Below are 57,671 nucleotides of genomic sequence, written 5' to 3'. Positions count from 1 at the left end.
AACTCCGGAGGAAACAGGTCAAACGGCTCAAAGCGTTCGGCAAGCTGCACCGTATTGGTCACAACGACCTCATACGCCCGTGCTTCTCCAAGGAACGCAAATTCCTTAAGCATTTCATCGGTCGTACGGAAGTGGGCATCCGGCTTGCGCATGTCTTTCAGCGGACTAAAACCCGTAATGCCATGGATCGCAATGTCGCGGAACAGCTTATCCCGAGGATTCAAATAATGGACATTGCCTGTCGCAATAACTGGCTTGCCCAGCTCATCAGCAATTTGGCACACACGGCGGTGTGCTTGCTCGATTTCAGCACGGCTGCCAACGAGACCTTTGTCCACTAAATGCATGTAAAAATCAATCGGCTGAATTTCCAGTACATCATAGAACCGCGCGACTTCTACAGCTTCCTCATACGATTTATTCAGCACCGTTTCGTAAAACTCGCCTTTTTCACATCCGGATATGACGAGCAGCCCTTCGCGCAGCTCCACTAGCTTCGTCCGCGGGATGCTTGCTACCCGTTTAAAATGCTGCGTATGGGAGAGCGATACGAGCTTGTATAAATTTTTCTTGCCGACTGCGTTCAGTGCATAAATACAGCAGTGAAACGGGCGGCTGTTCGATAAATCGATACCGACATAATCATTTAATTGATGCAGGCCTGTAACATTGCGTTCAGCCGCATCGCTAATCAAGCCGAACAATACCCCGCCCAAGGCGATGGAGTCATCAATCGCACGGTGATGGTTTTCCAGGCTGATTTTGTATTTAGCTGACAGCGTATTGAGACGATGATTTTTCAAGCTTGGATGCAAAAACCTTGCCAGCTCCAGTGTATCAAGGACCGGGTTTTTAATTTCCGGCAGGCCAAGCGATTTACAGTTTGCTTGCAAAAACCCGATATCAAAGCGGGCATTGTGGGCAACAAGTACGGTATCGCCAATAAATTCAATGAATTCGCGCAGCTTTGGCTCAAGCTCCGGCGCATCCTGTACCATTTCATCATTAATATTCGTCAATTGCTGAATATGATAAGGAATTTTCTCATGTGGATTAATGAAGGTGGCGAATGTCGCCACTTCTTTGCCATCTTTCATTTTCACGCCGGCAAGCTCGATAATTTTGTTATTAATGACCGAAAGTCCCGTCGTCTCGATATCGAAAACGATGTATTCGGAGCCAGCGAGCGGCTGCTCCCGCGGATTAAGCACTATCGGAACCGCATCATTTACCACGTTAGCCTCTAGGCCAAATAATAGCTGAATGCCGTTCTTTTTCGCTGCTTTCGCTGCTTCCGGGTAACATTGCACGTTGCTGTGGTCAGTGACCGCCATTGCTTTATGTCCCCATTTGGCTGCCATCTTTACATAAGCATCAATGGGAGCCACCGCATCCATCGCGCTCATTGTCGTATGCAGATGAAACTCTACCCGTTTCTCCTCCGCATTGTCTTTGCGGTCTGCTGGTGCATGAACCTCATGCAAATCATTCGGCATCATGACAAGCTCCGGCTCCTGCATAAACCGGTCATATTCGACTCTGCCACGCGCCTTCACCCATTTGCCGTTGGACAATAGATCCAGCACTTTGACATCATCTTTTGTTTTGGCGAACATTTTTAGGGACAAGGAATCGGAGAAATCGGTCAAGTTGAAGGTAAAGAGCGTGCTTCCGTTGCGCAGCTCCTTCTTATCCAGACCGAATACGGCGCCTTGCACCGTTATTTTCTTCTCTTCCTCGCGAATGTTCATCAATGGAACCGGCTCTTCGCGAATGTCATATCCGACCGCCAGTCTTGCCGGCGGCTCGCCATCATCGCCCAATTCCTCAGCTGCGGCGCTAGCCATAATTTGCTGAATGACCTCGCGCTCCTCCGCTACCCGCCGCTGCTCGAACTCTTCGTATACCTCTGCTTTAGCTTCGCCAACGGCAAGCTTTACTTTATAGCTTCGGCTAAACTGCCGCTCATAAAAGCGGGTAATTTCTTCATCTATCCGCTTTTTACGCGCCAGCTCCAGCCCCATTTCATCCAGCATCAGCAGCGTAATAACATCGCCTTCCGTCGTAATCGTTGCTTTGAGAAGCCAACCGTTAACCGAAGCGATTTCCTGCTGCGCCCACTCTTTGAAAAGCGGCCAATATTCGCTCGCAAGCTCTTCTGAAGAAAGCTGCTCATCGTATATAAATTGGAAGGAGGTATCAGCAATATGGGCAAACTTTTGCTTGACCGCCTGGCTTAATCCACTATAGGCCTTATAAGGAACCAAAGACGTTTTGCGTATGCAAAACGTCCACTTGCGGTTGTTCTTGGCGACTACAACCTGATCTATATAACCATCCTGAAAAAAGGATTGTATCATTTCCTGCGGTAATTCCGACTGCTGCAGCAGCAGCTCAAAGCGCTGCCTTTTGTTGTCGGTTTGGCTCATGATTTTATCCACTCCTAACGCTCGCTGGCTTATTTTCGCTGTTGCAATGGGGATGGTCGGCTCGGTTAAGGGGGATCGGCGCTGCGTGAAAGGTTTGGCTTACGATCGCCATTGCTTTCGGATTTCTTCAACATCAAGCCGCATCAGCGGTTGAAATCCGAAAGCAAAAGCTTATGCTTACGAAGCTGCTTTCCTACGGAAAGCTTTAAGCGAACGCTTCGCTTCTCCAGCTCAAACCTTTCACTCCGCTTGCCCCCTTAACCTCGCTCTCCCCACCGCAAAAACCGTTGTATAAGCGCTCGCTAAACCAGCACTTCTCATAGAAGCAGGGAAATGGCTGATTCCATTTCCCTGCCTTGAAATTGCTTTGTAATCAGCATAACACATCAAAACTCAATGCAGAACAAAAAAATACAAATTAAAATTAAAGAAAAAGCGAAAGATTCTGTTGCGTACAATGCACTTCAAGCATTCGAACGAAGACGCTCTGTTGCTACAGGTGAGCCCGTTCTAGTAAGCGCGAGCAAAAACAACTGTATGCTCGGCGGCGTCGCCGCAAACGAGGCATGTGCTCTTTTTCTCGGTAGGCTCGAATGGAATGTTGCGGCTTGTTGCTCCCGTCTCTTCCTTGACCTGCTTCTCGCATGCTTCCGAGCCACACCAGCCCGCAAGCACAAAGCCGCGCTGCTCCTCTTGCGATGCCTTCATTTCATCCAGCGTATCTACCGAATAGAAATGATCCTCGCGGAACTGCTTCGCTTTCTCAAACATTTCATTATGGATTTGCACAAGCATCGCTTCTACTTCAGCGACGAGATTAGCCTGCTCGACTACCTTCTTCTCGCCGCTAATGCGTGATACGAGTACTACTTGTCCATTTTCCATATCACGTGGCCCCAGTTCCAGACGAAGCGGAATGCCGCGCATTTCATATTCATTGAACTTCCAGCCAGGGCTTACGTCCGAACGGTCATCCACCTTGACGCGAACACCCGCTTTTTTAAGCTCGGCATATAGCTCATCTACCCGGCCGACAACTTGGTCGCGCGTTTTCGCTGGACCGATAGGAATCATAATCACTTGTGTTGGAGCGACTTTAGGCGGCAACGCAAGGCCACGATCGTCACCATGCACCATAATCATAGCGCCAATGAGACGGGTACTCACACCCCATGAGGTCGTATGGGCAAATTGCAGCTGATTTTCACGGTCCAAATATTTAATATCAAATGCTACGGCAAATTTCGTTCCCAAGTAATGAGAAGTTCCCGCCTGTACGGCACGGCCATCCTTCATCATCGCTTCAATCGAATACGTATCTACTGCGCCCGCAAAACGCTCCGAAGGCGTCTTTTGTCCAACAACGACCGGAATCGCCAGAAATTCCTCGACAAAGTCACGGTAAATGCCGAGCATTTGCATCGTTTCTTGACGAGCTTCCTCTTCATTCTCATGCGCTGTATGGCCTTCCTGCCATAGAAACTCACTTGTGCGCAGGAAAGGCAGCGTGCGTTTCTCCCAGCGGACTACATTCGCCCATTGGTTAATGAGCAGCGGTAGGTCGCGGTACGATTGAATCCATTTGGCATACATATGCCCGAACATCGTCTCCGAAGTTGGACGAATAGCAAGGCGCTCCTCAAGCTTCTCGCCTGCTGCTTCTGTTACCCAAGGAAGCTCAGGATTAAAGCCCTCGACATGCTCCTTTTCCTTCTGGAAAAAGCTTTCTGGAATAAAGAGCGGGAAATACGCATTGCGATGTCCGGTTTCTTTAAAGCGGCGGTCCAGATCACGTTGAATATTTTCCCATAGCTCATAACCTTCCGGGCGAAAAATAATACATCCGCGCACCGGCGAATAATCCATAAGCTCGGCTTTTTTAATGACATCAATATACCATTTCGAGAAATCCTCGCTTTGCGGCGTAATTTCCGAAACAAATTTTTTATCTTTAGACATAAAAGGTTAAGACTCCCCTCGCACCAATCGCAAAATATCGTTATAGGTTACTACCAGCATCAGCAGCATAATGAGCGCAAAGCCGACGAAATGAACCATGCTTTCCCGGTTCGGGTCAATCGGTCTGCCGCGCAGCGCTTCCAGCCCGAGAAAAATAAGTCTGCTTCCATCCAGTGCTGGAATGGGCAGCAAGTTGAAAATCCCCAAATACAAGCTCAGCATAGCGGTCCATCGCGTCAATTCGGCGATGCCCTGCTTGGCAATTTGACTGGTTACCTCTGCTGTACGCACAGGCCCACCCAAATCATCCAGCTTAAAATCACCGGTGACGAGCTTCTTAAAGCCTTCAAAAATGATAACGGTCATCTGCTTCATCAGCTTGCCTGCACCCGTTACCGTTTCTGTAATCGTTGCAGAGCGCGTCTTGTAAGCAGCCGTGATCCCGACTTTACCGACTCCTTGGTCATCCGGAGCTGGCGTCAGCTCGATCTTCTGCGCTACGCCGCCGCGCACAATGTCCATTTGAATCGGCACGCCAGGCGAACCGCCAATAATCTCAATCATTTTATCATAATCCGTACCAATTGGCGTACCATTAATCGCTTGAATCATGTCGCCGCTTTGCAATTGGGCCTTTTCTGCCGGCATCCCCTTGCTAATCGAATCCACGAGCAAATTTTCCGGTGTACCCGCGAGTTGAATATAAGCGCCACACAATACAAACGCCAGCACAAAATTCATAAACGGACCGGCAAAAATAGCCCGTGCCCGCGCAGCTACCGATTTGCTGCCAAACTGCCTGTCCAGCGGGGCAATTTGCGTTTCTTTGCCTTTGCTAATCATCAATGCTTGTGGATGCAGCGCAAAACGTTCCTTCTCGCCTTCAATGTCGAGCGTAACGAACAAATCCCTTTCCAGGTCGATCTGAGTCACTTCGCCACGAATGACGCCGCTGCGCTCATCTAGACGGTCCAGGTACAATCTCGTTACCTTATCCTCTTTAAGCTTGATGGCAATTGTCTGCCCAGAGGCAACGTCCACAATTTCCGGGTCCTCGCCTGCCATACGGACGAAGCCACCTGCCGGAACGAGGCGAATGGTAAATCGCGTCTCGCCGCGCTTAATGGAAATGAGCTTAGGTCCAAAACCAATGGCAAATTCCCTAACCAATATCCCTGCTCGTTTGGCAAAATAATAGTGGCCCCATTCGTGGATAGTCACGATTACAAAAAACACGAGCACGGTTAATAAAACAATCTGAATCGTCTCCATATAGAGCCTCCTGTTCGTAACGGCCTGTACATAGATTATCATTATTCTCCTACCCGTTACAAGAGAACCGCGAGGCAGCGCACGAGTTACACAGTAGCAGCCATTCGACGTGCCCAGCTGTCGACTTCAGCGATAGCTTCAAGAGTATCAACCACCGTTACAAGATGGCGAGTGAGCACTTCCTCAATCGTGCGCTCAATATCCAGAAATTCAATTTCGCCAGCAAGAAACCGGGCCACCGCTACTTCATTCGCCGCATTATATACCGTTGGCGCCGATTGTCCCGCTTTGCCGCATTCGAAAGCGAGACGCAGGCACGGATACCGTTCAAAGTCCATCTCTCGAAAATGAAGCTTGCCAATCGCAGCCAAATCAAGCCGGCCGGTAGGCGTTGGATAGCGATGCGGATACGTTAGCGCATATTGAATCGGTACGCGCATATCAGGCAGTCCCAGCTGTGCAATTACGCTATGGTCAGTAAACTCCACATAAGAATGAATGATACTCTCTGGATGAACAAGAACATGGATTTGATCGTATGTAACATCAAACAGCCAGTGGGCTTCAATAACTTCCAGCCCTTTATTAGCCATTGTGGCAGAATCGATTGTGATTTTAGCACCCATGGACCAATTAGGATGATTCAGCGCTTCCGCCACTGTAACACCTTTCAATTGCTCGCGCGTGCGATCGCGGAATGAGCCGCCTGAGGCAGTCAGCGTAAGCTGGCTAAGCGATCTGCGATCTTCTCCATTCAGGCACTGAAAAATAGCCGAATGCTCGCTGTCAATCGGTATAATCGAAACACCCTTCTGCCTTGCACGTTCCATTACGATATGACCCGCCGTTACGAGCGTCTCTTTATTTGCAAGGCCAATCATTTTGCCCGCTTCAATGGCAGCAAGCGTTGCAGGGAGCCCTCTGCTGCCCATAATCGCTGTAACGACAATATCGGCTTCGGTCTCCCCAGCAAGCTCAATTAAGCCCTGCTCGCCAAAAATGACCCGTGTTCCCGCAGGCAGCGAAGAGGCAACCGCTTCAGCCGCTTCCTTCGTTGACAAGCAAACGATGGATGGCTTGAAGCGGATCGCCTGCTGAATCAGCAGGTCCGTATTGCTGCCCGCCGATAAGCCGACAACCTGAAAACGCTCCGGGTCGTTTGCAATAACATCCAGCGTTTGCGTGCCAATGGAGCCTGTTGAGCCAAGAATCGTTATTTTTTTCATCTCAATCTCCTCTGACACTCGGATTAGACATGTGCTTTTGCATCTCTTACAAATTACATGGGGAGCAGACCGGAGAGCACGATCAACGGAAATACGATAATCCAGCTGTCGCAACGGTCCAGAACGCCGCCATGTCCAGGCAATATGCGGCCTGTATCTTTGATATCACGTACTCGTTTGTAAGCGGATTGAATTAAATCGCCAAACTGTCCGGCTACAGCGGCCAGCAGCCCAATAAGAAGCGCTTTGCCAAATACGATGACGTCGGGGAAGAAAAAAGCTCCGATAGCTGCCACAACAAGCGACAGCACAACGCCTCCGAGCGCCCCCTCAATCGTTTTATTCGGACTAATGGATGGCCAGAGCTTGTTTTTGCCAAAAGCCTTCCCGGCAAAATAGGCGCCAATGTCTGAGGACCATATGCAGCCAAGAAGCAAAAATGTCCAAAACAAGCCATGATCATCCATCTGTCTTACCGCATTCATCGCTCCAAAGCCCATCCCAACGTACAGCGCACCAAGCAGCATAAATGCCGCATGATCGATCGTTGTTTTGTTTTTGGTCAAGACCGTTAGAGCAAGCAGCAAAAAGGCCAGCACCCACGTTACAAACATGAAGGATGGCGTTTCTACCCCAATTAAGTTCCATGGTAGCACAAAAAACAGCACACCCGCGTATCCGAGCAATGAAGCCGGATGAGCCCAAGCTTGGCCGTTCATCTTGACATATTCAGTAAAGCCTACCATCGCGAGCAATACGAGCAGACCAGCATATAGCCAGCTTCCCGCTACTGCAAGCGCAATAAAAAATGCGCCTGCTACTACTCCCGTCACTATTCGCTGTTTCAATGTATAGGTCACACTCCGTTATCGAAGCTTATAGTCCGCCATATCGCCGTGCGCGCCGCCCATACTCCTCAATCGCTTCTTCGAAATGGGCCTCTGAAAATTCAGGCCAATAGACGTCCGTAAACCACATTTCGCTATAGGCAAGCTGCCAAAGCATAAAATTGCTTAAACGCAATTCTCCGCTCGTGCGAATCAGCAGATCAGGATCCGGAAGGTCGCGGGTCAATAAATGCGAACTCATCACATGATCATCTATTTGGTCACAGGTGAGCCGTCCTTCTTGCACATCCGCTGCGATCTCCTTGATCGCTTCAAGCATTTCCTTGCGGCTGCCATAGTTTAGCGCAAAAGTAAGTACGAGTCCCGTATTATTTGCCGTCTTGCTCATTGCTTCGTCCAACGCTTTAATCGTAAAGGACGGGAGATCCTCCCTGTGCCCCATGACGCGAACCTGAACATTTTTTTGCATCAAATCGTCTATTTCAATTTCTAGAAATTGCTGAGGGAGCTTCATTAAAAAATCAACTTCGTCTTTAGGCCTTTTCCAGTTTTCCGTCGAAAAAGCATAAAGCGTTAAATATTTAACGCCGAGCCGGTCTGCTGCCATCGTAATGCGTCTGACCGCTTTCATCCCGGAATGATGACCCGCTATTCGCGGTAATCCACGGTCTTTGGCCCAACGCCCGTTTCCATCCATAATAACAGCAACATGTTCAGGCACGTTGTCTAATCGTGGCGGCGCTGCCGGACGTGGGGACGATTTGCTAAATTTAGCCCAAAGTCGACTGATCATCTTCGTTCCTCCAACCCGGATTTAACAAGCGTAAACGGCTGCCACCGTACCCAATAGAAGGCAGCTTGCGTTTCGCGATGATATATAAGGCATTTCAAAAAAAATAAAAGCCTTATATTTAAACCAAACCCCACCTAACGGAGGGGCTTTAGTGAAATTATACTTCCATAATTTCTTTTTCTTTAGCTACTAATACTTTATCCACTTCTACGATAAAACGGTCTGTCAGCTTTTGAATGTCATCTTGATGACGACGGGACTCATCTTCTGAAATGTCCGTTTTCTCCAGCTTCTTCACATCATCATTCGCATCGCGACGGATGTTGCGGACAGCTACCTTCGCTTCTTCACCGAATCTTTTCGTCATTTTGACAAGATCAGTACGACGCTCCTCGGTCAGCGGCGGAATCGAAATGCGAATCGTTGAGCCGTCATTAGCTGGCGTCAAACCAAGATCCGATTTCATAATCGCTTTTTCAATAGCTGCAAGGGAGGTTTTATCCCACGGCTGAATCATCAGCGTCCGGGAATCCGGCGTGTTAATGTTGGCCAGTTGTGCAACTGGTGTCAATGCGCCGTAATATTCAACTTGCACACGATCAAGCAAAGCTGCTGATGCGCGGCCTGCACGCAGGCTGGCCAAATCGCGGCGCAGTGCACCGATTGCTTTCTCCATACGTTCTTCGGCATTTTTCTTAATAGCTTGAGGCATTATTTCGCACTTCCTCTCACAATGGTGCCAATTTTCTCGCCCAGCACGACCCGCTTAATATTATCCTGCTCTGTAATTGCAAATACAACGAGCGGAATATTGTTGTCCATGCATAGCGAAGATGCTGTCGCATCCATAACACCAAGATTTTTATTTAATACTTCCATGTAAGTAAGCTCTTCGAACTTAACTGCAGTTGGATCTTTGAATGGATCAGCAGAGTATACGCCATCCACTTTGTTTTTAGCCATCAAAATGACTTCTGCTTCAATCTCAGCAGCACGCAAAGCAGCTGTCGTATCTGTTGAGAAGAACGGATTGCCTGTGCCAGCAGCGAAAATAACGACGCGGCCTTTCTCCAGGTGGCGAATAGCACGACGTCTAATGTACGGCTCAGCGATTTGCTGCATAGCAATCGAGGATTGTACGCGGGTTGGCACTTCAATTTGTTCCAATGCATCCTGTAGAGCAAGAGAATTCATAACTGTAGCCAGCATACCCATGTAATCCGCCGTTGCGCGATCAATCCCTTTAGCAGTTCCTGCAATTCCGCGCCAAATATTACCGCCGCCTACAACAATGGCAACTTCAACACCGAATGCTACAACTTCCTTTACTTGCTCAGCAATAGAAGCAATTGTCGAAGCCTCAATACCGTAGCCGTTATTTCCTGCCAACGATTCGCCGCTAACTTTTAATACTATACGTTTAAACACGGGTTTTTCCAACGTTGCTTACCTCCATGAATGAATCTAAAGCTCTTAGATTGCATCCGGTTATCAAAATATAAAGTTTCTCCGCTTACGAAAGCAGGCGAGGCGGACGCCCCGCCCCGCCTTTGCGATCGGTTTACAGTTTAGCTTGCGACATAACTTCTTCTACGAAGTTATCAACTTTTTTCTCAAGACCTTCGCCCAGCTCATAACGAACGAAACGACGGATTGAAATGTTTTCACCAATTTTGTTGATTTTATCGTTAAGAAGCTCGGAAATCGTTTGGTCTGGGTTTTTGATGAACGTTTGCTCAAGCAAGCAATATTCTTCATAGTATTTGGAAATACGGCCTTCAACCATTTTATCAACGATTTTTTCAGGCTTGCCTTCGTTAAGTGCTTGTGCACGCAAAATTTCGCGTTCTTTTTCAAGCTCATCGCCAGGAACTTCTTCGCGGCGAACGAATTTAGGGTTTGCAGCAGCGATTTGCATCGCGATATCTCTTGCAAACTCACGGAATTGGTCTGTTTTAGCAACGAAGTCTGTTTCACAGTTAACTTCAACTAGAACGCCAATACGGCCGCCAGCGTGAATGTAGGATTCTACAACGCCTTCTGTTGCGATACGACCAGCTTTGTTAGCTGCAGCAGCAAGGCCTTTCTCACGAAGGAATTCAATCGCTTTCGTGATATCGTTGTCTGTATGATCCAAAGCTTTTTTACAATCGAGCATTCCTGCTCCTGTTCTTTCGCGAAGTTCTTTTACTGCGCTCGCACTAACTGCCATTTTGAGCCCTCCTGAAGGTTTCGATTTATTTAATTAGGTATTCGTGAAAAAAGGGCGGTGAGAGGCTTTCACCTTCTGACCGCCCTTCGCCTAATAGCTTACGTTTATTGAATTAAGCAGTTGTTTGCTCACCTTGGTTAGCTTCAACAATTGCATCAGCCATCTTGGACGTAAGCAATTTAACCGCACGAATTGCATCATCATTACCAGGAATGACATAGTCAATTTCGTCTGGATCGCAGTTTGTATCAACGATACCTACGATAGGAATTCCAAGTTTGCGTGCTTCAGCAACAGCGATACGCTCTTTACGAGGATCGATGATGAACAAAGCGCTAGGCAACGATTTCATGCCTTTGATGCCGCCAAGGAATTTTTCCAAACGGTCTTTTTCTTTGCGAAGAATAATAACTTCTTTCTTAGGAAGAACTTCGAAAGTGCCGTCCTCTTCCCATTTCTCCAAAGTTTTCAAACGGTCGATACGTTTTTGAATCGTTTGGAAGTTAGTCAGCGTACCGCCGAGCCAACGTTGGTTGATGTAGAAGTTGCCGCAACGCTCAGCTTCTTCCTTAACGGAATCTTGAGCTTGCTTCTTCGTGCCCACGAACAGCATAGTGCCGCCCTCTGCAGCGATCGAGCGAACGAAGTTATAAGCCTCGTCAACTTTTTTAACTGTTTTTTGCAAATCGATAATGTAAATTCCGTTTCTTTCAGTGAAGATATAACGATCCATCTTCGGGTTCCAACGACGAGTCTGATGACCGAAGTGTACCCCAGCTTCAAGTAGCTGTTTCATGGAAATAACCGCCATTTCTCCAACACCTCCTGATAATGGTTTTTTTGTAGTGCCCTCCGCCGACGTCATCTTTCGTTAAAACTTCCACCTAAGCAGAAGCACCGTTAACGAAATTAATCAGCGTGTGTTTTTAACACCGTCAATTAATATACCATAACTGCATGCCGTACGCAACAATCTCCGAGCGAAAATTACCGCATTCCGCCATTTTATTATGAATTAAAAGCTTTTACTTCCTCTGGTGTCATCGGCTGTGTCGTAATGGTTGTAATAACTTCCTCAAGCGAAGGATTCCCGGTAAACAAAAAATAACCGGCGCGAACCAGTTTCTTTTCTTGCTTCATTTTGCGGATAAATGCCGCTTTATCACTAATCAGCTTCTCCTTGGCCAGCAGCTCAGACGCCGCAGTCAAATTCGTTCCTGCCTGAATGCGAACCATTTTGCGAATGGTATTTTCATCCGTGTCCGCAGCAGCTGAAGAATTATCCGTTGGCACTGCTGATGCCTTTGGGGAAGCTGGGGCGGAGGCTTGCGGAGCAGCGCTTTCAGAAGGCATTTGTTTAGGCGAAGCGGTTGGTGAAGGCACTGCCGCTGCTTCGCTTTCTTCCTTTATGCTGCTCGTTGCCCTCTGCGCTTCAACAATCGCATCGACTTCACTTTGCGAATATATCTTTTCCTCTTGCCCAGCATCTGCATTGTCGCGGTTACTGAGCTTTTGCTGGCTGGATTCGCCAATCATCATCATTTGGAGCAATAATGCGCCGATAATAATGCCAAGGCCAAGCCCGGTTAAAAAAACACGGTTTTTAAACACGGGCACTCTCCTCCTGTTTCGCAAGCTGAAGGATAAGCTGAACCTCGCCCTTGTTCATGTTCATTTTTTTTGCAATTGCCTCAATAGACTTGCCTTGCTGATGAAGCGCAAACAAATCGGCATAACGCTCTTGAATCGATTGCTTCACTGGCGGAGCTGGCTCTTCCAGCTCTTCAGGCTCTTCCTGTAGCGCAGCTGGAGCGGGTGTAATGGGAACGTCAACCTTGACCGGCATCACCTGGGCAGCTTGCACCGACACTGCGGAAGCCTTCTGCTGCTCAAAAAGCTGCTCCATAGCGCTATATTTACGCTCCAGTTCGGCTAAACGCTCCTCGCTGCGCTGTGCCTTAGCACGTGCTTCCTCTTGTGATTGCACGATAAGTGCAGTAAGCTCCCGATTGTCCTGCTCCATGTTTTCCATAAACTGTTCCAGTGAAACTTCCATATTATTGACGGCTTGCGCGGCTGCGGGCTGTTTCCTTCTAGGCAAAAGCAACCCAAAAACAACAACTACTGCGCCAAGCAAAACTATGTATTGCCAGTTAGACATGCTTGCTCCCACCTGCCTTTAAAGCGAAATATCTACATGATGTCCCTTATAGGGATGCACAGGGGGATGGCTTTCTTCATGCTTGTCCTGCCCATCCTGTTTTTTGTGTTTGCCCTTGCGTTCATCAGATTGCTTGCTTGTTTCTTGATCCTGACGAACGTTTAGGCCGACGGAATGCTCAACTTCCGTATTTTTGTGGCGAACAAGCTCGGTCTGTGCAGCCTGCTGCTCAGCAAGCTTCGTCTGGTCCGACATCGGCTTATGATTCATATGGCTTTGAAGTCCGCTGGACTCCGGTGTGCGAGGAACCGATATTTGCAAATCAATAGGTTTGAAAGCCATCTTGAATACCTCCCTATTGGGTCAGCTTGCTCAAGTTTTTACGAACGGTAACTCACCTGCGAAATATCTCCATCTAAATACTGAAAGGAAACACGCTGCAGCGGGTCTTTAATATATTTCGTATATCGGCCAATTACAATTTTGATTCCGCCATAAATAATGTTATTGACGTCAACCCCAGCTTGCTCGCTATCTTCAAGCGTGCGCTCAATGTCTAAAATCCGTTCACGGAACTGCTCAACCTCTGTTAGCGACTGCCGTTTGGTCGCGCTTAGCTTAATGCGCATGGCCATTTTGTCATCTGTTAGCTGCCCAAATGCAGCCAATTGATCCAAAATCACAAGCGCTTTATCCGCCTTATCCATGCTCTCGTTGTGCTGCTTGAGTTTTGTGCGCAATTCCAGCAGTTCTGAGCGATGCTCCGGCTTTACACCTACTTCAACTACTGTTGCCGTAGACATGGTATTACCGATTGTACGAGCTTTAACCCGCTCGCCCGCTTGAATAGTCCCGCCAACGATCAGCCCCTTGGCTCCTGAACAAATGACGTTTTTACCAGCGCGAACATTCGAATGCATAATGCTTTGCGATACGAGCACATCATCGCCGGCAATAACGTTGCCGTCCTGGATAAAGGAGCATTTCACATTTTTTCCCGCTTTGACAAAACCTTTGTTGCCGGCCATAATGCCGCCTGATATTTCAATAGAGCCTTCAGCGTCCAAATCGGCGCCCTCAACTCCGCCAATGATGCGAATATCCCCGGCAGATTTGACGCGGAAGCCGCTAAGCACATTCCCTCGGATGACTACGGTACCGACAAAATCAATATTTCCTATTTTATAATCTACGTCGCCATTCACTTCGTAAATAGGAAATACATTGATTTTATCCTTATCCGTCATCGTAATGAGACCGTCCAGTGCCGCATACATTGCAGTTTGCTCATTGTTCAGCACGACATTTTTTCCTATTTTAAAACGCGCTGCCTTGCCTTCTTTCGAAGCAACCTCATCCCCGGTTACCGTCTTGCCCGGCTCACCAGTAGCAGGTTCGACCAGTTCAGCAATCAGCTGGCCGCGCGTCACATTTTTCAACTGCGTCATTTCCTTAAAATCTACGGTGCCGTCTTCATTTTCAACTGGGCGCCGCTCTTTGCTTTTCATATCGTAAATAAATTGAACAAAGCCGTCCTTGCCAACCTCAGCAGGCTTTCCTTCAGCAATTAAAGTTTGCTCTTTATAAAAAGCGAGCGGATTGTTACAAATGTTTTGAAGGACGCCGGGCACAATTCCAACGCTCACTCCGCTACTTTGCACAAACTGCTCTAATTGTTCAACCGAGCATTCAAAATCATCCGTCAAACGTTTGAATGTCAAAAAGGCTGACATTTTATCGGCGGATATTTGAACGCTCATAATGGTATCTAATGATTGACCTTCCATTACACGCCTCCACTCTAGTACTGCATTAGTTGATCTTTATGCTTGGATAAAGCTCCTCTAAGACGTAAAATAGCTTTGGAATGGAGCTGCGAAATTCGTGACGGCGAGAGCGACATGACGTCTGCAATCTCACTTAAAGACAGCTCTTCATAATAAAAAAGGGAAACGACGATACGTTCCTTCTCCGTCAGCTTCTCTATTCCATTAACCAATGAATCTTTCAAATATACTTCATGGACTTTATGGTCAGGATTTTTTGCCCGTTCATCCACGAGCAGCGAAAGTCTTGTTTCCGATTCTTCCTCGCGAAGAGGATCCTCAAGCGAACATACAGTCGTTACCGCAATCTCTTGAAGCATCGTTGTAAACTCCTTTTCCGTTATGTTCAGGTAATTGCTAATTTCAGCATCGGAAACCGAGCGTAAATACTGTTGTTCCAGCTTTTGATAAGCCTCTTCCACTTTTTTCGCTTTCTCTCTCACGGACCTCGGTACCCAGTCGCCTTGACGGAGACCATCAATAATTGCGCCGCGAATGCGCCAGGATGCATAGGTCTCAAACTGCAGCCCCCGGCAATAGTCAAACTTCTCTATTGCATCAATTAAACCCATAACGCCATTGCTGGCAAGGTCATCCTTGGATACGTTTTTAGGCAGGCCAATAGCCATACGATTGGTCACATAATCAACAAGCGGCAAATATTGCTCAATAAGCCGCTTCTTCGCTTCAATATCCCCTTCTTCTTTCCAAGCTTGCCACATCGGAATGTTTAAAGAAGCAATCATATTTTTCACCCTCCTGTCAGGTGACGTACTACTTTAGCCAGTTCTTCCGGTTCTTTGTTTTGTGCAGACACGAGCTGTGGCGGCGCTAATGGCCGAAACGGCTCGTGCTCTTGTTCCATTGGCTGCTTGCTATCTGCCTCATCTTGCGCTGGGCGAATATCCAGACCGTCTTTCAACAGCTGATTTAAATCTTCGCTTTCATCCGGCGTAGTCAAATTAAACTGTGTTCCTATTCCATCTTCTTCTGCAGCGCCGGTATCCAGCAATGCCGGCGGCTTCAAAATAAACGTAAGCACTGCACGCAGTATAAACGCAATGACAACAAAGGCGATGAATGCATATACACTGCGCAGCAGTATGACTGTGACCGCATTTTTACCGAGTGAGAAAAGAATCGTTAATATAACACCCGTTAGTCCTAATCCGACATTCCATCGCCAATTTCCGATCATAATAATTCAAATCTCCTTTATTCCAAGCTGTACGCTGCGAATGAGTAACAGACCGCTTCCGCTGTCGAACTCAATGGTGCGACCATAATTGCCGCCTGTATCCTGTGCAAACACAGGAATTTTGAACTTGTTGACGATCTCAAGGCAAGATTCGACATTTCGCGGACCAATACGCATAGAGTCCGATTGACCTGAAAAGGCGAACATTTGAGCGCCTCCAGCCATTTTCGCTACAAGGCGATTTTGCTGTGCGCCCACATGCTTCATCCGTTCAACAAGCTCAGGAATGGCCGTATCCGCATATTTCGCCAAGTTAATCGTTGCCTCTCTTGCAATTTCAGAGGAAGGCAGCATAACATGGGCCATTCCGGCTACTTTATTAACCGGATCATAAAGCGTAAGTCCTACACAAGAACCAAGCCCTGTTGTTTTGAGGACGGAACCCTCAGTTGCAATATTTAAATCAGCCATTCCAACCTTAATCAAATTTTGCTGTATCATTCGACATTTACTCCCAGAGCGCGGAAAATTTTTGTAAATGATTCAGGGTCGGGTATGAGGAAGAAATGGCCTTCCAGGTCTTGGCAGTCCTCGAGAAATGTCGTCTCAATCAACAGCGCGGAATCGCCCATCTCGCCATATTGCAGCAAGCCATAGCTTAAAATAGCTCCCGCCATGTCCAGTGCAACGGATGGAACCGATGGAGCCATCACCAAATGGGTAAAATCAGCCAACGAAGACAGATACGAGCCGGTCAAAATATTTCCGATTTCGCATAAAGCCGACAGCTCCATTTCGGAATAGCCGTTCTCATCATCATGAGGCAATGACAGCAGCTGAGTCAGCAAACGCTTCGCTGCGTCCTCCTGAATGATAAAAAACATATTGCCCGGCGCTTCGCCTTCCACTCTTAAAAACACCGCGATGACGACCTGCTCCATACCGCCTACGCGATCGGCAATTTCTTCGAAGGGCAGCAGGCTGACCTTCGGAACACCCATATCGACTGGCTTGTTAAGAAGACGAGACAATGCAGTAGCTGCATTGCCCGCGCCTATATTGCCGACTTCCTTTAGTACGTCAAGCTCAAAAGCTTCAAACTTGCTGAACTGTGCCACTTCTATCCCTCCAGTTGCATGAGCTGTTCGATCTCGTTTTTATTCAGCACCTCAACTAGATTTAGCATAATAAGCAGTCTGCTGTCCCCGAGCTTGGCAATACCGTGCAAGTACTTCGCTTTAACGCCGCCTACGATTTCTGGTGGAGAATCGATGTTGTCCGTATCGATATCTATGACATCATTCGCGGAATCGACAATAAATCCTACTTCAAGATCATCTACCGCTACTACTATAATTCGCGAATTATCTGTAGGTTCCTGCTCAGGTAGGCCAAAACGCCCACGAAGATCGACAACCGGCACGACAACACCGCGCAAATTCATAACGCCTTTAATAAAAGCGGCTGTTTTAGGCACGCGGGTAATCGGCGACATCCGCTCTATTGTTCTAACTTTATCTACTTCAATACCGTATTCCTCATCAGCTAGCGCAAAAACAATGACCTTCAATTCTTCTCCCATTGTGAAAACCTCCTATTTGATTAATGCGTTAGGATCAATAATTAATGCGACCTGGCCGTCACCTAAAATCGTCGCTCCAGAAATCGCCTCGATATTGGTCAAATATTTGCCAAGCGTTTTGAGCACGATCTCGTTTTGGCCGATAAACTCATCGACGGTGACTGCCGCCCATTTTTCTCCCTTGCGCACCACTACAATTTCGGTTTCTTCCTCGGCGCTATCATTAAAGTCAGGTGTCTCAAGCACACGACTCAGCGATACAAGAGGAATAACGGTATTGCGGAATTCAATCATTAAATTGCCATGAACGTTCAAAATTTGCGATCTGCGGATAATGCTGGTCTCCACAATGGAGGACAGCGGAATCGCATATTTTTCCGAGCCCAGCTTGATCAGCATCGCCGAAATAATCGACAGCGTCAGCGGAAGCTGTACCGAGAATTTCGTTCCTCTGCCAAACACCGAGTCAATGGTAACATTTCCACCAAGCGACGTAATTTTGGAACGTACAACGTCCAGTCCTACACCGCGTCCGGAAATATCCGATATTTTCTCAGCTGTACTAAAGCCTGCTGCAAAAATCAGCATATTGATTTCGTCGCTCGACAGCTTTTTCGCCTCATCTTCGGTAACGACGCCGTTTTTGATCGCCGTCTTCAGCACGCGCTCTTGGTTAATGCCGCGTCCATCCTCTTCCACTTCAATAAAAACATGGTTGCCGCTGTGGTAAGCGCGCAGGAAAATGGTACCTACTTCTGACTTGCCTGCCGCAATCCGTTCTTCCACCGTCTCGATGCCATGATCGACAGAGTTGCGGAGCAAGTGAACGAGCGGATCGCCAATTTCATCAATAACGGTACGGTCAAGCTCTGTATCCGCTCCAGTAATGACCAAATCGATTTTTTTATCAAGCGACTTCGCCAAATCGCGAATCATGCGAGGGAAACGGTTGAATACCGAATCGACGGGAACCATGCGCAGCTTGAGTACGATATTTTGCAAATCTGTGCTGACACGCGTCATATGCTCAACCGTCTCAGTCAAGTCATTGCGTTTAATTTCGCTTGAAAGCTGCTCTAGTCGAACGCGATCAATGAGCAGCTCACTGAACAGATTCATCAGCGTATCCAAACGGTCGATATCAACGCGAATCGTCCGATTAACCGCCGCTGGCGCTGCTTGAGCAGGCGAATCTTTACGAGGCGCAACCGCTGCGGGAGCCTTGGCTGCCTCTTCTTTTTTCTCGACGACTGCAATTGCTGCTGCAACCTCTTCCTTCGCTTTCTTCACCTCAGCCTCAGCTTGCTGATTCGCTGTTGGCGTGCTTAGCAGATGTAGCGATTCCTCATCCAGCAAAGTTATAACTGCCGTCTCCACTTCGGATACATTCATAATTTGCGTATGCAGTTCTTCCAGCTTCGTCTGTGTAATGGTAAATACAGTAAAGGAACGATCGAATTTTTCCTGTTCCAAATCCTGTACAGAAGGTTCCGATTTCACAATCTCTCCGTGTGCTTCCAGCAGGTTGAATACCATGTAGGCACGAACTGCTTTCAGCAAACAGTCCTCGCGAATCGTTACATGAATATGATAAGCCTGATGTCCGCTATCAATGGATTGCTTAATCACCGAAGTCTGGTACTCGTCCAGCAGCAAAATAGGCTTGTCCGCATTGGAAGAATCGCCTTCCGCTGCAGCCTTTTGATCCGGCACCGATAGTTTATGCTCTCCGCTAAAAATCGACTGCAAGGCGGCCACAATTGATGTCACATCCGCTTTACCAGTACCACCGTTAACGATATCCTGCACCATTGCCTCCAGCGCATCAAGACCCTTGAAAAGCGTATCAAATATAAAGCTGTCCATCTTGAGCTTGCTATTGCGAACAAGATCAAGCACATTTTCCATTTCATGTGTCAAGGCAGCCAGATCCTCATATCCCATCGTAGCCGACATGCCTTTCAAAGTATGAGCGGAGCGGAATATATTTTGAACAATTGATAGATCTTCCGGCTCGCCTTCCAGTCGCAATAAGTTTTCATTCAAGGTTTGAAGATGGTCGTTAGATTCGTCGATGAACATCGACAGATAGGCATTCATATCCATTGTATCGCACCTCCTGCTAGACTTGTGATTGCTTCAATCGTTATTTAAGTACACAGCTTTCAATACGTGCAGCGATTTGTTGCAGCGGGAGCACGGTCTTAACTGCCCCGCTTTCGTAGGCGCTGCGCGGCATGCCGTAAACGATGCAAGTTTCCTCCGCCTCGCCTATAGAAGTTACTGCACCGCTCTCAACAAGCTGTTTAAGACCTTTCGTACCATCGCTGCCCATTCCGGTCAGGATGACCGCGTGACGCTTCAGCTCCTTGAAAGGAACTAATGATTCATACATCACATCTACCGATGGACGATGCCCATTGCGCTGCGGCTGCTCTGTTAAATGAATATAATAACCGGAACTATCTTTGCCAAGCTCTAGATGATAGCCTCCGGGAGCAACATAGACAACGCCGGGATGAACCCGGTCGCCTTGAGCTGCTTCAACGACATGCAGCGCACTGAAGCTGTCGAGGCGCTGAGCGAGCGATTTCGTAAATTTCGGCGGCATATGCTGGACAACTAGGACAGGTGCGCCTAGATCGCCAGGCAAAGCGCTAATGACCGTATGCAAGGCACGCGGCCCTCCCGTTGAAGCTCCAATTGCAACAATGTGCTGAAACGAAGTAGACTTCGGCAGCTCTTTTTTCGGCGGAGCGGGAGTTTCCGTTTTTTTGCTCGCTATAATCGGCGGAGCAGTTGGCTTATATGTAGAGGAAGGCGCCACCGCTTTGACTGCCGCTGGTTGTTCCGGCTTTTTGTTCATGCTAGGCGGCTTTATTGGTGGCGTAATTTCCGGTTTCTTCTTCGCCATAGAAGGTGCAGCAAGCCGTGACGCTGCATTTGTTGTTGCTTCGGTTATTAGAGGCTTTTTAATATCTAGCGCCTTCACTTTTACCGGCGGGTCCATCTTCTCCTCAATGAATGAAGGCTTCCTCGCCAGTACAGCTGTTTTTAGCTTCTCTATTAATTGCTCGCCAACCTGGATAATATCATTCGTTGCAATGCCTGAAGGCTTGCGTATAAAGTCAAAAGCTCCAAACTGCAATGCTTTGATCGTATCCCTCGTGTTATCCTCACTAATGCCAGACAGCATAATGACAGGCGTCGGGTTTTGTTTCATAATCTTTTGCAAAGCCTCAAGTCCATTCATTTCAGGCATTTCCAGATCGAGCGTTACAACATCGGGCTTCCATTTCTCCACCGCTTTTACAGCTTCGGCACCATTGGTTGCAGTCGCTATTATTGAAAACATTGAATCCTTTAAAATTAAGTCACTAAAAATTTTTCTCATAAATGCAGAATCATCTACAATGAGTACACGATAAGGAGCCATCTTTTCCCCTCCCCTGATTAAAAGGACTATCTCGTTAGCTTGAATAATTTATGCAAGAATCCCTTTACACCGTTTTTAGCATCAGATTCCGGCCTCTTTATTTCTAGAAAACGAACTGCAATTTCATGCATAGCTTTCGATGCTTCACTGCTTGGATAAGCGATGGTGAAGGGAATCTGGCGTTTTACCGCCTTGCCTACATGAGCATCATCGGGTACGAGCCCGAGAAATGGCAAGGAGGCTTCTAGGAAGCGCTCGGCAGCCAAATTGATTTTATCTGCTGTCAATCGGCCTTCCCGCTTGCTGTCTGTCCGATTGACGATAAGTCTGAAATTCGGATGGATGCCCATTGCTTTTACCATTTTTATTAAGGCATATGCATCGGTTATAGAGGTCGGCTCTGGCGTCGTTACAACGATCGTTTCCTGTGCTGCGGCGATAAATTTCGCCGTTTCCTTGGAAAGTCCTGCACCAGTATCAAACACGATGACATCGTACAGCCCTTGAAGCTTTGAAACCTGCTCTGTGAACAAGGTCAGCTCTTTCTCTGACAGCTCCAGCAAATCTTTAATTCCCGATCCGCCTGCAATAAAATGCAGTCCTTCAGGCCCTTCCTGAACGACATCCCAGATCGTTTTGTCCTGCTTGAACAAATGGTATAAATGGTAGGAGGAGCGTACGCCCATCAGTATATCGATGTTCGCCATGCCAATATCAACATCAAAAACGAGAACCTTCTGACCAAGCTTCTGAAGCATCAGCGCAAAATTGAGACTAAAGTTGGACTTCCCAACACCGCCCTTGCCGCTGGTGACAGCTATAATGCGCGTTTCGCGCTTGCCGCCTTCGCTGCTGCTTGCCTTTACCATATGTCGCAGCGCTTCGGCTTGATCATTCATCGTCCGCTTCCCCCAGCAAATCATTCATATAAGCAGCAGCGTTAAAGCGATCAATGTCATCCGGCACCGTCTGCCCTCTTGCCACATAAGTCGGCGTTAAACCGAACTTCATCACAAGGTTAAAAATAGAGCCATACACCGCCGTTTCATCCTGCTTCGTAAACAACACCTTCTCGATGCCGTATTTCACAAAGTTTCCGGCTACTGACGTCATATCTTTCGTTTTGCCGGTAAGGCTCAGCACAAGCACCGTTTCATTGCGGTCATGCGATTGAAGCAGGCTGTTTACTTCTGATACATTTAGCTCATTGCGGAAGTTGCGGCCAGCCGTATCCATATAGATGAGCTCTCTATCTTCGAGCTGCTTGAATGCCTTCGGCAAATCCATAGGAGAAAAAACAACCTCCAGCGGAATGTTTAAAATATTAGCGTACGTTCTAAGCTGGTCAACGGCAGCAATTCGGTACGTATCTGATGTAATGAAGCCTACTTTTTTGTTATGCTTAATCGTTTGATTAGCCGCAAGCTTAGCAATCGTTGTCGTTTTGCCTACGCCCGTTGGACCAACAAAATGAACGATTCTGGCCTGCTCATCGATCATGCCCGCTGCATATGGGGCCATCCATTCGAGCAGCTGCCGTTTGGCAAGCTCCCATACTTGCGTACGTGTCAATGGCTCCCTTTGCTGCCCTTCCTGCTCAGAGATGATCGCCATAAGCTGGTCGATCCACTCCACTTCGAGCTCCTGCTCTTGAAGGCGGTCATGAAGGGCTTGTGCAGCTTCTGATAATGAGTTTCCCGCTTTTTGCGAAGACAGCTGCAGGAGGGATTGCTTAATCCCTTTAATTTCATCCATCAACTGATCGTTGACTGGAGAAGCCGCCGCAACTGGCGCAGGCCTTGCTGGCGGCTCAACCGTAGCTGTAGCAGCTGCGGTTGCTGCTGCGGCACGCTGCTGCTTCTGCATCGTCTCCGTAATAGCTGCCATTACGGCGCTGACATCATCGGGCGCCTTGCGCTTCTGCGGCGGATTTTCCGGAGCCGCCGCATTCGACTCAATAGCGGCAATAACTTCCATCTTCTTTTTACGGAACATGCCCATGAAGCCACCGACTTTGACTTCTTTCGTATTCAATATAACGGCATCTTTGCCAAGATCGCTTCGAATCATCGGCAGCGCTTCGGGAAGGGCATTGACTACATAACGTTTCACTCTCATAAATTCACCACCCCTACGCTCTGTACTTCAACGTTAGGTTCAAGCTCACTATAAGAGATGACCGGAACCTCCTGCATCGTCCGTTCCACAATCTGGCGCAAATACATGCGGATTGTAGGGGAAGTGAGCACAACAGGCTGCTGTCCGGACTGAATTTGCCGGGTCACTTGCTCATTCAGCTTGGAATAAATTTGTTGAGTGACGATCGGGTCAAGCGCAATGTAACTTCCCTGATCGGTCTGCTGTACGGACTCAGCGATTTTCTTCTCCATCGCCGGACCGACTGTAATCACTTTAAGCTTGTCTCCCGTTGCTGCAAACTGTTGGGTAATTTGCCTTGACAGCGCCTGTCTGACATATTCCGTCAGCACATCGGGATCTTTCGTGTAATGCCCGTGATCGGCCAACGTTTCAAAAATGGTCACCAGATCGCGGATCGAAACTTTTTCACGAAGCAGCTTGGCAAGCACTTTTTGCAAATCGCCAATGGATAGCACCGAAGGTATGAGATCGTCGATAAGCGCTGGATACGATTCCTTGACATTTTCAATAAGCGCCTTCGTCTCTTGACGGCCAAGCAATTCATGCGCATGACGCTTAATAATTTCTGTCAAATGCGTAGCGACAACCGAAGGCGGATCTACGACGGTATACCCCGACATTTCCGCTCTTTCCTTCATCTGCTCGTCAATCCAAATGGCTGGCAGCCCAAATGCCGGCTCTGTCGTTTCAATACCAAGTACCGATTCATCATCGAAGCCCGGGCTCATTGCTAAATAATGATTGAGCAGAAGCTCGCCTTTCGCAACGGTATTCCCTTTAATTTTAACGACGTATTCATTGGGTCTCAGTTGAATATTATCGCGGATCCGAATAACGGGAACGACAAGCCCCAGCTCAAGCGCGCATTGCCTTCTGATCATAATGATACGATCCAGCAAATCGCCGCCCTGCTGCGTGTCTGCCAGTGGAATCAGGCCGTAGCCAAATTCGAACTCGATTGGATCCACCTGCAGCAAGCCAATGACACTTTCCGGATTACGAACCTCTTCAATTTGCTGCTCTTCCACAAGCATCTCCTCTTGCTCCACTTGCTTCTCCTGCAGCTTTTTCATTCTCCATGCGCCAAATGCGAGCAGTGCCGCAAAAGGGAGCGTGCGCATAACGCCGATTGGCGAAACGAGACCAAGCAAAGCTATTGTTCCTGCAACTATGTATAAAAGATTAGGGTATTTAAACAACTGTGCTGTCAAATCCTGTGCCAGGTTGCCGTCCGATGCAGCTCTTGTAACGATTAAGCCTGCTGCTACCGAAATAAGCAATGCTGGAATTTGACTGACGAGGCCATCCCCGATGGTTAAAATCGAATACGTTTCGAGTGCCTCGGCAAATGGAAAACCATGTACCGCCATCCCGATTATAAATCCGCCAACCAGGTTAATAATGAGAATGATAATGGATGCAATCGCATCCCCTTTTACAAACTTGCTGGCACCATCCATAGCTCCGTAGAAATCTGCTTCTCTTTCAATCTTGGAACGCCGGTCCCGTGCCTGCTGCTCATTAATGAGTCCCGCATTTAAGTCGGCATCAATACTCATTTGCTTGCCGGGCATCGCATCGAGGGTAAACCTTGCTGCTACCTCGGCGACCCGCTCAGAACCCTTCGTAATAACGATGAACTGAACGACGACGAGAATAAGGAAGACGATAAACCCGATTGCGATTTGCCCGCCGCCCACCCATCTACCGAATGTTGCGACAACTTCCCCCGCTTCTGCATGCTGCAAAATGTTCCGGGTGGTTGAAATGTTGAGTGCTAATCGGAATAAGGTCGTAACAAGCAAAACTGCGGGAAAGATGGAAAACTCCAGCGCTTCCTTCGTATTCATCGCAATAAGCAATATCATTAAAGCGATGGAAATATTCAGAATAAGCAAAATATCCAGCAAAAGAATAGGGATGGGAATAACCATCATGAGCACGATGCCTATGATCCCGATTAACACGATAAGATCTTTTGGTTTCATGACGCTTCCTCCTCCCTTAAATTACGATGATTTGACACGGCCTTTCAGCTTGTAAACGTATGCGAGCACCTCCGCCACAGCCTGGAACAAATCTGCCGGTATGGCATCTCCGATTTCGGCGCGTTCGTATAATGCTCTGGCAAGCGGCTTATTTTCCATCGTAATAACGCCGTGCTCTTTGGCGATTTCCCTAATGCGCAGCGCCACATGATCCATGCCTTTGGCAATAATAACGGGCGCCTCCATATTAGAGGAATCATATTTCAAGGCGATTGCAAAGTGCGTCGGGTTGGTAATGACGACATCTGCATTCGGAATTTGCTGCATCATCCGCTGGATGGCCATTCTCCGCTGCTTTTCTCGGATACGGCCTTTAACGAGCGGATCACCCTCTGATTTCTTATGCTCGTCCTTAATGTCCTGCTTGGACATCTTCATGCTTTTCTCCTGCTCGTACTTCTGATACAAATAATCTGCAAAGGCGAGCACAACAAGCGCAGCACCAATTTTGATTCCCATGCTGACCGTCAGGCCAGCTGCAAAGGCGAAAATTTGCTCAACAGACAGGTCCGAAAGAGAAAGCAGCCGGCTCCAATCGCTTGCAATTGTCTGGTATACGAGCACTCCAATAATCAGCAGCTTCAGCAAGCTTTTAAGCATTTCAACAATAGAACGCATGGAGAAGATCTGTTTCAATCCTTGGAGCGGATTAAGCTTGCTGATCTTCATCTTAAGCGGTTCTCCTGTAAGCAAGAAGCCAAATTGCGCAACGTTACCGATAATGCCTACTAAAATAGCTACCGAAAATATAGGCAGTAAAAAAATGAGCATTTCGGTTACGAGCGTACCGAATAAGTTAAAAACATTTTCAGACGTAAGCTCCATAAGCAGCCAATTTTCGAAAATATCATCAAACATATTCATAATTCGCTGCTTGTAAAAGCCGCCAAACATCGCAAAGCCAGCAAACGTAAACAGCAAAATCAAGGAGCTGGGAAAGTCAGCCGATTTGGCTACCTGACCCTTCTTACGCGATTCCGAGCGTTTTTTGGGCGTCGCTTTCTCCGTCTTCTCTTGGCTGAACAGCTGCAGGTCGAGCTTTAAGCGGTACATTTGCACGATTACAGCCTCCTTTACCCGTCCGGCCCTTTGAAAATGGCGAATAGCTGCTCCAAGTTGTCAAACATGATGGCAATGAGCCGCTCATACAGACCAGTTAGCCCCGGCATAAGCAGTACGAGCAAAATCGTCCCGATAATAAGCTTAAGCGGTATCCCAATTACGAAAACATTGTATTGAGGCGCTGTTTTAGCTAAAAATGCCAGTCCGACATCCGTCAGAAACATGGCAATTACTAGTGGAGCTGCGACCTGTAAAGCTAGCAAAAACGTATTTCCAACGGCTTTCGTTAAAAACTCGCTAATGCTGCCACTGCTGATTCTCGCAAAAAAATCTCCAGCAAGCGGCATCCATTTGTAACTGTCCATTAGCCCTCGAAGCAAGTAGTGATGCCCGTTCAAGGAGAAAAAAATGACAATAAGCATCATGTATTTAAAATTACCTAGCAATGGAACGGAAGTACCCGTCAATGGATTGACGACGTTCGCCATCGCAAAACCAATTTGCAAATCCATTAATGCCCCTGCCGTCTGCACGACTACGAAAAACAAATACACCACGAAGCCGAATAGCAGGCCTATCAATATTTCCTGTACGACATAAAGCACGTAGCTGGCATCTGTCGCTACTGTCTGATTAATGCCGTACGTGAGATACACGATAAAAGAAATAAAAAAACTTAAACCGATTTTCGCAATATTCGGCATCATTTTCCCCGAAAACATCGGAGCTACGACGAAAAATGATGTAATTCGACAAAAAATCAACAAAAAAATAGGAAAACCTTGCTCGATAAGCTCCATCGCTGCGATTCACGCCTATCCGATATATTTATGCAGGTTGTTCAGCAGATTATAAGTGAAATCGACGATCGTATTTAGAATCCACGGCCCGAACAAAACAACGGATGCAAAAACCGCTACAATTTTCGGAACAAATGCTAAGGTTTGCTCTTGTATCTGGGTAGTCGCCTGAAAAATACTGACCAAGAGCCCAACAACGAGAGCAATAAGAAGCATTGGAGCACTGCTTTTTAGTACGGTAAATACAGCCTCGCTGGCCAGACCGATAATAAAATCGGCACTCATTGAACATCCCCCCTATACAGTCGTCAGGTATTGAAGCTTAATAACAAGGATTTGACTATCAAATACCAGCCATCTACCATGACGAACAGCAAGAGCTTGAACGGCAATGAAATCATTACTGGCGGAAGCATCATCATCCCCATCGCCATTAACGTACTGGATACAATCATATCAATAACGAGGAACGGTATGAATATAAGGAAGCCCATTTGAAAAGCTGTCTTGATTTCGCTAATTGCATACGCCGGAACCAAAACGGTCAGTGGGATATCCTCATAAGTTTTCGGCTTTTCAGTCTTCGTGTAATCCATAAACAGCTTTAAATCTTTCTCTCTCGTCTGCTTGAACATAAACGCCTTCATCGGTACAGACGCTTTCTCGAAAGCTGCTGTTTGGGAAATTTCCCCTTTCAAATATGGCTGCAAAGCTACCTCATTTACTTGAGAGAAGGTAGGGGCCATAATAAAAAAGGTTAAAAACATAGCAAGTCCGATTAGTACCTGGTTCGGTGGCATCATCTGCGTACCGAGCGATGTCCGAACGAAGCTAAGCACGATAATAATGCGTGTAAAGCTGGTCATCAATACTAGAATAGCAGGCGCTATGCTTAGCACGGTAATCAGCAGCAAAATTGATAACGCGCTCGGATCCGGCTGATCGCTGCCCGTGTTGCCAAAGTTAATTTCTACGTTCGGCAGCGGTTCAGCAAAAGCATGCGATTGAAATATTAAACCGGCTAACTGCACCGCAACAAGAGCTATCCACCATTTATTTTTCATGATCATCATTCAACCGTTCATTAGGGTTAGGGTCTTTGAGGAGTGCTTCGAGCTGCTGCTTGCGATCCGCCTGACGATTCATCTTGTCCTTAAGCACATTCTGAAACGAAGAAGCGTCGTTCCACTGTTCATCCTTCGGTTCCTGTTCGCCTGAGCCTTGACGAAAGCGTGATACCAAGCCCGTCAATGCACTCGGGGACCAGCCACCTTGCACTTGCCTCTCCATTGCCTCAATAATCGCCTCAGCTTGTTTTTCATCATCAATCTTGTCCAGCAGGGTAATGTTTTCTCCAACCCCTACAACATATAGACGGCCTGACAGCTCAACAACTTGAAGCGAATGATTTTGACCTAAGGAAATGCCCCCGAGCGAGCGAAGCGAACGATTTGTTCCTCCGAACGCCCGGTTGCGCCGCGAGAGCCATTTAATAACTACAATGATTAGTCCAATAATAAGGAGTAGAGAAAAAATAACCCATACTACACTGCCTGCCATGTTAGACGAACTAGTATATGGCAAATCAGGCTGGCTCGTCTGAACTGCTTCCGCTAAGGCGGCGGCAGGCAGAACGGCCATTCCTGAAAACAATAAAAGCGTTACACGAGCTTTAAGTTTGACCATCGCATACAACCGTTAGCCCAGCGTTTTCTTGATCGCTTCAATAACACGGTCCGCTTGGAAAGGTTTAACGATGAAATCTTTCGCTCCAGCTTGAATGGCGTCAATAACCATTGCTTGCTGTCCCATTGCAGAGCACATAATAACTTTTGCATTCGGGTCGATTTTTTTAACTTCTTTCAATGCTGCAATGCCGTCCATCTCAGGCATCGTGATATCCATCGTAATCAGGTCCGGCTTAAGCTCCTTGAATTTCTCCACCGCTTGTGCGCCATCAGGTGCTTCACCAACTACTTCGTAGCCGTTTTTGGATAAAATATCGCGGATCATCATGCGCATAAATGCTGCGTCGTCTACGATTAGAATACGGTTTGCCATCTTTTTTCTTCCTCCTAGGATGCTATTGTAATTTTTGAATTCGGTCCCATTGGCTTACGATATCGGTTACACGTACGCCGAAGTTCTCATCGATAACGACAACCTCGCCTTTTGCGATCAGCTTGTTGTTAACCAGAATGTCTACAGGCTCACCAGCAAGCTTGTCCAGCTCGATAACAGACCCTTGCGACAATTCCAAAATATCTTTAATCTGCTTCTGGGTCCTTCCTAATTCTACGGTAACCTTCAGTGGTATGTCGAGCAGTAAATTGAGGTTCGTCTCTTCGCCTTGAATATATGGCGCATTATTGAAATTAGCAAACTGCACAGGCTGAACATTCACATTGCGATTGGCTGCATGGCCATATGTATTCGGGCCAGGCGGCTGCATCATCGGCGCTTCATTATATCCCGCTGGCGGTTGTTGTTCTTGCTTCTGCAACGATGGAGCCGCAGGCTGCGCAGGAGCACTTTGTGGCGCTTGCGGAGCCACTGGCGGCGCTTCTACTACTGGAGGTGCTTCAACTGCTGCAGCAGTCTCTTCAACCGTCTCTTCGCCCATAAGAATAGCTACCATTTGCTTTGCAAAAGAAACAGGCAGTAGCTGCATAATTGTCGAATCTATCAAATCTCCAATTTTAAGCCGGAAAGAAATTTTGATGAATACATCTACCGGAGGCAGATGTCCCATTCCCCCACCGTTGTCTACATCGAGAATATCGATGCCTGGCGGCGATATATTAACAAAACGATTGAAAATGGTTGACATCGACGTTGCAGATGACCCCATCATTTGATTCATCGCTTCCTGAACGGCGCTAATATGAATTTCATTGAGCTCTTCTTCTGTAGGATTGCCTGAGCCGCCGAGCATCAAATCGGCAATAATTTGTGCGTCTCTCGTCTTAATGACAAGCGAATTTATGCCTTGGAAGCCATCTACATATTGAACACTTACAGCAACATGAGGCTTTGGAAATTCATCTGCCAGCTGATCTCTGCGAATAAAGGTAACTTCCGGCGTTGTAATATCCACCTTCACGCCTAGCAATGTAGACAAGGCAGTTGCTGCGCTTCCGAACGTAATGTTACCAATTTCGCCAAGCGCGTCCTGTTCCATAGCTGAGAGGAAATCTGATAACTGAACATCATCGGCAGATGGCTGTTCAGCATCCGTACTGCCAGAAGATTGATTTAGTAACGCATCAATTTCCTCCTGCGACAAATAATCTTTACTCGTCATATTCTTCTCCCGCTCCTTCGTTCACAACTTCATCAAGCTGAATAGCCAACCGATCTTTCACGGAGCCTGGACTGCCGATGAACTTCAATTTATCGCCTACCTTGATATGCAGGCCTTCCCCTACTGGCTTGTTGAGTGAAATGACATCTCCTACATTAAGACCAAGAAACTCCTGAATCGTAATGGAAGATTCACCAAGCTCGGCAACAATCGGCAGCTTCGCTTTGCTTACGCGCTGCTCCAGCATTTCAACTTCCTCTGGAATACGCTCCTTTTTCTGCGAAACGAACCAATGATGCGCCGACAAACGAGGCATAACGGGCTCAATGACAACATGGGGAATACAAAGATTGATCATCCCCGTCGTTTCACCGATTTTCGTACTTAAGGATATAAGCGCGATTGTTTCATTCGGTGATACGATCTGCATAAATTGAGGATTCGTCTCAAGTGCTTCCAGCCGTGGTGATATATCAATGATTGTTTTCCACGCCTCTTGCAAACTCTCAAACGTCCGGCTAAAAATCTTTTCCATAATAATCGTTTCGATTTCAGTCAAGTTATTGATTTTGGAAGGCGCAACGCCTTGCCCGCCAAGCATACGATCCAGCATCGCGTAAGCGATATTTGGATGCACCTCCATCACCATGCGTCCTTCAAGCGGCTCCGCCTCAAAAATATTCAATATCGTCATCTTCGGAATCGAACGAATAAACTCATCATAAGGAAGCTGCTCGACCTGAACTACACTGATTTGAACGAAAGTACGAAGCTGCGCTGAGAAATAGGTTGTCAAATATCGCGCGAAGTTCTCGTGTATGCGAGTCAAGCTGCGAATATGATCCTTCGAAAATCGAACAGCACGTTTGAAATCATAAACTCTGACTTTTTTCGTTACTTCTTCCTTTTTTAAATCCTCGGCATCCATCTCGCCAGAATTAAGGGCCGCCAGCAGCGCATCTATCTCATTTTGCGATAAAACATCAACCAAATTTTCTCACCCCCTTCAAGGAATGTCGCCAACCAGCATTAAATGTTGGTCATGATAAAAGCTGTTATTTCTACCTTGACCAGCTTCTGCTTTTTATCCAAAATTGGATTAATTTCATTAAGCAGCTTCGATTCCAGCAGATCCTCGCCTTTAGAGCCATTCAGCTCTTCAGCCGTCATATCTGCAAGCGCCCGGTTAATAATAGGCTTAACTTCAATTTCGATGATTTTATCAAAATCTTCCTTCGTCTTCTTGCTGTCCAGCTGGAAAGCGAAGCTAACGACAACGACTTTGTTCGAATCTTTCAAGTTGCGCTTAAATTCTTTAAGCTCAGACGTTACTTCTACACGCTCATCGGCGGTAAGATGCTTGACTTCAACCTCTTTGTTTGTTGAACCATCAGTTGTACTTCCCATAATTTTCGGCCACATAATCACAACCACAACGGCAATCAATACAATCGACAGCAGTATAGTTACTAACCATGGCAACATTTTTTTCATCTCTATGGACCCTCCGTCTGTTCACTCTTCTGGGCCGCCGCATATACGCCGATCGTACGAAGATAGTTCTGGATCAGCAGCAAAAGCTCCTCCGAGCTTTCTACCACTATGAATTTTTTACCAGTGGTCAAGGTAATAATGGTATCGGGCACTTCCTCCACCACTTCAATCAACAGAGCATTGATCATGAGCTTAGTACCATTAATACGAGTCACTGTAATCATAAACTGCCCCCTCACATCGCGGGGGAGGCGCTATGGCCCCCCACCTGCGTTATGCCTAACGATTATCGTTTCAGGTTGACAACCTCTTGCAAAATTTCATCGGAAGTCGTGATAATACGTGAATTCGCTTGGAAGCCGCGCTGAGCCACGATCATTTCTGTAAACTCGCCTGTCAGGTCAACGTTTGACATTTCAAGCTGTCCGGCCACGATTGCGCCCGTTCCAAGCTCTGCATCTCCAGCGACCGTTCTGTAAGCCTCAATGTCTCCATCTGGGTTAGCATTGTTGGTCATTCTGTACAAATTGCCTCCCATTTTCTCGAGTCCACTTGGGTTAATGACTTTGACTACACCAATCTGCGCGACTTCTTCTGTTGCATCCGCCGTAACACCTGTAATCGTCCCATCTTGCCCGATTGTGAAGGAGGTGACCTCTGCTGGCAAAGTAATAATACCACCACCACTATCTAATACAAACAACCCGTTTGCGTTTACAAGCTGTCGGTTCGCATCGAGCACAAAGTTGCCGGCTCTTGTCAAAAATGATTCTTCACCATCTGCTGCGGTAACTAGAAAAAATCCATCGCCATCAATGCGAAGATCGGTCGGTTGGTTTGTAGTCATTGCGCTTCCTGGCGTATGAACGGTATCAATAGAAGCAATGCTGACACCAAGTCCGATCTGCTTCGCATTCACACCACCCTGCTCGCCTTCTACCGGAGCGGTAACACCTGCTGTTGTTTGGCTCAAAATATCGCTGAACATGACGCGGCCGCCTTTAAAACCCACCGTATTAACGTTCGCAATATTGTTACCGATGACATCCAGCTTCGTTTGGAAGCCGCGCATACCTGACACACCCGAGTACATTGATCTTAGCATAGTATTTAAGCCCTCCTAATTTAGGTTTATCCTTTTGGTTAGTTGGCTGCCTCTGTCGGTCAGCAGCCTGAAGAGCCTCCGTATTGGTCCGGCTCTAGCTTAAAATAACGGCGCTGTCTATATGCGTGAATACATTGCTTTGCATTTGCTTGCCATCCATTGCAGTAACTACTGTACGGCTAGGCACATTCACGATCATCGCAATATCTTTAAAAACGATTAAAGAGTCAATGGCGCCTTTGGATGCCGCTTCGTCCACAGCATTCACAATTTTCGTTAATGAATCCGCTTGAAGCTGAATGCCTCGCTGCTTCATCCGAACTTCAGCATGATGGCTGAATTTTAATACTTTCGAATCCAGCAAATCTTGAAATTCGCTAGGCTGCTGGGATTTTGCCCCCACCGTCTTCGCATTGTTTAAGGGCGAAGATTTAAGCGGAAAATAATGCCCAATCTTTACGCTGTCGCTCATGAGGTTTGTTCCTCCCCGCTGTCAGCAGCGGATTCTTCATCAGGCGTTTCAGCATCCCCAGCACTTTCAGCTGAAGCATCCGTTACAGGCTCCTCCGTCTCTGCCGGAGTCTGATCAGAAATCGTAACGATATCACTTACTTTAATCATCGTGTTATCTTCAAACTTGGCATACAATACCCCGTCTGTTGCTACAATCGACTTTACAACATCCGTATACATGACGGTGCTACCTTTATCATCAAGCTCCTGCCATGTTACGCTTTTGCCAATCATTGTAGATGCACTGCCGATGTCCGAGTTCAGCTGTGTAAGCTGCTTATTCATATTCATCAGCTGCTCGACTGAAGTGAACTGCGCCATTTGGGCAATAAACTCCGTGTTGCTCTGCGGGCTTAATGGATCCTGATTTTTAAGCTGTGTGACGAGCAATTCGAGAAACGCGTCCTTACTTAGCGATGTTTTATCATCCTCGGTCTTTCCTGCTGTTTTAACGTTTGCCTGATCATAATTCGGCCAGACCACTTTATTCGTAACGACTGCCAATTCCATCACCTCCATCCCGCAAATGATTGCTTAAGTCCATAACATCCTTTTAGACTGTAGCGTTAACCGCCCGTCCGTAGCCCATATCCTGAATGGCAATTTGCTCGATTACATCTGCTTCAAAAGCAGCTTCATCCGCTCTGCTTCCGCCCTTGCCGTTGTTGTTTCGATTCGTAAATTGTTGATTGGAGCCTTGTCCCTGTTGGCCATTAGACAGCTCTGATGCAGCTTGCCCCTGGGTCACTTCAAGCTTGTCAATCGTTAAGCCTTGGGATTGCAATGCCAGTCTCAATTGCGACATTTGGTTATCCAGCATATCTTTCGCCATGACCGTATCCGTATGGAATAGTGCCGTCAACTGGCCGTTTTGCATCGTGATCCGAACATCGACCTGGCCCAGCTGTTCAGGGAACAGCATGATTTTAGCTTCGTGCTTGCCATTTAATGAAGAAATATCAAACTTCTGCACGATAAGCCCCGTCATGGATTCCGCAAATTCGTCTGCTAATACGTAAGGCTGGGCGACTGCTCTCGCTGCCACGCTACTCGTTGCCTGCTTAAGCGAATGAGAAAAGTTTGCATTTAAATTGCCGGCCAGAACGGACTCATCATCGGCTGTATCTGCCGTTTCTTCAACCAATGTATCAGCTGATAAAGCTTCCGCTACTGCGCTTTTCAGGGCAATTGTATGCTGGGATTGCTGATTCAAACGCTGAAGCCATGCAGCTGTTTGCTGTGGAGCAGCCTCGTCTGCTGCGGCTGGTTCAAATACCGCTTGTACATTGCTGTTATTGCGCTCGGCTGTACCTGCTTCCTTCTGCTTTTGCAGCAGTTTCTGCAAAGCTTCCAGCTGCTGTCCAATCAGCTGCGATGGCTCCTGCTGCTGAACGCGTTTCGCAGATCCCTGCTCAAGCACATTAGCCAGCTGAATCAACGCATTTTCCAAATCATGCTTCACAAGCGCAATTTGTGCTTTCACTGCCTCATGTCCATTACCTGCATCTGCTGCTTGAACAACTTCCTCTGAGGTTAGCTGCTCATCAGGCTGCTTCAAAGTGAGAAGCGGGGAACCTAGCAGTGCTAATAAAGCCTGCATTTGCTCCAGCATTGCTTGCAAATCTGCCAATTGGGCTTGTGCAGCCTCATCCGTGTCCGCAGTATCCAATTCATCCATTTGCTCTAGCAGTCCATCAATAGCCGCAAGCAAATCCTGATTGTTCGTTTCTCCGAGCAAGCCAGCTGTATTGAGAGTAGTCATCCGAATCGTTCCGAGTGCTGCTGCATCCGCAGTGTTCGCAGTTGCTGCTGTGCCTGCTCCCGCTTGGCCATTATTCAATTGACCATTCAGCGTTTGAGCAAAAGCCGCATCTCCCGTTCCCTTCGCTTGGGCATTTCCGCCAGTGGAAGGAGCCGCCGGCTGCGAAGCTGCTGGTGATGATAAAACATCCATTTATTTTCACCTCCCCTCTATTTACCCGCCATCAGCTTCGAAACGATCTGAGCTGTAACTTTATCATTCAATGTCGACATCTCGCCAACGATATTGGATCTTGTTGTATCATCTACCGCATTCAAAATACGCAGCACCTTGCTGGCACTTACGTCAGACATCGTCATCAGCAGTTTGGCCGCACTTTTCGCATCCATAGCTGCAAATGTTGCTCCTAGCTGCGTCGAATCCAGTGTCGAAGACGTTGTAGTCGTTGTCGCTGTAGTCGACTGGGCATTTTTGAGCTGCGATTGCAGTGCCGCAATTTGCAAGTCTTTCGCCGAAACGGTATCCTTCAGCTTCAGCGTTGCATCAGCCGCTGTTTTCGGCGTCATTTTCTCCAAAATTTTCACACGATCATTTGGAGCCATCGCATCGAGTACAAGCACCATTTCATCAAGCGACATGCTTTCTAAAATGGGTGCGGCCTTATTCGGTGCAATTCGTGCATACATGCTGGCGAGCTCTTTAATTTTGGCCGTGTATGCCTCATCTTCAAGCGCCTGTGTTGCATTTGACTTCTTCAACTGCTCAATTTGGCTTTTCAAGCTTGCAATTTCTTTTTCCTGATCCGTTTTAAGAGTGGACGTTTCCGTCAGCTGGCCCTCTTTCTCCGTCAGTTGAGCTTGCAGCTCGGAAATTTTACGAGTCATATTTTCTGCCTTGAGCGTTTCATCTGTGCTTTCACCGCCAGTTGACTGCGGATTCGGCAGCACATCTTTGAGCAATGGAATCGAATTTCCGACGGTGAGCGCCTGATTTCGCATATCGCTATTAAGAAGGATCAGCAATATGCCCAGCACAACAATCGTAAACAACACCGGGGTCATAAAAAACATGGCCCGCTCAAATCCACTATATCCTTGTTTCTCCACATCTGTATCTGCCACTGATTTCACTCCCTCTAGCCTTGCGCTGCAGCCGGATATTTACGGCACGCTTACCATGAAACGGACAGTTGCCATTTCATCCAACTCGTTTTGCTCCTTAAGCTGCATCGCATACCGGAAACGTTCCTTCTCGTTATCCTTTGCCTTCAACCATACTTTCTCGTCCTGCATTTTATCCGAAAGCTTGATCCGATTTTGCTCGACGACCTTTTGCGCCCGTTTCACTTCAAGCCGTTTTGCTTCAATACATGAGTCCAAATAATCCACATATTGTTGAATGGTCTGAAGCTCAGCCAAAGAAACGCCGGATTGCGAAGACTGATGCTGCTTCTGCTCCCATTCTGCACGGCTTTCACGCAATTGTTCGACGGTCAGCTCGGCAGCCTGCAGCTCTCCAATAGAAGAGGACAGTATCCATTCTGCCTGCGTTTTTTCACTTGTCTTCAGATCAACGATTTTTTGGTAGGAATAACGAAATGCTCCCATTCAACGCTTCATCTCCTGTAAAAATCAATTATTAGCCGCTCCTGAGCTTCTTCCAAGGTGACTTTTTCATTTGTTTTTTGTCTCGTGAACTGATGAATCGAATCAATAAATTGCATCGCCAAATCAATTTCTTCATTAGAACCGCGTTGGTACGCCCCAATATTTATAAGGTCTTCCGAATCTTTATAAATAGATAATAGGCGCTTCAACTGATTGGCCGCATCCTGCTGCTCCTCCGTAATAATTTCTTTCATAACCCGGCTCACGGATTGCAGGACATCAATGGCGGGAAAATGTCCTTTATGCGCAAGATGCCGGCTCAGAACGATATGACCATCCAAAATCCCCCGGACTGCATCCGCAATCGGTTCGTTCATATCATCCCCGTCTACTAATACGGTGTAGAAAGCAGTGATTGAGCCTTTGGGACCAGTTCCCGCTCGTTCTAGCAGTTTAGGCAAATTCGCAAATACGGAAGGCGTATATCCTCTCGTTGCAGGTGGCTCGCCGATCGCAAGACCTACTTCACGAAGTGCCATAGCGTAACGCGTAACGGAGTCCATCATAAGCATGACGTTTAGACCACGATCGCGAAAATATTCAGCAATGGAGGTGGCGATTAATGCTCCCTTCATCCGAATGAGTGCTGGCTGGTCCGAGGTAGCGACAATGACGACCGAACGAGCTAAACCTTCAGGTCCCAAGTCCTTCTCAATAAACTCTAGTACTTCACGGCCACGCTCGCCGATTAATGCAATGACGTTGACGTCGGCTGAGGTGTTTCGGGCAATCATGCCAAGCAGGGTACTTTTTCCTACCCCAGATCCGGCAAATATACCTACACGCTGGCCTCTGCCAACCGTCAGCAAACCGTCGATAGCTCTAACGCCTATGCCCAGCGGCTCCAGAACACGAGGACGCATAAGCGGATTGCTTGGTTCATTATGAGTAGAATAATGCTGCATTCGGCTTGGTAAAAAAGACCCGTCAAGCGGCTGGCCGAGGCCATCCAGCACTTTCCCAAGCAGCTCGGAGCCTACCTGCACACTAAGCGGCTTGCCTGTTCCTACAACATCACAGCCTGAGCTGATGGAATGCAAATCGCCCAGCGGCATTAGAATAACTTTATTGTTCCGAAAGCCTACAACCTCAGCCTTAATCGGCTTTGCCGCTTTATTCGGATAGATGTAGCACACATCACCGATACTTGCATCTGGCCCTTCCGATTCAACGGTAAGCCCGATGACCTGGGTGACCTTTCCATTCACACGTATGGGATCAATTGCCTGCAAATGCTCGACATATTTGCCCGCCTGCAATGAACTATTGCTCATCAGCCTGTCCTCGCTCGTCCCTTGATTGATGAGCGAACTGGACCAGCTCGCGTTTTAATTCTGACAGCTGTGTATCGATACGGGCATCAATGCTTCCGTATGCGGAACGAATAACGCAGCCAAAATCTTTAACCGTCGCATCCGGCAAAATTTGCAGCTCGGCTTGCGAGTCGACTGCCAAATTCAGCTCTTCTTGCGCAGCTTGGACGAAAGCCAACTGACCAGGTGCGACGCACAGCGTAATAACACCTTGCTCGCGTCTTCTTGCAAGCGATTTTTTAATTAATTCAATGACCATTTCTGGAGCTTGCTCCAGCTGTTGGCCGATTACCTTTTCCGCTACCGCGCAGCTTAGTTCCACCAAAAACGGTTCCGCTTCCTGAATGATCTGCTCACGCATTGAATAAGCGGAAGATAAAATCGCATTCGCTTCGAACAGCTTTTGCTCCCATTCCTGCTTGGCTAGCATATTCGCTTGCTCGATGCCTTCCGCAAAACCACGTTCATAGCCTTCGCTGCGGGCAGCTTCTGTCGTCGCTTCATCCTCGAGTCTTTTTTCCAACCACCAGGCTTCCACATTCGCTTCAGCCTCGGTCAGCATTTGCTCGCATTGAGCTCCCGTTTCCCGCAATCGTTCTTCTGCAAACTGCCTGGCATCAGCAATAATTTGATCCCGCAGCGTAATCGTTTCTTCATCAGGCTGTTCTTCCTCTGGAGCTTCAGCTTCACCATTCGCATCTGCTGCGAGTGCTGCATGCTTGTTCTTCCAGTAAAGCTCTCTTAGTTGATCGATAGAAACAACGCTTGTGGATTTAATCAAATTAGACAATGATATCATCTCCTCCGCCACGGGCGATAATGATTTCACCTGATTCCTCTAATCTGCGAATCGTTGCGACAATACGGGTCTGCGCCTCCTCTACATCACGCAATCGGACTGGACCCATAAACTCCATTTCTTCCTTGAATGTTTCCGCCATGCGCTTCGACATGTTTTGGAAAATGGCATCCCGCACTTCTTCGCTAGCGACTTTAAGCGCAAGCTGCAAATCGGCATTTTCGATATCGCGGATAATCCGCTGAATCGAACGATTGTCGATGTTGACGATATCTTCGAAGACGAACATCCGCTTCTTGATTTCTTCTGCAAGTTCAGGATCTTGAATTTCCAGAGAATCAAGAATGGTGCGTTCCGTACCGCGGTCAACACCGTTCAAAATTTGAACGATAGAGTCGATACCGCCAGCATTTGTGTAATCTTGAGTGACGGTAGCTGAAAGCTTCTGCTCCAGCACACGCTCCACCTGCGATATAACTTCCGGTGAAGTGCTGTCCATGAGCGCAATCCTTCTTGCAACTTCCGCCTGCTTTTCTTGTGGAAGAGAGGACAAAATGTGCGAAGATTGCTCCGATTGGAGATAGGACAACACGAGTGCAATCGTCTGAGAGTTCTCGTTTTGAATAAAGTTGAGTATTTGCATCGGTTCTGCTTTGCGGGCAAAGTCGAATGGCCGTACTTGCAAAGTAGCAGTCAATCGATTTATCACTTCCGCCGCTTTGCTCTCACCTAGCGCCTTCTCCAAAATATCTCTGGCATAAGTAATACCGCCTTGCGAAATATATTCCTGAGCTACACAGATTTGATTGAACTCTCCTAAAATCGTTTCACGCTCTGAGCTGTCCACTTTACGCACATTGGCTATTTCAAGAGTTAACTGTTCAATTTCATCTTCTCTTAAATGTTTAAAAATTTGAGCTGACACTTCGGGACCTAGTGTAATTAGCAGTATTGCCGCTTTCTGCCTTCCGGTTAGCCCATTCATCGATTTACTCATGCAAACGACCTCTATTCATCGACAAGCCAAGTCCGAAGTAAATTAACAAATTCATCCGGCTTGCGTTTGGCGAGTGTCTCAAGATTTTTACGTGCTTGGCTGTCATTGCTTAAGCTATCAAAATCAAGGGTAGGATATTCTACAGCTGTTGATGCTACAACCGCTTCCTGTGCTTCAGCTGCTGCTGCTTCTGCCGCTTGCTGTCTGCGTCTGCGAACGAGCAAAATGATCAAACCGGCAATAATCGCAAGTGCTGCTGCTCCAATTCCGATTGCCCATCCCATTGATAAGCCGCCAATCGTGTTTGTAGCGGTGCTTTCAGCAAATGTTTGCCCAATAAGTGAAACCTTTTTGTTGATTAAATCGTCATTATTAACATCTTGACCTGAATCGGCAAGCTGTGCACGTACCAAACCTGTCAAGAAGGTCGTAATCTCTGTACGAGATTCTGGAGTGAGTCGACTTGCTTCAACACCGATGCTAATGGATAGATCTTTAATTACGAAAGGTCCTGAAATCGTGGTACGATTAATTCTTCCAAAATCGTAATTAATAGTAGAAGAGCTTTCTTCCGAGGTAGAGTTTCCAGAGCCATCTGTTGCAGTATAGCCCGGCACATCCGTTTCTCCCGTTCCTGCTACACCGCCTGCACTGGAGCTGCCACCTGTAGAAGAACTCGTCTGATCGGACTGGCTAACAATAATTCCGTTATTATTATTGTCAGGCAGCGGCACAACCTGCTGTTCCTCTGTCTTCTTATTATCGAAGTTCAAGCTGCTTCCGATGCTGATGACTAGATTTTCAGAACCGACAATCGGTCCCAGAAACTGTTGAATGTTCTTTTTCAATTCCGCTTCATATTTGCGTTGAATTTGGAATTGGCTGTCAACTGCTTCTGTTGTACCTGCAATCGTGCCCCCCGCTTCGGAGGATACCAGTTCGCCCTGCGGACCAGAGATGGTGATGCTGTCCACTGTCGTTCCTGGAACTGCTGTTTTTACTAGATTGTAATAACCGTCAATTTCCTTTTGAGTTGGACGATAGCCAGCCATAAATTCCATGGAGATGGAAGCCGATGCCTTCTCTTTTTCTTCAGGAGTTAGAAACACGCTTTCTTCTGGCAAATTCACAAGCACTTTAGAACTTTTCACGCCTTGCATGCGATTCAGCAATTGTTGAATCTCGCCGTTCAAGGCGCTTAAATATTTGACATTAAATTCATTTTCTGTTGTACCGAAGGTCGAAGAGCTTTGTGTAAAAGCCTCAAAACCGATTGATCCGTTCTGCACAAGACCAAGAGAGCCAATTGTTACCTTAGTGCGTTCCGCTACAGCGCTTGGTACAGAAATACTAGTTCCGCCGCTCCCTAGTTCATATGGGATACCATTGCTATCCAGGTAGTTCATAATGGCTGCTGAGTCTGTTGTATCCAAATTTTGAAAAGCCAATTCATAATCCGTTCTTGTAAAGATTACAGTAAGAAGAATTATAGATAACAACAGTACGCCTACAGAAGCCCCCAAGCCTATTTTCTGTTTTTTTCCCATTTGACTCCAGAATTGCGAAATTCTCAGTCTAAATTGGGCGATTTTCTCGTTCACCTTGTCACCTCACCCAAATTCTTTGCCAGGTTTTTTTATCGTTCATTATACCTGCATCCGCATTATTTCTTGATATGCCTCTACAACCTTGTTGCGGATTTGTGAGGTTAGTTGAAGACTAAGCTGCGCTCTTTCGCCAGCAATCATGACCTGAGAAACATCAACTTCACCAATTAAAAACTTATCGTTAAGCTTATGTACATTTTGTTCCTGGGCGCTAACACCCTCAATTGCGTTATTTAAAAACTGGCTAAATGTTTTTGTAAGTTCTGCCGGAGTAGCTTGCTCTACAGGCGCAGCTGTCATCGTCTTTAAAGGCTGCAACTGGTTCATCGAAATGGCTTGAATCACTATATTCCTCCTCGGCTATTGTTTAATGGTTGTTGCTACTTCCCAATTTCCAATGCTTTTACAAACATCGCTTTAGAAGAATTAATGGCTGTGACATTCGCTTCATAAGAACGCGAAGCTGAAATCATATCAACCATCTCTTTCGCGACATCTACATTCGGCATATTTACATAGCCGTTTGAATCGGCATCAGGATGGGTAGGATTATATACAAGCTTCGTTGGGGCTGTGTCATCAATGATTTTGGCAACCTTTACCCCGCCAGTTGTTGTACTTTTTCCCATTTTGGCATTCAGCGCATTGGAAAAGCTTGATTTCAACGGCTCCAAAACGACCATTTTCCGTTTATAAGGCACGAATTGTCCATTCTCATAACCGGCACGCGTCGTTTCCGCATTCGCAATATTTGAAGAAATAACATCCATTCGCAGGCGCTGTGCGGTTAGAGCAGAGGCGCTCGCATCAAATCCGCTGGAAATTTTCACTCTTTAACCTCTCCCTTCTATTGCTGTTCGCATCATTTTGATTTCATGATTGACTTGCTGCAAATAAGCGTTATAGCTCAGCTGATTTTTCGCAAGCAGCGACATTTCCCGATCAATATCCACATTATTCTCATTATTGTTCATGGCGGTTTCTTTATCGCTTATGACTTGAGGCGTAGGATTGACCGGCCCACCTATAGGAATATGCCTTGCATTCGTAAGCTTTCCTTTCAGCTTAGGTGAGCTATTACCCATTTGTTGTTCCAAAAGCTGTTCAAATTCAACCTCTGACCGTTTAAAATGCGGGGTATCCACATTGGCTATATTATTCGAAATGACATTTTGCCGCATTTCTGCTGCATGAACTGCCCCCTCTAGCCTTTGGAATGAAGATCCGCTTAATAAGTTCACTTTATTATCACCACTTTCGATAATTAAAAGATCCTAATATAAGGTATTCAACACACTTCGTAGCATTCCTGCTTTGTTCGACATTAAATTATTAAAAAAATGAGATCATGCTGTCGATATTTGCCGACATGTTTATATTCAACAATTCTCCAAATTATTACAATAAGAAAAAAGCCCTATCTTTAAAATAAGATAGGACTTTTTTAGTCGTTTAGACTCATATTTTATGATTTAATTTTTTCCAGCTCTTGAAGTAGCTGGTGATTTAATATCTTAATGTAAGTTCCCTTCATTCCGAGTGATCTAGTCTCAATGACCCCCGCACTTTCTAATTTTCTTAGGGCATTTACGATTACAGACCTAGTAATACCGACCCTGTCAGCAATTTTTGAGGCTACAAGCAGCCCCTCTTTTCCTTCCAATTGCTCAAAAATATGCTCGACTGCCTCAAGCTCGCTGAACGATAACGAACCAATAGCAACCGACACGACAGCGCGACTGCGTGCCTCATGCTCAATTTCTACCGAACGCTCGCGTAAAATTTCCATGCCGACAATCGTAGACCCATATTCTGCAAGCACTAAATCATCGTCGTCAAAAGCGCCTTGGTGCCGTGTCAAAATTAGCGTGCCTAAGCGATCTCCGCCACCTGTTATCGGGACAACCGTCATAATTTCCTGCTGCCCTAGCGACGGGAAAGTCTCATAAACACCAGCATACGGCGCCACATTCGTGACCGATTCCGTCATTTCAAGAAATTGCTCGTTGCTTTCCTGCGGGAAACGCAGCTCTTCTGCCGACATGGAACGCAGCGAGTCATGATCATGCGGATTCACAGCTGCACAACCGAGCACCTTTCCCCTGCGGCTTACGACAAATACACTCGTTTGAATGGTGCTGGTCAGCACCTCCGCCATTTCTCTGAAAATAAGCGGTTTGCCAGCCGCCCGCTGCAGCAGGCGGTTTAGCGTCCTTGTTTTTGTTAATAACGTCATGCCATTGCCTCCTAAAACTCATACCAACTACAATATATATTGACTCAAATCTTTATTTTGCGCAATGCTTCCCAGCTTTTCACGAACATATTCCGGCGTGATCAGCATATGGTCCAATGTAATATCAGGCGCTTCAAAGGAAAGATCCTCAAGCAGCTTTTCCAAAATCGTATGCAGCCTTCTCGCTCCGATATTTTCAGTATTCCGATTCACTTCTGCGGCAATGGATGCCAGCTCATGAATGGCCTCATCTGAAAATTCGATTTCAATGCCTTCGGTTTGCAGCAGTGCTGTGTATTGCTTAGTCAGCGCGTTTTTCGGTTCCTTCAAAATGCTCACAAAATCATCAAGCGTAAGCGAAGTAAGCTCCACCCGAATCGGAAAACGGCCTTGCAGCTCGGGAATCAAATCGGATGGCTTCGCAATATGGAATGCACCTGCGGCAATAAAGAGCACATAATCCGTTTTTACCGGACCATATTTGGTCATAACCGTCGAGCCTTCAACGATTGGCAAAATATCACGCTGCACGCCTTCACGCGAAACATCTGGGCCATTTCCACGCGAGGAGCTCGCAATTTTGTCAATTTCATCGATAAAAATAATGCCTGACTGTTCCGCACGTGTAACCGATTCCGAAATGACATCATCCATATTGATCAGCTTGTTTGCTTCTTCCTGAATTAGCACTTTACGCGCTTCCTTAACCGGCAGCTTGCGGCGCTTCGTTTTTTTCGGCATCAGCTGTCCGAACAGCTCCTGCATATTCATGCCCATGCCTTCGGGACCTTGGCCGCCTGCGAGCATGTCCAGCATATTCGGAGCAGCATCTTCAACTTCTACCTCAACCATTTCATTTTCCAGCTTGCCAGCAGCAAGATCTGCCTGCACCTGAGCCCGTTTTTGCACAATCGTCTGATCCTGCTCCGGTTCTTCTGCTTGCAGATTGTCATTTTGCTGGTTGCCAAAAAGCATCTCGAACGGATTTTTTTGCGTCTTTTCCTTTATTTTCGAAGGGACAAGCAGCGTCACCAGCAATTCGTTTGCCAGCTTCTCCGCTTTATCTTTAACCTGCTCGGTTTTTTCCGTTTTCACCATGCGGATCGCTGTTTCAACCAAATCGCGAACCATGGATTCAACGTCGCGGCCTACGTAACCTACCTCGGTGAATTTAGTTGCCTCAAGCTTTACGAAAGGCGCTTTTACAAGCTTCGCCAATCTGCGGGCAATTTCTGTTTTACCAACGCCTGTAGGACCGATCATTAAAATATTTTTCGGCACGACCTCATCACGCAACGATTCATCAAGCTGACTTCTGCGATAACGATTGCGCAAGGCAATTGCGACCGAACGTTTCGCAGGCTTTTGACCGACAATATACTTATCCAGCTCCGCTACGATCTCTCTTGGTGTTAACGCTGCATTTGCCATATTAATCTCCTCCGTTTAAGAGCCGATTTCTTCGACAATAATATTGTGATTCGTGTAGACGCAAATATCTGCTGCAATTTCTAGCGCCGAACGGGCCATTTCCTTCGCATCCAGATGAGTGGCATGGCGCTTGAGTGCTCTAGCTGCGGACAAAGCAAAGCTGCCGCCCGAGCCAATGGCCAAAAGACCATCATCCGGCTCAATAATTTCGCCATTTCCTGAAATCAATAAAAGTCCCGTCTGATCCATGACCAGCATCATCGCTTCCAATTTGCGCAGCACACGATCCGAGCGCCATTCCTTCGCCAGCTCTACAGCCGAGCGCTGCAAATTGCCATGATGCTCCTCAAGCTTTGCCTCGAACTTCTCAAAAAGCGTAATCGCATCAGCAACCGAGCCAGCAAAACCAGCAACGACTTGCCCGCGATACAAGCGGCGTACCTTTTTCGCTTTATTTTTCATCACCATGCTGTTGCCGAACGTTACTTGACCATCCCCTGCAATCGCGCCTTTTCCCTCGTGACGGACTGCACAAATCGTCGTTGCATGAAATTCCATTTCCATCTCTTCGCCTCCTCTATGCAAATGCGCCTGTACTGATCCAAACCTTCAAAAATAGCTGCATGACCGTAATTAGTTGTTTACCAAATGCGTGAAATGCTCCTGCTTAAATTGCTCAATGCCGGCAAGCGCACGGCTCGCAATCGCTTCATTCTTTTCCTTCTTGCTCTTCAATCGTTTCTCAAGCGGCGGGAACAACCCGAAATTCGCATTCATAGGCTGAAAATGCTTGAAATCCGCCGTCGTAATATACTGTGCCATACTGCCCAGCGTCGTGTCTCCAGGAAGCACAAGCGGCTCAAGATTGCGTGCGAGACGAGCGGCGTTGAAACCGGCAATTAACCCGGAAGCCGCTGATTCTACATAACCTTCAACACCCGTCATCTGGCCAGCAAAAAATAAGGTAGGGCGATTTTTAAGCTGATAGGTCGGCTCAAGCAAACGTGGCGAATTGATGAACGTATTGCGGTGCATAACACCAAAACGCACAAACTCGGCATTTTCTAGTCCTGGAATAAGCGAGAATACCCGCTTCTGCTCGCCCCATTTCAAATGCGTTTGAAACCCAACCAAGTTATACAGCGTACCAGCCGCATTGTCCTGACGCAATTGAATAACAGCATGAGGCAGCTTGCCTGTATGCGGGTTCACAAGACCAACTGGCTTCATTGGTCCAAAAAGCACCGTTTGCTTGCCGCGGCTTGCAATAACTTCAATTGGCATACAGCCCTCAAAATATACTTCCTTTTCAAAATCTTTTATTTCCGCTTTCTCGGCATTAACGAGCGCGTCATGAAAAATTTCGAATTCCTCTTCCGTCATCGGGCAGTTCAAATAAGCGGCTTCGCCTTTATCATAGCGGGAAGCGAGATAAACTTTGCTCATATCGATAGAATCTTTCTCCACAATCGGTGCAGCAGCATCGTAAAAGTAGAAATATTCCTCGCCCAGCAGCTCGCGTACTTGCGCGGACAACGCAGGAGCTGTAAGTGGACCTGTCGCAATAATGACGATTCCGTCCGTTGGAATTTCCGTTACTTCCTCGTTGCGGACTTCAACGAGCGGATGCTCGTGCAGAAGGCGCGTTACTTCGCCGGAAAACCCATCCCGGTCAACAGCAAGCGCACCGCCCGCTGGAACTGCATGACGATCCGCGCAGCCAAGAATGAGTGAATCCAGCTGACGCATTTCCTCTTTAAGCACGCCTACGGCATTTGCCAGTCCATTTGCACGCAAGCTGTTGCTGCATACGAGCTCGGCAAACTGGTTCGTGTGGTGGGCTGGCGTTTTCGTCTCGGGCCGCATTTCATAGAGTACGACGGGTACGCCTTGGGATGCGATTTGCCAAGCGGCTTCGCTGCCGGCCAGGCCAGCTCCGATAACGGTTACTTTTGGATAGGATGATGATGACAATGAACTTACCTCCAAATCATAATACGCGCTTCGCGCAAATAAATATCATTTTTTTGCTGGGATTGCGGGGTAAACCAACAGAACGGATAAAACACAGCTGTCCTCCCTATTCAGGGAGGACCGGGTCCACTCACATGTGGAGCTGTGCACAGCATCGTAGATGCCGCTTTATGCTTCTTCTTGTTCTTCATCCTGCAGCTCTTCGGAATAATCACATGTAGGACATTGCAGCTTTGCTCCGCTGCGATTGCGTTTTTCTACGAGCATGCTTTCGCATTTCGGACATGGCTTGCCTGAAGGCTTATCCCATGAAACATAATCGCAAGCTGGATACGTATCACAGCCGTAGAAAATCCGGCCTTTTTTACTTCTCCGTTCAATAATTTTGCCTTCCTCACATTTCGGACAAGGCACGCCGATATCCTTAACGATCGGCTTCGTATTGCGGCAATCCGGAAAGCCGGAGCAAGCGAGGAATTTGCCGAAGCGCCCCATTTTATAAACCAAATGACGGCCGCATTTTTCGCAAATTTCATCGGAAACCTCATCTTGAATTTCGATTTCCTTCATTTCCTCTTCCGCTACTTCCAGACGCTTCTCGAACGAGTCGTAGAAGGTCGCAAGTACTTTGACCCAGTCCTGCGAGCCTTCCTCCACATGGTCGAGATCCCCTTCCATGTTGGCTGTAAATTCAGCATTCAGAATTTCCGGAAAAAACTCTTCCATTAGCTGGATAACAAGGTCGCCAAGCTCAGTCGGCATAAATTTCTTCTCTTCTATCGCTACGTATCCGCGCTTCTGAATCGTTTCCAGCGTAGGCGCATACGTACTTGGCCGTCCTATGCCGAGCTCCTCAAGCGTTTTCACGAGTCTGGCCTCCGTAAAACGCGGCGGCGGCTGTGTGAAATGCTGTTTAGGCTCAATGGCTTCCGCAGGAATCATATCCCCTACTTCAATTGGCGGTAGGAATTTATGCTCCTCTTCTGCCCCATCATCATTGCCTTCCACATATACTTTCATAAATCCGGCAAACTTGACCTTGGATCCATTCGCACGGAACTTGACATCGCCAGATATCATATCGACGGTCATCGTATCGAGAACGGCTGAAGACATTTGGCTGGATACGAAACGTTCCCATACCAGTTTGTACAACCGGAATTGATCGCGGCTGAGGAACGGCTTCATCGTATCCGGATCACGCATAATAGCTGTCGGCCTGATCGCCTCATGCGCATCTTGGGCATTGCTGTTCTTTTTCGCATAAATGCGAAGCTGCTCTGGCATATAAGGAGCGCCATAGCGTTCAGTAATGTATTCCTTTGCTTCTTCCTGCGCAATCGGGGATATACGAGTGGAGTCCGTTCTCATATATGTAATTAGACCGACCGTGCCTTCCTTGCCTAGCTCTACACCTTCATAAAGCTGCTGGGCAACGGACATCGTCTTAGACGCCCTGAAACCAAGCTTACGGGCGGCTTCCTGCTGCAGGGAGCTCGTAATGAATGGAGGTGCAGGATTGCGCAAACGCTCCTTCTCCTTCACTTCCGCCACTTTAAAATCAGAGCCGCTTTCCATCGCATCCAGCACGGCTTGCATTTCCTGCTCGTTGCCGAGCTCGCGCTTCTCGCCGCCAATGGAATGGTATTTGGCCTCAAATGGAACGCCGTTTTGCGATACCTTTGCAGTAATCGACCAATATTCTTCCGGCACAAATTCATCGATCTCATTTTCGCGGTCAATAATCAGCTTGACGCATACCGATTGAACGCGGCCAGCAGAAAGGCCCTTCTTGACCTTTTTCCACAGAAGCGGACTGATCTTGTAGCCGACAAGACGATCTAGAATACGTCTCGCCTGCTGCGCATTAACCAAATCCATATTGATTTTGCGCGGCGTCTTAAAAGCATCCTTAACCGCTTGCTTCGTTATTTCATTAAATACAACGCGGCAAGTATCCGAGGCATCCAGCTCCAAATAATGAGCCAAATGCCATGCAATAGCTTCCCCTTCGCGATCCGGGTCAGCCGCCAGATAAACATGCTTCACTTTTTTGCTGGCGCTTTTGAGTTCTTTCAGTACGCTGCCTTTGCCGCGAATCGTAATATATTTTGGATTGAAATCATTTTCAACTTCGACGCCAATCTGACTTTTCGGCAAATCGCGAATATGGCCCATGGAAGCCTTAACAATATATTTGCTGCCTAAATACTTCCCTATTGTTTTCGCTTTGGCTGGTGATTCGACGATAACTAATGAGTCTGCCACGTTAGGCGCCCCCCTCTCTACTGCTTACTACAATGCTATATATAGCGATCCAGACTGCTGCTCGATCCTACGTTTTATACATAAATTTATCAGAAGAGCGCTTAAATGTCCAAAAGGAACAGCTATCAGCTGGTGTAATTCATTAATGGATAATGGACGCTCTCGCAGCAGTGCGATAATTTTTCGTTCATCAGCGGACAATTCCTTGTCCGATTGGCGCTGTGAAAAGGCAGAAGAATTCGACTGTTTCAGCCATTCATCGCCAAGCCATGTGTATTCTTCAAAAATATGCTCGGCCGCGCTAACCAGCTTTGCTCCTTGGCGTATAAGCGAATTAGGCCCTTCACTTTTAGGAGAAGAAATCGGACCCGGCACAGCGAATAAATCACGGTTCATATCCAGCGCTTGCGCTGCTGTAATCAAAGAACCGCTGCCAATTGCCCCCTCTATGACGAGTGTGCCAAGGGAAAGCCCTGCAATAATTCGGTTGCGCAGCGGAAACATGCCGGGATGCAGCGGCGTACCGATTGGCGTTTCCGAGAGCAATAGCCCCTCTTCCGCTATATGGCGATACAAAGTTCTATTCTCTGAAGGATAACAACAATCTACGGCGCATGCAAGCACGGCTATCGTGCTACCAACTCCTCGCAGAGCGGCCTCATGCGCCTTGCTATCGATTCCACGGGCTAAACCGCTCGCAATAGTCATCCCGCCTGCCGAAAGCTGCTCAGAGAGCATAGAAGCAGTATGACGGCCATATGCGGTAGGATTGCGCGTTCCGACGATTGCTATGATTGGGCGCTTCAACAGCTCCAGACGGCCAATCGCATACAACACCCATGGCGGCTGCGGAATTTGCAGCAAATAGTTTGGATAGGCTTCATCAAACGGTGTAATGACACTAGCTCCAAGCTGAACGGCCTTTTCATAGGAAGAGCCTGAAGCAACGAGTCCTTGCCCTATTCGCTTAACAGCCGACCGTGCCTGCTGGGTGCTAAAACCGGCCTTAACATAGGCTGCTTCATCCTGACCGCTGCCCTCTCGCCACGCGCCGCTCGCTACTGCCTTCTGAATCGTGCGCCAGCCAATGCCTGGCACTTCGCTAAGCATCATTACGATTTGCCTGCATTCATCATGATCACGTTCCATATCGTTCGGCCTCCATTATAATGAGGCACGCCCTTACATTCTTTCCTATTGTGCGTTACATGGCTGAAGAATGCAAGTCGCCCTCTCATCTTCATAAAAAAAAGCAACCTTTCAGCTCCCGCTAACGGGAATCGAAAGGTTGCTTACCTTTTTCAAAGCTTTATTATTTTGCAACAGTTGTGCATTTTTCCAACAGGCCTTGCTCTTCAAGCACCGATACGAGCGTGGAGCCCATATCCGATGGAGTAGGCGCTACTTTAATTCCGCATGCTTCAAGCGTAGCGATTTTTTCAGCAGCTGTTCCTTTGCCTCCGGAAATGATCGCGCCAGCATGGCCCATACGTTTGCCTGGAGGCGCTGTTGCGCCGCCGATAAAGCCTACAACCGGCTTTTTCATATTGGCTTTAACCCATTCTGCCGCTTCTTCTTCTGCTGTACCGCCAATTTCACCGATCATAATAACCGCGTAAGTATCAGGGTCATCATTGAAACGGCTCAAAATGTCGATAAACTCGGAGCCTTTCACTGGGTCGCCGCCAATACCGACTGCAGAGGATTGTCCAATGCCGCGAGTCGTCAGCTGGTGAACCGCCTCGTAAGTCAATGTTCCCGAGCGGGAAACAACGCCTACATGGCCTTTCGTGTGAATGTAGCCTGGCATAATGCCGATTTTACATTCGTCTGGTGTAATAACACCCGGACAGTTAGGTCCGATCAAAATCGATTTGCTGCCTTCCATATAACGCTTAACTTTGACCATGTCTAGTACCGGAATGCCTTCCGTAATACAGATAACAAGTTCAAGTCCAGCGTCAACGGCTTCTAGAATAGAATCAGCTGCAAATGCTGGCGGCACATAAATAACCGAAGCTGTAGCGCCAGTCGCTTTTACCGCCTGCTCAACAGTGTTAAACACTGGAAGCGATACCGTTGAACCGTTTTCAAGAGTGATATCGACGTTAGTTCCGCCTTTACCCGGCGTTACTCCGCCTACCATTTGCGTACCGTAATCGAGTGCGCCTTTCGCGTGAAACAAGCCAGTTGCGCCCGTAATCCCTTGCGTAATCACTTTTGTATCTTTGTTTACCAAAATGCTCATCGAATCTCACATCCCCGTCCATGAATTCATACGCGTATTTATTTCACGAGAGCGACAATTTTTTGTGCGCCGTCTGACATAGAGTCCGCTGCTACGATGTTCAGTCCCGACTCGTTCAGCATTTTTTTACCCAATTCAACGTTTGTGCCTTCCAGTCTTACGACAAGCGGACGATCGAGGCCAATTTCCTTCGCGGCCGCAATAACGCCATCCGCAATAACGTCACAACGCATAATGCCGCCAAAAATATTAACGAAAATCCCTTTAACATTTTCATCGGACAAAATGATTTTGAACGCTTCTGTTACTTTCTCTTTCGTTGCACCGCCGCCTACGTCCAGGAAGTTCGCAGGGTCGCCGCCATAATATTTGATAATGTCCATTGTCGCCATAGCAAGGCCTGCGCCATTAACCATGCAGCCAATGTTGCCATCAAGGGCAATGTAGCTGAGATCGTATTTGGAAGCTTCGATTTCTTTCGCATCTTCCTCTTCCAGATCGCGCAATGCGACAATATCCTTATGACGGTATAGTGCATTGGAGTCAAAATTCAGCTTCGCATCCAATGCCATCACTTCACCATCGCCAGTTACGACAAGTGGATTGATCTCGGCAATAGAACAATCTTTCTCAACGAAAGCGTTGTACAACGAAATCATGAATTTAACAGCTTTGTTAACGAGTGCAGTTGGAATGTTGATTGCATAAGCGAGCTTACGCGCTTGGAACACTTGCAGTCCCACAGCTGGATCAACGATTTCCTTAAAAATTTTCTCAGGGGAATGCTCGGCAACTTCTTCAATTTCCGTGCCGCCTTCCTCTGAAGCCATAATGACGACGCGGCCTGTGCCACGGTCAAGAACAGCACCGATATAATATTCTTTCTTGATGTCACAGCCCTGCTCAATAAGAAGGCGCTTAACTTCTTTACCTTCTGGGCCAGTTTGATGCGTAACGAGCACTTTTCCAAGGATTTCTCCTGCATATGCGCGAACTTCATCCAAGCTTTTTGCGACTTTAACACCGCCAGCTTTACCACGGCCGCCCGCATGGATTTGTGCTTTTACAACAACAACTTTCGTACCAAGCTCTTCTGCTGCTGCAACCGCTTCATCAACGGTGAACGCAACTTTGCCCTCAGGCACAACTACACCATACTGTTTCAATAACGCTTTGCCTTGATACTCATGGATATTCATTGTTGAAATCCTCCATTTCATAGACCGAAATCAGTCGTATGTACACAAACATCTATTATCATAGCATCTTTCCTCTGGTGTTACCTTATATTCGTGCAAGAAGACTTCGGCTTTTTTGATATGGATTCAATCTCAATTTGAGATTAAACGCCACAATCCGCTAATTTACTGCCTTTTACTCGCATCCACCACCCTTTCGTTCAATATTTGACAAAAATGGACAGCGCCCATTATGATTAGTTTGTACCAAACATTCGTTTGCTACTCCATAAGAGCAATCCATTATGGCATTTCACTTAAAATCATAACCGCGATATACAGGACGTAAGGAAGCACCTTCATCCCACTAATTGGAGGTGCTTTTTGTTATGTTCAGCTTAATGCAGAGCGCGACCGTTTATGGCGTCGAAGGCAAAGAAATTGCAGTGGAGGTCGATATTGCAAGCGGCCTGCCGCAAATTGCGGTGGTCGGGCTGCCAGACCCCGCTGTACGGGAATCCGTCGAGCGAGTACGGGCTGCTATTAAAAATAGCGGCTTCACCTTCCCGATGGAGCGTATTACCGTCAACCTTGCCCCTGCCGATTTGCGCAAGGAAGGCACGGCGTTTGACCTTGCCATAGCTGCTGGCATTTTGGCGGCTAGCGGACAATTAAATGCGGCACTCTTTCATAACACGATGATGCTGGGCGAGCTTTCACTTAACGGATCTATTAGGCCGGTAACCGGCGTGCTTGCGATGATCGAACAGGCCAAAAAATCAGGCATCCGCCGCGTGCTGCTGCCGCTCGCCAATGCTCCGGAGGCTGCCTGGATAGCCGGTATGGAGCTTTTTGCTATCAAGCATTTAATGGATTTGCGTCCACAGGATAGCGAGGGGTTGGAGGCGATTCGCTATCCTCCGTCCCAACAAAATGGCGACAAGAGCTATTCTGGGATGTTGGCTGAAAATAAACCTAAGCTTGCGCCTCACTGCGGCGACTACAGCGATGTTATCGGTCAGCAGCTGGCCAAGCGTGCGCTCGTTATTGCTGCGGCAGGTCGGCATAATGTGCTGTTTTCAGGCCCGCCGGGCACAGGAAAAACGATGATGATTCGCAGGCTGCCAACCATTCTCCCGCCTTTGACCGAGCAGGAAGCGATTGAAGTGACCAAAATATACAGCGCTGCCGGAAAGCTGTCTACTGACAATCAAGGACTGATTGCTGCTGCCCCTTTCCGCGCCCCGCATCATACGATTTCTGCAGGCGGACTCGTAGGTGGCGGATCTGTGCCAAAACCTGGCGAAGTGACACTCGCCCACCATGGCGTGCTGTATTTAGACGAACTGCCTGAGTTTTCGCGGCAAACACTTGAGGTACTGAGGCAGCCATTGGAAGATGGAATTGTGACGATTGCGCGCACTAGCGCCGTCTTTCATTTCCCCGCCCGTTTTATTTTAGCTATGTCATTTAATCCTTGTCCTTGCGGATTTTCAGGGCATGAGACATTAGATAAACGGTGTACCTGCACGGATGCCATCATTACCCGGTATAAATCCAAGCTGTCCGGTCCGCTTCTCGATCGGATCGACATCCAGCTTGAGGTTCCGCAGCCCATTGACCTCGGCAGCTCAATAACGGATATTAGCCGCAACAATCTGTCCTCTGAAGCGATGCGTCGCCTGGTCGAAGCAGCTCGGGAACGGCAGAAAGCACGTTTTGCAAAGCTGAAAATCGAGGGCGATGCAAGCTTATCTGGCTCATCCCTGCACCGGGTGATGCTGATTCGCCAGGATGCTGCGGAGCTGCTTGGGCAAGCGCTCCAAACGCTCCCTATCAGCATGCGTGCCCATGACCGCATTATGCGCCTTTCGCGAACGGTAGCTGATGTTGAAGGCAGCCACTATATCGAGGCCGAGCATGTAGCAGAAGCTATCCAATATCGAAAGCTACACTTATAAGCTGTTCAAAATAGGGTTAGGCATATAAGAGCAGAGCCGATTTAAACAAGTAATTTTAAACAAGTAATCCATCAAACAACAAAAGGAGCATCACCGCCTATTGCGCAGTGATGCTCCTTTCATTTTTAGCAGGACGGCTTTCATATTCCAATATCTGGGACTCACACGCTTTAAATGTTCGCAATTCAACCATGCACCGCTAAAATGCCGCTATTATATGCTTCAGCTCACTTATTGCATCATCGTGCTCCAGCGTAATAGCAACGACATCAAAGCGTATGCTCCGTTCCAGCTGCCGAGTCAGCTTCAAGTAAACTTGCGCTGTTTCCGCCACTTGTTTTTGCTTGCGCCAGTCAACCGACTCCGCGGCTGTGCCGAAACGCCCGCCTGACCGGCGTGTGCGCACCTCGACAAATACCAGCTTGTCTTCCCCGCACACAATGAGATCCAGCTCGCCCGATCGGCAGCGCCAGTTGCGCTCCTCAATCGTATAGCCGGCTTCCAGCAAGTAGGCTTCTGCAGCAGCTTCCCCAAGCTTTCCGGTCCATTTACGCTTGTCCGCCCGCTTGCTGCTTGTCAGTTCAGGCTGGTCTGGCTTTCTATTAGTCATTCAAATCCCTCACCTTACGATCCGAGCGATAAACAAAGCTGAGTATTTCCGCTACCAGCGTATAAAGCTCAGGTGGAATCGTCTGATCGATATCAAGCTTGGACAGCACTTCTACAAGCGAAGCATCCTCCTGCATCGGAATGCCGTTTTCCTTCGCCTTTTCTATTAGCTGCTCTGCTAAATAGCCTTTGCCTTTCGCAACGACGACAGGCGCTGTTCCGACGCCCGGCTCGTATTTGAGCGCAACTGCCCGCCGTATCGGTTCAGGTTTGTTGTTCTTGTTTTCTTCTGCGCTCATACCTTCAGGTCCACCCCTTTATAACGGCCGGAAAGAAACGTCCTTGGGGCAGTAATATGTCCTTCTGCAGCTCCATCAGCAGCGTGCTCCTCATTTTCTGCAATCGGAGAGGTTCGCAGCGACAGCAGCTGGTAGCCCGCCTGATTCAAGCTGTCTGCAACTTCCGCTCGGGAAGATTTCGCAAGACCATCCATTGCCGGATGATTATTCCACAGTGTCAAGCTTACAATTTTGTCCACGACATGGACGTCTACTACCGTATCTCCTAGCGTTTTCATCGATAAATCAAATAGCAGCCGGCAATTATCCGCATCCAGCTCGCCCTTTCGGCCTCGCCGCGTTTGAATATGGACCGATGCCGTCTGATTGCCGTCATCTCCCTTAAAAGGAACGAAAACGGTGAGATGGCTGAAAAGGGCGCCATTGCGCTCAGGAGACATTAGCAGCTGCTGGCCTGTAATATGCTGCACTAGCTGATGCGCCGCCTCTTTAAGTGCGGCGGGCGCGTCATCGGAGGTTGAAAGCGCGAGAAGTACGCTTTTCAGCGATTCCTGCACATTCTGCTTATTATCTTGAGCAAGAGCAGGCAATGGCTCCCCTTTGTACCCTTGCAGCGTATTCGCCCCAGAATCGGCTTTCAGCAAGTCAGCGCCAAGTTTACTGCCTTCAGGCAGCTTGTCGCTTGCCGCTGCTGCCTGCTGGTGTGCTTGGGCAGCTGCTAGAGGCCGCTCAGCTGCTCCAGAACGCTCTTGCAGCTGTCCGGAGCTTGCATTGCGCCCAGACGCGTTTTCACCGCGCAGCGCCTGTTCTGCGCCGTTACGGGACTGATTGGCGGCACCCTGCTCTGCTTCTGCAGCGGCAGGCTCCGTCGAGCCTGCCGCTGGCTGTATCTGAATGCCAAGCAGTTGCTTTCCGAGCTGCTGCTCGTGATCGACACCGAGCCACTTCATCATCTGGCCGAGCCAGTTGGCCGGACTGGCTTCCGCTTTGCCAGCCGCTCCTGCTGCCGCAGCGGCGGCCCCCGTTCCCGCAGCAGCATCGCCTTTGCTCGCTGCCACAGCCGCTTCAGCCCCGCTCGCCTTCGCGGGTTGTCCACTGCTTGCCGTCTCCGCCGCTCTCGCCGCGGCGGCTCCCGCTTCTGCTCCGCGCGGCTGCAGCGCATTCGCGCGCCCGGCTTCGCCAGCGGCGGCTTCCGGCTTCTCGCCGCCGCCAAGCCCCCGCAGCAGCTCTGCGCCTTCGCCGAGCAGCGCTTGCAGCTTGCCCAGCTGCTGCGCAAGCTGGGCCTCCTTCCCGCCCGCCTGCGCCTGCCCGCTGGCGGCTTCCTTGCCGCCGGCTGCTGCCGATGACGACGCCAGCTGGCTCAGCTGGTCCAGCAGCTCATGCGCCGCTGGGCCAAACATCACCTGCTGCAGCGCACTAATCGTCGCTGCCGTCACAGGCAAACCGCGCTTGAATGCCGAGGCTGCCGCCTGCATCCATTGCTCTGTATCCGCACCAGACGGCATAGCTGCCGCCGCTTGCTGAAACACCTGCGCGGCATCCTTGTTCAGCGGGATGCCTTCTTGATTTAAGTTCTTTATGATTTGCGCCGCCCATTTCTGGTCGGGCAAAGCGAACTGCTTAAGCAGATCCTTAATTGACTGTTCCGGCAGCTCGGCGAGCGAAGCGTCTATTTGCTTCAGCATAATAAGGCCGCCTTCCGCCTGCGCCCCAACCTGAAGCATCGCTGCTTGGCCTGCGGCCAACGGCACCTCAAGCGTCGCCCTTACCTGCACGCCGTTGATTTGCACAATGGCCTCATTGTTGTCCGATACCTGCAGCACCAGGGCGCGTACCGTCTGTCCCGGCTTCAGCTCAGCTGAACGTATATCCGTTCCCGACGCTTCGCCCAGCA

The 57,671-nt window shown here is 47.9% G+C and carries 59 protein-coding genes (2 of these 59 running past the window's edge); 1 reads left to right on the top strand and 58 read right to left on the bottom strand.

Annotation, left to right across the window (positions count from 1 at the left end):
* The 55 genes from AC6B99_RS13740 to sucC all read right to left on the bottom strand — a co-directional run.
* Positions 1-2,429, bottom strand: partial view of a PolC-type DNA polymerase III gene (locus AC6B99_RS13740; RefSeq protein WP_056038149.1) — the 5' portion only. It extends 1,882 nt beyond the left edge of the window; the window shows 2,429 of its 4,311 coding nt (coding positions 1-2,429); it begins with the start codon at positions 2,427-2,429; its stop codon lies off the left edge, out of view.
* Positions 2,430-2,939: 510 nt separating this feature from the next.
* Positions 2,940-4,388 carry a proline--tRNA ligase gene (gene proS / locus AC6B99_RS13735; protein WP_056038153.1) on the bottom strand — a complete coding sequence of 483 codons (1,449 nt, stop codon included), beginning with the start codon at positions 4,386-4,388 and terminating at the stop codon, positions 2,940-2,942.
* Positions 4,389-4,394: 6 nt separating this feature from the next.
* Complete coding sequence (rseP, locus tag AC6B99_RS13730; RefSeq protein ID WP_099520654.1) at positions 4,395-5,660, bottom strand: RIP metalloprotease RseP; 1,266 nt, start codon at positions 5,658-5,660, stop codon at positions 4,395-4,397.
* Between the two features lie 86 nt (positions 5,661-5,746).
* On the bottom strand, positions 5,747-6,886 hold the full coding sequence (locus AC6B99_RS13725; RefSeq protein WP_496663546.1) for a 1-deoxy-D-xylulose-5-phosphate reductoisomerase: 1,140 nt from the start codon (positions 6,884-6,886) through the stop codon (positions 5,747-5,749).
* 53 nt (positions 6,887-6,939) lie between these two features.
* The gene (locus AC6B99_RS13720) at positions 6,940-7,734 is read right to left on the bottom strand and encodes a phosphatidate cytidylyltransferase (protein WP_494881261.1); all 795 of its coding nucleotides are present in this window, start codon (positions 7,732-7,734) and stop codon (positions 6,940-6,942) included.
* 28 nt (positions 7,735-7,762) lie between these two features.
* On the bottom strand, positions 7,763-8,527 hold the full coding sequence (gene uppS / locus AC6B99_RS13715; RefSeq protein ID WP_056038167.1) for an undecaprenyl pyrophosphate synthase: 765 nt from the start codon (positions 8,525-8,527) through the stop codon (positions 7,763-7,765).
* A gap of 157 nt (positions 8,528-8,684) precedes the next feature.
* The gene (gene frr, locus AC6B99_RS13710) at positions 8,685-9,239 is read right to left on the bottom strand and encodes a ribosome recycling factor (protein ID WP_056038169.1); all 555 of its coding nucleotides are present in this window, start codon (positions 9,237-9,239) and stop codon (positions 8,685-8,687) included.
* Positions 9,239-9,967 carry a UMP kinase gene (gene pyrH, locus AC6B99_RS13705; protein ID WP_046230744.1) on the bottom strand — a complete coding sequence of 243 codons (729 nt, stop codon included), beginning with the start codon at positions 9,965-9,967 and terminating at the stop codon, positions 9,239-9,241. The genes frr and pyrH overlap by 1 nt, the downstream gene beginning before the upstream one ends.
* Before the next feature lie 121 nt (positions 9,968-10,088).
* Complete coding sequence (gene tsf, locus AC6B99_RS13700; protein WP_056038172.1) at positions 10,089-10,739, bottom strand: translation elongation factor Ts; 651 nt, start codon at positions 10,737-10,739, stop codon at positions 10,089-10,091.
* A gap of 112 nt (positions 10,740-10,851) precedes the next feature.
* Positions 10,852-11,550 (bottom strand): 30S ribosomal protein S2, encoded by a 699-nt coding sequence (rpsB, locus tag AC6B99_RS13695; RefSeq protein ID WP_046230742.1) that lies wholly within the window; start codon positions 11,548-11,550, stop codon positions 10,852-10,854.
* Between the two features lie 197 nt (positions 11,551-11,747).
* Complete coding sequence (locus AC6B99_RS13690) at positions 11,748-12,350, bottom strand: hypothetical protein (protein ID WP_494863950.1); 603 nt, start codon at positions 12,348-12,350, stop codon at positions 11,748-11,750.
* A complete protein-coding gene (locus AC6B99_RS13685; protein ID WP_496663545.1) occupies positions 12,343-12,900 on the bottom strand; it encodes a hypothetical protein in 558 nt (185 codons plus the stop codon). The genes AC6B99_RS13690 and AC6B99_RS13685 overlap by 8 nt, the downstream gene beginning before the upstream one ends.
* Before the next feature lie 18 nt (positions 12,901-12,918).
* A complete protein-coding gene (locus AC6B99_RS13680) occupies positions 12,919-13,242 on the bottom strand; it encodes a hypothetical protein (RefSeq protein ID WP_056038180.1) in 324 nt (107 codons plus the stop codon).
* Positions 13,243-13,280: 38 nt separating this feature from the next.
* Positions 13,281-14,687 (bottom strand): flagellar assembly protein A, encoded by a 1,407-nt coding sequence (locus AC6B99_RS13675; RefSeq protein WP_496663544.1) that lies wholly within the window; start codon positions 14,685-14,687, stop codon positions 13,281-13,283.
* A gap of 14 nt (positions 14,688-14,701) precedes the next feature.
* On the bottom strand, positions 14,702-15,472 hold the full coding sequence (locus tag AC6B99_RS13670) for a FliA/WhiG family RNA polymerase sigma factor (RefSeq protein WP_046230737.1): 771 nt from the start codon (positions 15,470-15,472) through the stop codon (positions 14,702-14,704).
* A gap of 5 nt (positions 15,473-15,477) precedes the next feature.
* Entirely contained in the window at positions 15,478-15,924 is a 447-nt protein-coding gene (locus tag AC6B99_RS13665) for a hypothetical protein (RefSeq protein ID WP_496663543.1), read from the bottom strand.
* Positions 15,925-15,930: 6 nt separating this feature from the next.
* Complete coding sequence (locus AC6B99_RS13660) at positions 15,931-16,425, bottom strand: chemotaxis protein CheD (protein ID WP_099520662.1); 495 nt, start codon at positions 16,423-16,425, stop codon at positions 15,931-15,933.
* Positions 16,422-17,042 carry a chemotaxis protein CheC gene (locus tag AC6B99_RS13655; RefSeq protein WP_496663542.1) on the bottom strand — a complete coding sequence of 207 codons (621 nt, stop codon included), beginning with the start codon at positions 17,040-17,042 and terminating at the stop codon, positions 16,422-16,424. The genes AC6B99_RS13660 and AC6B99_RS13655 overlap by 4 nt, the downstream gene beginning before the upstream one ends.
* Positions 17,043-17,044: 2 nt before the next feature.
* A complete protein-coding gene (locus AC6B99_RS13650) occupies positions 17,045-17,506 on the bottom strand; it encodes a chemotaxis protein CheW (protein ID WP_056038192.1) in 462 nt (153 codons plus the stop codon).
* A 12-nt stretch (positions 17,507-17,518) separates the two neighbouring features.
* Positions 17,519-19,612, bottom strand: coding sequence for a chemotaxis protein CheW (locus AC6B99_RS13645; protein ID WP_494863952.1), 2,094 nt, complete (start codon positions 19,610-19,612; stop codon positions 17,519-17,521).
* Positions 19,613-19,652: 40 nt separating this feature from the next.
* Complete coding sequence (locus AC6B99_RS13640; protein ID WP_496663541.1) at positions 19,653-20,942, bottom strand: protein-glutamate methylesterase/protein-glutamine glutaminase; 1,290 nt, start codon at positions 20,940-20,942, stop codon at positions 19,653-19,655.
* 26 nt (positions 20,943-20,968) lie between these two features.
* Complete coding sequence (locus AC6B99_RS13635; protein WP_494863954.1) at positions 20,969-21,841, bottom strand: P-loop NTPase; 873 nt, start codon at positions 21,839-21,841, stop codon at positions 20,969-20,971.
* A complete protein-coding gene (gene flhF, locus AC6B99_RS13630) occupies positions 21,834-23,060 on the bottom strand; it encodes a flagellar biosynthesis GTPase FlhF (RefSeq protein ID WP_056038204.1) in 1,227 nt (408 codons plus the stop codon). The genes AC6B99_RS13635 and flhF overlap by 8 nt, the downstream gene beginning before the upstream one ends.
* Entirely contained in the window at positions 23,057-25,090 is a 2,034-nt protein-coding gene (gene flhA, locus AC6B99_RS13625) for a flagellar biosynthesis protein FlhA (protein WP_056038208.1), read from the bottom strand. Before flhA ends, flhF begins: the two co-directional genes overlap by 4 nt.
* Before the next feature lie 21 nt (positions 25,091-25,111).
* Positions 25,112-26,203, bottom strand: coding sequence for a flagellar biosynthesis protein FlhB (flhB, locus tag AC6B99_RS13620; protein ID WP_099521829.1), 1,092 nt, complete (start codon positions 26,201-26,203; stop codon positions 25,112-25,114).
* 20 nt (positions 26,204-26,223) lie between these two features.
* Positions 26,224-27,012 (bottom strand): flagellar biosynthetic protein FliR, encoded by a 789-nt coding sequence (gene fliR, locus AC6B99_RS13615; RefSeq protein WP_494863956.1) that lies wholly within the window; start codon positions 27,010-27,012, stop codon positions 26,224-26,226.
* A gap of 15 nt (positions 27,013-27,027) precedes the next feature.
* Positions 27,028-27,297: a flagellar biosynthesis protein FliQ gene (gene fliQ / locus AC6B99_RS13610; protein ID WP_056038213.1), complete on the bottom strand. Its 270-nt coding sequence runs from the start codon at positions 27,295-27,297 to the stop codon at positions 27,028-27,030.
* A 23-nt stretch (positions 27,298-27,320) separates the two neighbouring features.
* On the bottom strand, positions 27,321-28,076 hold the full coding sequence (gene fliP, locus AC6B99_RS13605) for a flagellar type III secretion system pore protein FliP (protein WP_099520668.1): 756 nt from the start codon (positions 28,074-28,076) through the stop codon (positions 27,321-27,323).
* Entirely contained in the window at positions 28,066-28,698 is a 633-nt protein-coding gene (locus AC6B99_RS13600) for a flagellar biosynthetic protein FliO (RefSeq protein ID WP_099520669.1), read from the bottom strand. Before AC6B99_RS13600 ends, fliP begins: the two co-directional genes overlap by 11 nt.
* A 12-nt stretch (positions 28,699-28,710) precedes the next feature.
* A complete protein-coding gene (locus AC6B99_RS13595) occupies positions 28,711-29,073 on the bottom strand; it encodes a response regulator (protein ID WP_046230724.1) in 363 nt (120 codons plus the stop codon).
* 22 nt (positions 29,074-29,095) lie between these two features.
* Positions 29,096-30,316 carry a flagellar motor switch phosphatase FliY gene (gene fliY / locus AC6B99_RS13590; protein ID WP_056038219.1) on the bottom strand — a complete coding sequence of 407 codons (1,221 nt, stop codon included), beginning with the start codon at positions 30,314-30,316 and terminating at the stop codon, positions 29,096-29,098.
* Positions 30,306-31,307: a flagellar motor switch protein FliM gene (gene fliM / locus AC6B99_RS13585; RefSeq protein WP_056038221.1), complete on the bottom strand. Its 1,002-nt coding sequence runs from the start codon at positions 31,305-31,307 to the stop codon at positions 30,306-30,308. Before fliM ends, fliY begins: the two co-directional genes overlap by 11 nt.
* A gap of 38 nt (positions 31,308-31,345) precedes the next feature.
* The gene (locus AC6B99_RS13580; protein ID WP_056038224.1) at positions 31,346-31,810 is read right to left on the bottom strand and encodes a flagellar basal body-associated FliL family protein; all 465 of its coding nucleotides are present in this window, start codon (positions 31,808-31,810) and stop codon (positions 31,346-31,348) included.
* Between the two features lie 2 nt (positions 31,811-31,812).
* Positions 31,813-32,034, bottom strand: a complete 222-nt coding sequence (locus tag AC6B99_RS13575; RefSeq protein WP_056038226.1) for a flagellar FlbD family protein — start codon at positions 32,032-32,034, stop codon at positions 31,813-31,815.
* Positions 32,035-32,096: 62 nt separating this feature from the next.
* The gene (gene flgG / locus AC6B99_RS13570; RefSeq protein ID WP_056038230.1) at positions 32,097-32,915 is read right to left on the bottom strand and encodes a flagellar basal body rod protein FlgG; all 819 of its coding nucleotides are present in this window, start codon (positions 32,913-32,915) and stop codon (positions 32,097-32,099) included.
* A gap of 94 nt (positions 32,916-33,009) precedes the next feature.
* Complete coding sequence (locus AC6B99_RS13565) at positions 33,010-33,387, bottom strand: TIGR02530 family flagellar biosynthesis protein (RefSeq protein ID WP_056038235.1); 378 nt, start codon at positions 33,385-33,387, stop codon at positions 33,010-33,012.
* Positions 33,384-33,932, bottom strand: coding sequence for a flagellar hook capping FlgD N-terminal domain-containing protein (locus tag AC6B99_RS13560; RefSeq protein ID WP_063892604.1), 549 nt, complete (start codon positions 33,930-33,932; stop codon positions 33,384-33,386). Before AC6B99_RS13560 ends, AC6B99_RS13565 begins: the two co-directional genes overlap by 4 nt.
* Before the next feature lie 49 nt (positions 33,933-33,981).
* Positions 33,982-35,382 carry a flagellar hook-length control protein FliK gene (locus tag AC6B99_RS13555; protein WP_496663540.1) on the bottom strand — a complete coding sequence of 467 codons (1,401 nt, stop codon included), beginning with the start codon at positions 35,380-35,382 and terminating at the stop codon, positions 33,982-33,984.
* A 17-nt stretch (positions 35,383-35,399) separates the two neighbouring features.
* Entirely contained in the window at positions 35,400-36,311 is a 912-nt protein-coding gene (locus AC6B99_RS13550; RefSeq protein ID WP_056038241.1) for a MotE family protein, read from the bottom strand.
* Positions 36,312-36,350: 39 nt separating this feature from the next.
* On the bottom strand, positions 36,351-36,797 hold the full coding sequence (gene fliJ, locus AC6B99_RS13545) for a flagellar export protein FliJ (RefSeq protein ID WP_056038243.1): 447 nt from the start codon (positions 36,795-36,797) through the stop codon (positions 36,351-36,353).
* A gap of 8 nt (positions 36,798-36,805) precedes the next feature.
* Positions 36,806-38,131 (bottom strand): flagellar protein export ATPase FliI, encoded by a 1,326-nt coding sequence (fliI, locus tag AC6B99_RS13540; RefSeq protein WP_056038246.1) that lies wholly within the window; start codon positions 38,129-38,131, stop codon positions 36,806-36,808.
* Entirely contained in the window at positions 38,121-38,969 is an 849-nt protein-coding gene (locus AC6B99_RS13535; protein ID WP_327204929.1) for a FliH/SctL family protein, read from the bottom strand. Before AC6B99_RS13535 ends, fliI begins: the two co-directional genes overlap by 11 nt.
* Positions 38,953-39,966 (bottom strand): flagellar motor switch protein FliG, encoded by a 1,014-nt coding sequence (gene fliG / locus AC6B99_RS13530; RefSeq protein ID WP_046230712.1) that lies wholly within the window; start codon positions 39,964-39,966, stop codon positions 38,953-38,955. The genes AC6B99_RS13535 and fliG overlap by 17 nt, the downstream gene beginning before the upstream one ends.
* 11 nt (positions 39,967-39,977) lie before the next feature.
* Complete coding sequence (gene fliF, locus AC6B99_RS13525; protein ID WP_496663539.1) at positions 39,978-41,567, bottom strand: flagellar basal-body MS-ring/collar protein FliF; 1,590 nt, start codon at positions 41,565-41,567, stop codon at positions 39,978-39,980.
* 45 nt (positions 41,568-41,612) lie between these two features.
* Positions 41,613-41,900: a flagellar hook-basal body complex protein FliE gene (fliE, locus tag AC6B99_RS13520; RefSeq protein WP_081418951.1), complete on the bottom strand. Its 288-nt coding sequence runs from the start codon at positions 41,898-41,900 to the stop codon at positions 41,613-41,615.
* A 53-nt stretch (positions 41,901-41,953) separates the two neighbouring features.
* Positions 41,954-42,403: a flagellar basal body rod protein FlgC gene (gene flgC, locus AC6B99_RS13515; protein WP_056038258.1), complete on the bottom strand. Its 450-nt coding sequence runs from the start codon at positions 42,401-42,403 to the stop codon at positions 41,954-41,956.
* A gap of 3 nt (positions 42,404-42,406) precedes the next feature.
* On the bottom strand, positions 42,407-42,814 hold the full coding sequence (gene flgB / locus AC6B99_RS13510) for a flagellar basal body rod protein FlgB (RefSeq protein ID WP_056038261.1): 408 nt from the start codon (positions 42,812-42,814) through the stop codon (positions 42,407-42,409).
* Positions 42,815-43,038: 224 nt separating this feature from the next.
* Complete coding sequence (gene codY / locus AC6B99_RS13505) at positions 43,039-43,809, bottom strand: GTP-sensing pleiotropic transcriptional regulator CodY (RefSeq protein WP_056038264.1); 771 nt, start codon at positions 43,807-43,809, stop codon at positions 43,039-43,041.
* 27 nt (positions 43,810-43,836) lie between these two features.
* Positions 43,837-45,240: an ATP-dependent protease ATPase subunit HslU gene (hslU, locus tag AC6B99_RS13500; RefSeq protein WP_494863959.1), complete on the bottom strand. Its 1,404-nt coding sequence runs from the start codon at positions 45,238-45,240 to the stop codon at positions 43,837-43,839.
* Positions 45,241-45,255: 15 nt separating this feature from the next.
* Entirely contained in the window at positions 45,256-45,804 is a 549-nt protein-coding gene (gene hslV / locus AC6B99_RS13495; RefSeq protein WP_056038270.1) for an ATP-dependent protease subunit HslV, read from the bottom strand.
* A 69-nt stretch (positions 45,805-45,873) separates the two neighbouring features.
* Positions 45,874-47,214, bottom strand: a complete 1,341-nt coding sequence (gene trmFO / locus AC6B99_RS13490; RefSeq protein ID WP_056038273.1) for an FADH(2)-oxidizing methylenetetrahydrofolate--tRNA-(uracil(54)-C(5))-methyltransferase TrmFO — start codon at positions 47,212-47,214, stop codon at positions 45,874-45,876.
* Positions 47,215-47,382: 168 nt separating this feature from the next.
* Positions 47,383-49,482 (bottom strand): type I DNA topoisomerase, encoded by a 2,100-nt coding sequence (gene topA / locus AC6B99_RS13485; RefSeq protein WP_056038277.1) that lies wholly within the window; start codon positions 49,480-49,482, stop codon positions 47,383-47,385.
* A gap of 27 nt (positions 49,483-49,509) precedes the next feature.
* Positions 49,510-50,631, bottom strand: coding sequence for a DNA-processing protein DprA (dprA, locus tag AC6B99_RS13480; RefSeq protein WP_494863960.1), 1,122 nt, complete (start codon positions 50,629-50,631; stop codon positions 49,510-49,512).
* Positions 50,632-50,794: 163 nt separating this feature from the next.
* On the bottom strand, positions 50,795-51,730 hold the full coding sequence (gene sucD, locus AC6B99_RS13475; protein ID WP_056038283.1) for a succinate--CoA ligase subunit alpha: 936 nt from the start codon (positions 51,728-51,730) through the stop codon (positions 50,795-50,797).
* A 38-nt stretch (positions 51,731-51,768) separates the two neighbouring features.
* On the bottom strand, positions 51,769-52,929 hold the full coding sequence (sucC, locus tag AC6B99_RS13470; protein WP_430162054.1) for an ADP-forming succinate--CoA ligase subunit beta: 1,161 nt from the start codon (positions 52,927-52,929) through the stop codon (positions 51,769-51,771).
* A 368-nt stretch (positions 52,930-53,297) separates the two neighbouring features.
* Here sucC and AC6B99_RS13465 point away from each other — a divergent pair, with 368 nt between their 5' ends.
* Entirely contained in the window at positions 53,298-54,869 is a 1,572-nt protein-coding gene (locus tag AC6B99_RS13465) for a YifB family Mg chelatase-like AAA ATPase (RefSeq protein WP_056038289.1), read from the top strand.
* Positions 54,870-55,068: 199 nt separating this feature from the next.
* Here the strand turns inward: AC6B99_RS13465 and AC6B99_RS13460 are convergent, their stop codons facing one another.
* The 3 genes in view from AC6B99_RS13460 to AC6B99_RS13450 are tightly spaced (each overlapping or abutting the next) and all read right to left on the bottom strand, a layout consistent with a single transcriptional unit that may run on beyond the window.
* Positions 55,069-55,479, bottom strand: coding sequence for a YraN family protein (locus tag AC6B99_RS13460; protein WP_494863962.1), 411 nt, complete (start codon positions 55,477-55,479; stop codon positions 55,069-55,071).
* On the bottom strand, positions 55,472-55,777 hold the full coding sequence (locus AC6B99_RS13455) for an EscU/YscU/HrcU family type III secretion system export apparatus switch protein (protein ID WP_496663538.1): 306 nt from the start codon (positions 55,775-55,777) through the stop codon (positions 55,472-55,474). Before AC6B99_RS13455 ends, AC6B99_RS13460 begins: the two co-directional genes overlap by 8 nt.
* A protein-coding gene (locus tag AC6B99_RS13450) for a TP0910 N-terminal domain-containing protein (RefSeq protein ID WP_496663537.1) crosses the window boundary here: on the bottom strand, positions 55,774-57,671 show its 3' portion. Its footprint extends 28 nt past the window's final position; only the last 1,898 of its 1,926 coding nucleotides appear in the window; its start codon lies off the right edge, out of view; its stop codon occupies positions 55,774-55,776. The genes AC6B99_RS13455 and AC6B99_RS13450 overlap by 4 nt, the downstream gene beginning before the upstream one ends.

Source organism: Paenibacillus liaoningensis (assembly GCF_059609455.1).
This window is presented reverse-complemented; position numbering and strand designations above follow the sequence as displayed.

Bases quoted from the DNA above. Each gene is read 5' to 3' on its own strand.
- proS (WP_056038153.1), bottom strand. From the start codon at position 4,388: ATGTCTAAAGATAAAAAATTTGTTTCGGAAATTACGCCGCAAAGCGAG.
- rseP (WP_099520654.1), bottom strand. From the start codon at position 5,660: ATGGAGACGATTCAGATTGTTTTATTAACCGTGCTCGTGTTTTTTGTA.
- AC6B99_RS13725 (WP_496663546.1), bottom strand. From the start codon at position 6,886: ATGAAAAAAATAACGATTCTTGGCTCAACAGGCTCCATTGGCACGCAA.
- uppS (WP_056038167.1), bottom strand. From the start codon at position 8,527: ATGATCAGTCGACTTTGGGCTAAATTTAGCAAATCGTCCCCACGTCCG.
- frr (WP_056038169.1), bottom strand. From the start codon at position 9,239: ATGCCTCAAGCTATTAAGAAAAATGCCGAAGAACGTATGGAGAAAGCA.
- tsf (WP_056038172.1), bottom strand. From the start codon at position 10,739: ATGGCAGTTAGTGCGAGCGCAGTAAAAGAACTTCGCGAAAGAACAGGA.
- rpsB (WP_046230742.1), bottom strand. From the start codon at position 11,550: ATGGCGGTTATTTCCATGAAACAGCTACTTGAAGCTGGGGTACACTTC.
- AC6B99_RS13685 (WP_496663545.1), bottom strand. From the start codon at position 12,900: ATGTCTAACTGGCAATACATAGTTTTGCTTGGCGCAGTAGTTGTTGTT.
- AC6B99_RS13680 (WP_056038180.1), bottom strand. From the start codon at position 13,242: ATGGCTTTCAAACCTATTGATTTGCAAATATCGGTTCCTCGCACACCG.
- AC6B99_RS13675 (WP_496663544.1), bottom strand. From the start codon at position 14,687: ATGGAAGGTCAATCATTAGATACCATTATGAGCGTTCAAATATCCGCC.
- AC6B99_RS13670 (WP_046230737.1), bottom strand. From the start codon at position 15,472: ATGATTGCTTCTTTAAACATTCCGATGTGGCAAGCTTGGAAAGAAGAA.
- AC6B99_RS13665 (WP_496663543.1), bottom strand. From the start codon at position 15,924: ATGATCGGAAATTGGCGATGGAATGTCGGATTAGGACTAACGGGTGTT.
- AC6B99_RS13660 (WP_099520662.1), bottom strand. From the start codon at position 16,425: ATGATACAGCAAAATTTGATTAAGGTTGGAATGGCTGATTTAAATATT.
- AC6B99_RS13650 (WP_056038192.1), bottom strand. From the start codon at position 17,506: ATGGGAGAAGAATTGAAGGTCATTGTTTTTGCGCTAGCTGATGAGGAA.
- AC6B99_RS13645 (WP_494863952.1), bottom strand. From the start codon at position 19,612: ATGGATATGAATGCCTATCTGTCGATGTTCATCGACGAATCTAACGAC.
- AC6B99_RS13640 (WP_496663541.1), bottom strand. From the start codon at position 20,942: ATGGCTCCTTATCGTGTACTCATTGTAGATGATTCTGCATTTATGAGA.
- AC6B99_RS13635 (WP_494863954.1), bottom strand. From the start codon at position 21,841: ATGAATGATCAAGCCGAAGCGCTGCGACATATGGTAAAGGCAAGCAGC.
- flhF (WP_056038204.1), bottom strand. From the start codon at position 23,060: ATGAGAGTGAAACGTTATGTAGTCAATGCCCTTCCCGAAGCGCTGCCG.
- flhA (WP_056038208.1), bottom strand. From the start codon at position 25,090: ATGAAACCAAAAGATCTTATCGTGTTAATCGGGATCATAGGCATCGTG.
- flhB (WP_099521829.1), bottom strand. From the start codon at position 26,203: ATGTACCGCTTAAAGCTCGACCTGCAGCTGTTCAGCCAAGAGAAGACG.
- fliR (WP_494863956.1), bottom strand. From the start codon at position 27,012: ATGGAGCTTATCGAGCAAGGTTTTCCTATTTTTTTGTTGATTTTTTGT.
- fliQ (WP_056038213.1), bottom strand. From the start codon at position 27,297: ATGAGTGCCGATTTTATTATCGGTCTGGCCAGCGAGGCTGTATTTACC.
- fliP (WP_099520668.1), bottom strand. From the start codon at position 28,076: ATGAAAAATAAATGGTGGATAGCTCTTGTTGCGGTGCAGTTAGCCGGT.
- AC6B99_RS13600 (WP_099520669.1), bottom strand. From the start codon at position 28,698: ATGGTCAAACTTAAAGCTCGTGTAACGCTTTTATTGTTTTCAGGAATG.
- AC6B99_RS13595 (WP_046230724.1), bottom strand. From the start codon at position 29,073: ATGGCAAACCGTATTCTAATCGTAGACGACGCAGCATTTATGCGCATG.
- fliY (WP_056038219.1), bottom strand. From the start codon at position 30,316: ATGACGAGTAAAGATTATTTGTCGCAGGAGGAAATTGATGCGTTACTA.
- AC6B99_RS13580 (WP_056038224.1), bottom strand. From the start codon at position 31,810: ATGAAAAAAATGTTGCCATGGTTAGTAACTATACTGCTGTCGATTGTA.
- AC6B99_RS13575 (WP_056038226.1), bottom strand. From the start codon at position 32,034: ATGATTACAGTGACTCGTATTAATGGTACTAAGCTCATGATCAATGCT.
- flgG (WP_056038230.1), bottom strand. From the start codon at position 32,915: ATGCTAAGATCAATGTACTCGGGTGTGTCAGGTATGCGCGGCTTCCAA.
- AC6B99_RS13565 (WP_056038235.1), bottom strand. From the start codon at position 33,387: ATGAGCGACAGCGTAAAGATTGGGCATTATTTTCCGCTTAAATCTTCG.
- AC6B99_RS13555 (WP_496663540.1), bottom strand. From the start codon at position 35,382: ATGGATGTTTTATCATCACCAGCAGCTTCGCAGCCGGCGGCTCCTTCC.
- fliJ (WP_056038243.1), bottom strand. From the start codon at position 36,797: ATGGGAGCATTTCGTTATTCCTACCAAAAAATCGTTGATCTGAAGACA.
- fliI (WP_056038246.1), bottom strand. From the start codon at position 38,131: ATGAGCAATAGTTCATTGCAGGCGGGCAAATATGTCGAGCATTTGCAG.
- AC6B99_RS13535 (WP_327204929.1), bottom strand. From the start codon at position 38,969: ATGATATCATTGTCTAATTTGATTAAATCCACAAGCGTTGTTTCTATC.
- fliG (WP_046230712.1), bottom strand. From the start codon at position 39,966: ATGAGTAAATCGATGAATGGGCTAACCGGAAGGCAGAAAGCGGCAATA.
- fliE (WP_081418951.1), bottom strand. From the start codon at position 41,900: ATGAACCAGTTGCAGCCTTTAAAGACGATGACAGCTGCGCCTGTAGAG.
- codY (WP_056038264.1), bottom strand. From the start codon at position 43,809: ATGACGTTATTAACAAAAACAAGGACGCTAAACCGCCTGCTGCAGCGG.
- hslU (WP_494863959.1), bottom strand. From the start codon at position 45,240: ATGGCAAATGCAGCGTTAACACCAAGAGAGATCGTAGCGGAGCTGGAT.
- hslV (WP_056038270.1), bottom strand. From the start codon at position 45,804: ATGGAAATGGAATTTCATGCAACGACGATTTGTGCAGTCCGTCACGAG.
- dprA (WP_494863960.1), bottom strand. From the start codon at position 50,631: ATGGAACGTGATCATGATGAATGCAGGCAAATCGTAATGATGCTTAGC.
- sucD (WP_056038283.1), bottom strand. From the start codon at position 51,730: ATGAGCATTTTGGTAAACAAAGATACAAAAGTGATTACGCAAGGGATT.
- sucC (WP_430162054.1), bottom strand. From the start codon at position 52,929: ATGAATATCCATGAGTATCAAGGCAAAGCGTTATTGAAACAGTATGGT.
- AC6B99_RS13465 (WP_056038289.1), top strand. From the start codon at position 53,298: ATGTTCAGCTTAATGCAGAGCGCGACCGTTTATGGCGTCGAAGGCAAA.
- AC6B99_RS13460 (WP_494863962.1), bottom strand. From the start codon at position 55,479: ATGACTAATAGAAAGCCAGACCAGCCTGAACTGACAAGCAGCAAGCGG.
- AC6B99_RS13455 (WP_496663538.1), bottom strand. From the start codon at position 55,777: ATGAGCGCAGAAGAAAACAAGAACAACAAACCTGAACCGATACGGCGG.